At 61.4% G+C, this 57,671-nt stretch carries 44 protein-coding genes and 2 pseudogenes (1 of these 46 cut by a window edge); 26 read left to right on the top strand and 20 right to left on the bottom strand.

Annotated elements, in window-relative coordinates; all coding sequences use genetic code 11:
* Positions 1 to 210, top strand: partial view of a glucarate dehydratase gene (gene gudD, locus ACIP8I_RS03605; RefSeq protein ID WP_400758737.1) — the end only. 1,134 nt of this gene lie to the left of the window's left edge; 210 of the gene's 1,344 nt are visible here — the last part of the coding sequence; its start codon lies off the left edge, out of view; the stop codon is at positions 208 to 210.
* 108 nt (positions 211 to 318) lie between these two features.
* Here gudD and ACIP8I_RS03600 read toward each other — a convergent pair whose 3' ends face one another.
* Complete coding sequence (locus ACIP8I_RS03600; protein ID WP_400758735.1) at positions 319 to 1,191, bottom strand: LysR family transcriptional regulator; 873 nt, start codon at positions 1,189 to 1,191, stop codon at positions 319 to 321.
* Between the two features lie 160 nt (positions 1,192 to 1,351).
* Here ACIP8I_RS03600 and ampC point away from each other — a divergent pair, with 160 nt between their 5' ends.
* Positions 1,352 to 2,518, top strand: coding sequence for a class C beta-lactamase (ampC, locus tag ACIP8I_RS03595; RefSeq protein ID WP_400758733.1), 1,167 nt, complete (start codon positions 1,352 to 1,354; stop codon positions 2,516 to 2,518).
* Between the two features lie 60 nt (positions 2,519 to 2,578).
* Here ampC and ACIP8I_RS03590 read toward each other — a convergent pair whose 3' ends face one another.
* A complete protein-coding gene (locus ACIP8I_RS03590; RefSeq protein ID WP_400758731.1) occupies positions 2,579 to 2,887 on the bottom strand; it encodes a hypothetical protein in 309 nt (102 codons plus the stop codon).
* Between the two features lie 487 nt (positions 2,888 to 3,374).
* Between ACIP8I_RS03590 and ACIP8I_RS03585 the strand changes: the two genes are divergently transcribed.
* Positions 3,375 to 4,742, top strand: coding sequence for an AAA family ATPase (locus ACIP8I_RS03585; RefSeq protein ID WP_400758729.1), 1,368 nt, complete (start codon positions 3,375 to 3,377; stop codon positions 4,740 to 4,742).
* On the top strand, positions 4,735 to 5,355 hold the full coding sequence (locus ACIP8I_RS03580) for a retron system putative HNH endonuclease (RefSeq protein WP_400758727.1): 621 nt from the start codon (positions 4,735 to 4,737) through the stop codon (positions 5,353 to 5,355). The genes ACIP8I_RS03585 and ACIP8I_RS03580 overlap by 8 nt, the downstream gene beginning before the upstream one ends.
* Positions 5,356 to 5,438: 83 nt before the next feature.
* Here ACIP8I_RS03580 and ACIP8I_RS03575 read toward each other — a convergent pair whose 3' ends face one another.
* Positions 5,439 to 6,011 carry a DUF4174 domain-containing protein gene (locus ACIP8I_RS03575; RefSeq protein WP_400758725.1) on the bottom strand — a complete coding sequence of 191 codons (573 nt, stop codon included), beginning with the start codon at positions 6,009 to 6,011 and terminating at the stop codon, positions 5,439 to 5,441.
* Between the two features lie 209 nt (positions 6,012 to 6,220).
* Here ACIP8I_RS03575 and ACIP8I_RS03570 point away from each other — a divergent pair, with 209 nt between their 5' ends.
* A complete protein-coding gene (locus ACIP8I_RS03570) occupies positions 6,221 to 6,685 on the top strand; it encodes a GNAT family N-acetyltransferase (protein WP_400758723.1) in 465 nt (154 codons plus the stop codon).
* A 149-nt stretch (positions 6,686 to 6,834) separates the two neighbouring features.
* On the opposite strand, the gene ACIP8I_RS03565 is transcribed toward ACIP8I_RS03570, so the two are convergent.
* The 4 genes from ACIP8I_RS03565 to ACIP8I_RS03550 form a co-directional block, all read right to left on the bottom strand.
* Entirely contained in the window at positions 6,835 to 7,149 is a 315-nt protein-coding gene (locus tag ACIP8I_RS03565; RefSeq protein WP_007965419.1) for a hypothetical protein, read from the bottom strand.
* A gap of 9 nt (positions 7,150 to 7,158) precedes the next feature.
* Positions 7,159 to 7,944, bottom strand: coding sequence for a sulfite exporter TauE/SafE family protein (locus ACIP8I_RS03560; RefSeq protein ID WP_400758721.1), 786 nt, complete (start codon positions 7,942 to 7,944; stop codon positions 7,159 to 7,161).
* 223 nt (positions 7,945 to 8,167) lie between these two features.
* Positions 8,168 to 9,382: an MFS transporter gene (locus tag ACIP8I_RS03555; RefSeq protein ID WP_400758720.1), complete on the bottom strand. Its 1,215-nt coding sequence runs from the start codon at positions 9,380 to 9,382 to the stop codon at positions 8,168 to 8,170.
* A gap of 167 nt (positions 9,383 to 9,549) precedes the next feature.
* Entirely contained in the window at positions 9,550 to 10,299 is a 750-nt protein-coding gene (locus tag ACIP8I_RS03550) for a hypothetical protein (protein WP_400758718.1), read from the bottom strand.
* Positions 10,300 to 10,533: 234 nt separating this feature from the next.
* On the opposite strand from ACIP8I_RS03550, the gene ACIP8I_RS03545 reads away from it, so the two are divergent.
* The 3 genes from ACIP8I_RS03545 to ACIP8I_RS03535 all read left to right on the top strand — a co-directional run bounded on the left by ACIP8I_RS03545 (position 10,534) and on the right by ACIP8I_RS03535 (position 13,208).
* Positions 10,534 to 11,682 (top strand): aldose epimerase family protein, encoded by a 1,149-nt coding sequence (locus tag ACIP8I_RS03545; protein WP_400758716.1) that lies wholly within the window; start codon positions 10,534 to 10,536, stop codon positions 11,680 to 11,682.
* A 205-nt stretch (positions 11,683 to 11,887) separates the two neighbouring features.
* Positions 11,888 to 12,709, top strand: coding sequence for an aldo/keto reductase (locus ACIP8I_RS03540; RefSeq protein WP_400758714.1), 822 nt, complete (start codon positions 11,888 to 11,890; stop codon positions 12,707 to 12,709).
* A 28-nt stretch (positions 12,710 to 12,737) separates the two neighbouring features.
* Positions 12,738 to 13,208: a DUF1810 domain-containing protein gene (locus tag ACIP8I_RS03535; protein ID WP_400758712.1), complete on the top strand. Its 471-nt coding sequence runs from the start codon at positions 12,738 to 12,740 to the stop codon at positions 13,206 to 13,208.
* Here the strand turns inward: ACIP8I_RS03535 and ACIP8I_RS03530 are convergent.
* The gene (locus tag ACIP8I_RS03530) at positions 13,173 to 15,533 is read right to left on the bottom strand and encodes a DNA polymerase II (RefSeq protein WP_400758710.1); all 2,361 of its coding nucleotides are present in this window, start codon (positions 15,531 to 15,533) and stop codon (positions 13,173 to 13,175) included. The genes ACIP8I_RS03535 and ACIP8I_RS03530 overlap by 36 nt on opposite strands.
* 329 nt (positions 15,534 to 15,862) lie before the next feature.
* Between ACIP8I_RS03530 and ACIP8I_RS03525 the strand changes: the two genes are divergently transcribed.
* Positions 15,863 to 16,303 (top strand): CBS domain-containing protein, encoded by a 441-nt coding sequence (locus tag ACIP8I_RS03525; protein WP_007966640.1) that lies wholly within the window; start codon positions 15,863 to 15,865, stop codon positions 16,301 to 16,303.
* A gap of 128 nt (positions 16,304 to 16,431) precedes the next feature.
* Here the strand turns inward: ACIP8I_RS03525 and ACIP8I_RS03520 are convergent, their stop codons facing one another.
* A complete protein-coding gene (locus tag ACIP8I_RS03520; protein WP_400758708.1) occupies positions 16,432 to 17,055 on the bottom strand; it encodes a glutathione S-transferase N-terminal domain-containing protein in 624 nt (207 codons plus the stop codon).
* Between the two features lie 1,160 nt (positions 17,056 to 18,215).
* Between ACIP8I_RS03520 and ACIP8I_RS03515 the strand changes: the two genes are divergently transcribed.
* The 10 genes and pseudogenes from ACIP8I_RS03515 (at position 18,216) to ACIP8I_RS03470 (ending at position 29,783) form a co-directional block, all read left to right on the top strand.
* Positions 18,216 to 19,034, top strand: a complete 819-nt coding sequence (locus ACIP8I_RS03515) for an energy transducer TonB (RefSeq protein ID WP_400758706.1) — start codon at positions 18,216 to 18,218, stop codon at positions 19,032 to 19,034.
* 51 nt (positions 19,035 to 19,085) lie between these two features.
* Entirely contained in the window at positions 19,086 to 19,793 is a 708-nt protein-coding gene (locus ACIP8I_RS03510; protein ID WP_007966644.1) for a MotA/TolQ/ExbB proton channel family protein, read from the top strand.
* Positions 19,793 to 20,194 carry a biopolymer transporter ExbD gene (locus ACIP8I_RS03505; RefSeq protein ID WP_003223575.1) on the top strand — a complete coding sequence of 134 codons (402 nt, stop codon included), beginning with the start codon at positions 19,793 to 19,795 and terminating at the stop codon, positions 20,192 to 20,194. Before ACIP8I_RS03510 ends, ACIP8I_RS03505 begins: the two co-directional genes overlap by 1 nt.
* Before the next feature lie 206 nt (positions 20,195 to 20,400).
* On the top strand, positions 20,401 to 23,112 hold the full coding sequence (locus tag ACIP8I_RS03500; protein WP_400758704.1) for a TonB-dependent receptor: 2,712 nt from the start codon (positions 20,401 to 20,403) through the stop codon (positions 23,110 to 23,112).
* 200 nt (positions 23,113 to 23,312) lie between these two features.
* Positions 23,313 to 23,558, top strand: a pseudogene (locus ACIP8I_RS03495) (ABC transporter substrate-binding protein); the annotation flags it as partial.
* Positions 23,559 to 23,746: 188 nt separating this feature from the next.
* A pseudogene (locus tag ACIP8I_RS03490) lies at positions 23,747 to 23,992 on the top strand (ABC transporter substrate-binding protein); the annotation flags it as partial.
* A gap of 188 nt (positions 23,993 to 24,180) precedes the next feature.
* Positions 24,181 to 26,046, top strand: a complete 1,866-nt coding sequence (locus ACIP8I_RS03485; protein ID WP_400758702.1) for an extracellular solute-binding protein — start codon at positions 24,181 to 24,183, stop codon at positions 26,044 to 26,046.
* Position 26,047: 1 nt separating this feature from the next.
* Positions 26,048 to 27,112, top strand: coding sequence for a microcin C ABC transporter permease YejB (locus ACIP8I_RS03480; protein WP_400758700.1), 1,065 nt, complete (start codon positions 26,048 to 26,050; stop codon positions 27,110 to 27,112).
* A complete protein-coding gene (locus ACIP8I_RS03475; protein ID WP_400758698.1) occupies positions 27,112 to 28,134 on the top strand; it encodes an ABC transporter permease in 1,023 nt (340 codons plus the stop codon). Before ACIP8I_RS03480 ends, ACIP8I_RS03475 begins: the two co-directional genes overlap by 1 nt.
* Positions 28,135 to 28,148: 14 nt before the next feature.
* Positions 28,149 to 29,783, top strand: coding sequence for an ABC transporter ATP-binding protein (locus tag ACIP8I_RS03470; RefSeq protein ID WP_400758696.1), 1,635 nt, complete (start codon positions 28,149 to 28,151; stop codon positions 29,781 to 29,783).
* A 101-nt stretch (positions 29,784 to 29,884) separates the two neighbouring features.
* On the opposite strand, the gene ACIP8I_RS03465 is transcribed toward ACIP8I_RS03470, so the two are convergent.
* Positions 29,885 to 30,976: a DUF1615 domain-containing protein gene (locus tag ACIP8I_RS03465; RefSeq protein ID WP_400758694.1), complete on the bottom strand. Its 1,092-nt coding sequence runs from the start codon at positions 30,974 to 30,976 to the stop codon at positions 29,885 to 29,887.
* Between the two features lie 325 nt (positions 30,977 to 31,301).
* Between ACIP8I_RS03465 and ACIP8I_RS03460 the strand changes: the two genes are divergently transcribed.
* Complete coding sequence (locus tag ACIP8I_RS03460) at positions 31,302 to 33,506, top strand: TonB-dependent receptor (RefSeq protein WP_400758693.1); 2,205 nt, start codon at positions 31,302 to 31,304, stop codon at positions 33,504 to 33,506.
* 251 nt (positions 33,507 to 33,757) lie between these two features.
* Positions 33,758 to 35,293 (top strand): FAD-dependent oxidoreductase, encoded by a 1,536-nt coding sequence (locus ACIP8I_RS03455; RefSeq protein ID WP_400758691.1) that lies wholly within the window; start codon positions 33,758 to 33,760, stop codon positions 35,291 to 35,293.
* A 120-nt stretch (positions 35,294 to 35,413) separates the two neighbouring features.
* On the opposite strand, the gene hemB is transcribed toward ACIP8I_RS03455, so the two are convergent.
* Both hemB and ACIP8I_RS03445 read right to left on the bottom strand, forming a co-directional pair.
* On the bottom strand, positions 35,414 to 36,388 hold the full coding sequence (gene hemB / locus ACIP8I_RS03450) for a porphobilinogen synthase (protein WP_400758689.1): 975 nt from the start codon (positions 36,386 to 36,388) through the stop codon (positions 35,414 to 35,416).
* Positions 36,389 to 36,628: 240 nt separating this feature from the next.
* Entirely contained in the window at positions 36,629 to 37,327 is a 699-nt protein-coding gene (locus tag ACIP8I_RS03445) for a glutathione binding-like protein (RefSeq protein WP_400758688.1), read from the bottom strand.
* Positions 37,328 to 37,619: 292 nt separating this feature from the next.
* On the opposite strand from ACIP8I_RS03445, the gene ACIP8I_RS03440 reads away from it, so the two are divergent.
* The gene (locus ACIP8I_RS03440; RefSeq protein ID WP_098968050.1) at positions 37,620 to 38,294 is read left to right on the top strand and encodes a histidine phosphatase family protein; all 675 of its coding nucleotides are present in this window, start codon (positions 37,620 to 37,622) and stop codon (positions 38,292 to 38,294) included.
* Positions 38,295 to 38,427: 133 nt separating this feature from the next.
* Here ACIP8I_RS03440 and mnmH read toward each other — a convergent pair whose 3' ends face one another.
* The 4 genes from mnmH to ACIP8I_RS03420 form a co-directional block, all read right to left on the bottom strand.
* Positions 38,428 to 39,531: a tRNA 2-selenouridine(34) synthase MnmH gene (mnmH, locus tag ACIP8I_RS03435; protein ID WP_367084045.1), complete on the bottom strand. Its 1,104-nt coding sequence runs from the start codon at positions 39,529 to 39,531 to the stop codon at positions 38,428 to 38,430.
* Complete coding sequence (selD, locus tag ACIP8I_RS03430) at positions 39,531 to 40,565, bottom strand: selenide, water dikinase SelD (protein WP_007966620.1); 1,035 nt, start codon at positions 40,563 to 40,565, stop codon at positions 39,531 to 39,533. The genes mnmH and selD overlap by 1 nt, the downstream gene beginning before the upstream one ends.
* 198 nt (positions 40,566 to 40,763) lie before the next feature.
* On the bottom strand, positions 40,764 to 41,129 hold the full coding sequence (locus ACIP8I_RS03425) for a DUF4440 domain-containing protein (protein ID WP_400758685.1): 366 nt from the start codon (positions 41,127 to 41,129) through the stop codon (positions 40,764 to 40,766).
* 98 nt (positions 41,130 to 41,227) lie between these two features.
* The gene (locus ACIP8I_RS03420; protein ID WP_400758683.1) at positions 41,228 to 51,751 is read right to left on the bottom strand and encodes an autotransporter-associated beta strand repeat-containing protein; all 10,524 of its coding nucleotides are present in this window, start codon (positions 51,749 to 51,751) and stop codon (positions 41,228 to 41,230) included.
* 440 nt (positions 51,752 to 52,191) lie between these two features.
* On the opposite strand from ACIP8I_RS03420, the gene ACIP8I_RS03415 reads away from it, so the two are divergent.
* Entirely contained in the window at positions 52,192 to 53,151 is a 960-nt protein-coding gene (locus tag ACIP8I_RS03415; RefSeq protein WP_400758681.1) for a nucleoside-specific channel-forming protein Tsx, read from the top strand.
* A 15-nt stretch (positions 53,152 to 53,166) separates the two neighbouring features.
* Entirely contained in the window at positions 53,167 to 54,189 is a 1,023-nt protein-coding gene (locus ACIP8I_RS03410) for a purine-nucleoside phosphorylase (protein WP_400758679.1), read from the top strand.
* 127 nt (positions 54,190 to 54,316) lie between these two features.
* On the opposite strand, the gene ACIP8I_RS03405 is transcribed toward ACIP8I_RS03410, so the two are convergent.
* The 3 genes from ACIP8I_RS03405 to ACIP8I_RS03395 form a co-directional block, all read right to left on the bottom strand.
* Complete coding sequence (locus ACIP8I_RS03405) at positions 54,317 to 55,273, bottom strand: zinc-binding alcohol dehydrogenase family protein (RefSeq protein WP_400758677.1); 957 nt, start codon at positions 55,271 to 55,273, stop codon at positions 54,317 to 54,319.
* 31 nt (positions 55,274 to 55,304) lie between these two features.
* Positions 55,305 to 55,478: a DUF1427 family protein gene (locus ACIP8I_RS03400; RefSeq protein ID WP_007969534.1), complete on the bottom strand. Its 174-nt coding sequence runs from the start codon at positions 55,476 to 55,478 to the stop codon at positions 55,305 to 55,307.
* A 210-nt stretch (positions 55,479 to 55,688) separates the two neighbouring features.
* On the bottom strand, positions 55,689 to 56,465 hold the full coding sequence (locus ACIP8I_RS03395; RefSeq protein ID WP_400758675.1) for an AraC family transcriptional regulator: 777 nt from the start codon (positions 56,463 to 56,465) through the stop codon (positions 55,689 to 55,691).
* Positions 56,466 to 56,601: 136 nt separating this feature from the next.
* Between ACIP8I_RS03395 and ACIP8I_RS03390 the strand changes: the two genes are divergently transcribed.
* Positions 56,602 to 56,829, top strand: a complete 228-nt coding sequence (locus tag ACIP8I_RS03390) for a DUF6555 family protein (RefSeq protein WP_003223528.1) — start codon at positions 56,602 to 56,604, stop codon at positions 56,827 to 56,829.
* A gap of 40 nt (positions 56,830 to 56,869) precedes the next feature.
* Complete coding sequence (locus ACIP8I_RS03385) at positions 56,870 to 57,142, top strand: hypothetical protein (protein ID WP_400758673.1); 273 nt, start codon at positions 56,870 to 56,872, stop codon at positions 57,140 to 57,142.
* Between the two features lie 23 nt (positions 57,143 to 57,165).
* On the opposite strand, the gene ACIP8I_RS03380 is transcribed toward ACIP8I_RS03385, so the two are convergent.
* Positions 57,166 to 57,333: a metallothionein gene (locus ACIP8I_RS03380; protein ID WP_007969539.1), complete on the bottom strand. Its 168-nt coding sequence runs from the start codon at positions 57,331 to 57,333 to the stop codon at positions 57,166 to 57,168.
* Positions 57,334 to 57,671: the final 338 nt, after the last annotated feature.

The raw sequence follows: 57,671 nt of genomic DNA, 5'->3' as shown, positions 1-57,671 counted from the left end.
CTGACCAAGGCACCGCTGCAAATTGTCGACGGTTGCGTGCAAGTGCCGCAGAAACCGGGGCTGGGTGTGGAACTGGATATGGATCATGTGGCCAAGGCCCACGAACTGTACAAAGGCATGGGTCTCGGCGCGCGGGATGACAGCGTAGCGATGCAGTTTTTGATTCCGGGGTGGACGTTCGATAACAAGCGGCCGTGTCTGGTGCGCTGATGCCTTCCCCCTGTAGGAGCTGCCGCAGGCTGCGATCTTTTGATCTTGATCTTCAAAAATCAAAGTCAAAAGATCGCAGCCTGCGGCAGCTCCTACAAAGGATTTGTGTCAGGCAGAGATTTGTAGCAGCCAGTTTTTGAAGGCGAGCATTGCCGCCGTCTCCGGGCGCGACTGCAGGCGCGTCAGCCAATAACTGCCGGTGGTGATTTCAATCGCAAACGGCTGGCGAATCACGTCCGCTGCCAGTTGCCGGGCGAACATCAGCGGTGGTGCCAATGCGACTCCGCTGCCCTGCAGCGCGGCTTCCATCATCGCCAGCGATGAGTCGAAGACAATGCTCTGCGGCGGCGCCGCGTGGGTCGCCAGGCCTGCGGCGTGAAACCACTCCGGCCATTCATCGGTGCGATAGGAACGCAGCAAGCGCTGTTGCAGCAGATCCGTCGGCGTGTGCAGTTGCCGGGCGATTTCCGGCACGCACAGCACCGACAGTGGCGCATCAAGCAAGCGCGTGGCCTCGATGCCGTGCCACGCTCCGGCGCCGAAACGAATCGCGTAATCCAGCCCCTCAGCCGCGACGTCGACCCGGTTGTTGTGAGTCGACAGGCGCAAATCTATGAGCGGATGTTTCGTCTGGAAGTCTGCCAGCCGTGGCAGCAGCCAACCGACCGCAAAGGTTCCGACGGCACCCACGGTCAACATGTCCCGATACTGACCGCCGGCCAGCCGCTCAAGCATCTGCGCGATATGATCGAACGACGTGGTCAAAACCGGCAACAGGGTCTCCCCTTCACTGGTCAGCATTAGCCCACGGGGCAGGCGTTTGAACAGGGTTACATTGAGCTGCGCCTCAAGGCTTTTGACCTGATGGCTGACCGCCGCCTGAGTCACGCACAATTCCACAGCGGCGCGGGTAAAGCTCAGATGCCGCGCCGAGGCTTCGAACGCGCGCAGTGCATTGAGCGGCAGTTGAGGTCGAATCATGCCAGGTCCCAAATTTTTCTAATGGCTCGTCCGAGTTTTCATCGTTTGTCGGCGAGTGCCAGACTGCCTAAATTGTCGGCGCTGATCAGTCGACTAACGTTTAAATTGCCCGCAGTCTAGCGGGATATCACCCTCAACACTCATGGAGAGTGGTTCACTCATGTTCTTCATCAACTCGAGCAAAGTCATTTCCTGCAGCGCTTTCGGCGTGTTTTTCGGCGCTGCCGCGTGCATGGCGGCCACCCCCAGCGACGAGCAGCTGCAAGCCCTGGTGAATAAAGCCGTCACCCCGGTGATGCAGCAACAGCAGGTTCCGGGCCTGGCCGTGGCTATCACTGTCAACGGTCAGCCGCATTACTTTAATTACGGCGTGGCCGCCAAGGATACGGGGCAGAAAGTCAGCGAAAACACCCTGTTCGAGATCGGCTCGGTGAGTAAAACCTTTGCCGCGACCCTGGCCGGCTATGCGCAGGCCAGCGGCAAACTGGAATTCTCCGACAAGGCCAGCCAGCACTGGCCCGAGCTGAAAGGCAGCGCTTTTGACCACATCAGCCTGCTGCAACTGGGCACTTACAGCGCCGGCGGCCTTCCCTTGCAATTCCCGGATGCCGCGGATTCTTCCGACAAGATGCTCGGCTATTACCAACAGTGGAAACCGACTTTTCCGGCCGGCAGCCATCGCCTGTATTCCAACCCGAGCATCGGCCTGTTCGGCTATCTGGCGGCGAAAAGCCTTGGCCAACCGTTCAATCAGGTCATGACTCAAACCCTGCTGCCGAAACTCGGGCTCAAGCACACCTTCCTGTCGGTGCCGGCGTCTGAACAAAAGCTCTACGCCCAAGGCTATGACAAGAACAACAAACCGATTCGAGTCAGCCCCGGCGCCCTCGACTCCGAAGCCTACGGCGTAAAAACCAGCGCCGCGGATCTGCTGCAATATGTCCAGGCCAACCTCGACACCGCCAAACTCGAATCACCCGTGCAAAAAGCCATCGCGCTCACCCACACCGGCTACTACACCGTCGGCGACATGACTCAGGGCCTGGGCTGGGAACGCTACACCTACCCGATCAGCCTCGACCGCCTGCTGGACGGCAACTCGACGCCGATGGCCATGGAAGCGCACAAGGTCAAATGGCTCAACCCGCCACAGCCGGAACCGGCGAACGTGCTGCTGAACAAGACCGGTTCCACCGGTGGCTTCGGCGCGTATGTCGCATTCGTACCGTCGAAGAAAGTCGGGATCGTCATTCTGGCGAACCGCAACTACCCGAATGGAGAGCGGGTGAAGATTGCGCACAAGATTCTGGGGGAATTGACCCGGTGATCACGCCATAAAAAATGGGCGACCTGAGAGGGTCGCCCATTTTGGTTTGAGGGTTTGAAACTACGCCTGTAGCTTCCAGCCCAGCACATCCATCAGGTCGCAGCTGTCGCGCAGAGGGATTGCCAGCACCCGGGCGAAGTCCTGCAGCAGTAATGAGTCATGACCGATGCCGTCGCTGAGGGAAAGGGTTTCCAGCAGTTGAGTCACGCTTCGTAATCGGTAGGCGGCGGTGCCGTAGAGCACGTCTACCGGGGCTTCGCGGTCGATCAGGAGGCAGGGGATCTGGCAGTCGATGCCGGTAATGGGGATGTAGCGGGGTTTGGTTGAATCGGTGGAAATCTCAGGTGATTCGACATCCGTTTTCTTCATGGGTGAAACTCCAATAGGGATTGTTGAGACCGCTACCCATCTCACTTCCACATGAGGGTGGCAGCTGCACGCAGGTGTGGAAGACCGAGCCAATCACCCGAACCCGGCGCACTCGAAAGCGCTCCCGCGTACAGCCACCATAAGGTCGCGATGTTGACATAAAAGATGTCGCCATGCGCATAACGGGGCTTGGTGAATGAGTCTGCATACGGACTTCCACATCCGGCCGCTGATTTTGCAGCGGCCCGAAGAGGTTATCGGCGTTCGACCCAAGCCACCAGTTCACCAACGCCGCCGCGCTTTGAAGGAAATATCCGAGGAATCTGAAGGGTGTTGCGCAGCTCATTTCAGTGGGAATAAGCAGAAACTATTTTCATGGGTGACCGGCTGAGATGGAGTATCTACACTCCACCAAATCAATCTGGAGCCGGGAATGACATAATGCGCGCCAAAATCTTCACACTGTCTGAACCTGAAAGGTGATGCGTTGCAAGTTTTCAGCTTAAGCCTGACGAATGTCAGCCGGTTCAGCGATTTGACCGTTTATTTGGCTCCCACCTCAAAAAACCCATCGAACGTAACGGTTATTGTGGGGAACAACGGTGCCGGGAAAACTACCCTTTTAAAATCGCTAGCTACCTCATTGAGCTGGTTGGTCGCCCGGATTCGCACTGAAAAAGGTATCGGAAATCATTTGGCTGATGAAGACATCCGAAATGGTGTGTCAATCGCCATGATCAATGTCGCTGTAATAGATCCATTTCAGGAACGCTCAGAAACTTTAGAAGAGTGGGCGGAGGAAATATTGTTCACTTGGACAGTAGCCCGAGCAAGACAAGGGAAAAAGTCTGCGACTCACAGTTCGCTATCCGAAGCAAGCCAGCTAGCCGACCACTACCGTACACAACTTACTTCCGATATCAGCGCTTCCCTCCCATTAATTGCCTATTATCCGGTCGAACGGTCGGTTCTAGAAATTCCGCTAAAAATCAAAACCAAACACACCTTCGACCAACTCGACGGCTATGACAACTCGCTCAACCGAGGCGTCGATTTCCGCCGTTTCTTCGAATGGTTCCGCGAACGCGAGGACAGCGAAAACGAGACCGGTATTTCCGACACTGCACTGGCTGAAATCTCCATAAAGTTCGGCTATGACAGTGATGTTTGGAAAACCCTGTCCAACCTGAAAGCCTCTTCCCGCGACCGTCAGCTAACCGCCGTTCGCTCCGCCATCGCCGCTTTCATGCCCGGCTTCACCAACCTGCGCGTTCAACGCAAGCCGCGCCTGCACATGGCTATCGACAAGGACGGCGTCACCCTCAACGTCGCCCAACTCTCGCAAGGCGAAAAGTCGATGATGGCACTGGTCGGTGACATCGCCCGCCGCCTGGCAATGATGAACCAGTCGCTGGACAACCCGCTCCACGGCGACGGCATCGTCCTGATCGACGAAGTGGATCTTCATCTGCACCCTAAATGGCAACGCAGTCTGATCCGCCAACTGAGCGAAACCTTCCCCAACTGCCAGTTCGTGCTGACCACCCACTCGCCCCTGGTCATCAGCGACGCCAAGGATGTACTGGTTTACGTGCTCAATGACGGTGAACTCCACGAACACAACGGCCTTTACGGACTTGATGCCAATCAGGTGCTGCTGGAAGTCATGGACACCGACATCCGTAACAGCGACGTTCAAAAACATTTGAACGCACTGCTCGAACGCTTGCAGGACGGTGATCTGGAAACCGCACAAAAGCTATTCGCCGAACTGGCAGAAGAACTTCCAGACGGTCATATCGAACTGGCGAAAGCCGCGCTATTGCTGCGCAAACTGGAGTTGCGCCGTGCGTAAAATCACCAAGGGAGCCGAGCCGGAACAACTCATCAGATGGAAACGCGCCAACGCAACATTACGTTACCGGGACCTGCCCAGCGAAGAACGCGTGAGCGTACGCACGGCCTGTATAGCGGAACAGTTCAGCCTTTGCGCCTATTGCTGCCAGACCATTGCAGGCGACAACTCACATAACGAGCACGTTGAGGCCCAGGATAAAGCCCCCAATCGCACACTGGAGTTCACCAACATCGTCGCCAGTTGCCAACGCCAGAATCAATGTGGACATCATCGAGGCACGCGCCCACTAGATCTGACGCCGTTGATGGAGGAGTGCGAGTCGGAATTGAAGTTTTATCTGTCCGGCAGAGTGACCGGCAAAACTGAACGGGCAAATTCAGCTCTGGAAATTTTGAATCTCGGTCATACCGAAGAAAGCAATCGCGGACTCATAGGGGCGCGGAAACAGCTGGTTGATCAGTTGATTTTTACAGGAGGCATGCAACCCGATGACCTTGAAGATGAAGAGCTTCTGGGCATTCTCCTTGATGACATGCTGACTCCCAAGAATGGCCAGCTTGCGGCTTTCTCTCCGGTTCTGGTCAATATCATCCGTCAGCTCCTGCCCTGATATTCAGGGTATCGTGGTCATCCAAGCGGACAAAAAAATGGCGAACGTTTAAAGCGTCCGCCATTTTTTATTCAGAGCCTGCCTCAATCATCCGGCATTTCCGGTGGCTTGCTCGGTTTCGCCGGTTTGGTTGGCTTGGCGCCCTTCTCGCCTTTCTTGGCTGCCGGTTCGGCGGCCGTGGCCTTGGTTTCAGCGACCGTCGGTGCGCTGATTTCCTTTTCGCTCGCCGGCAATGCATCAACCGTGTCGAAGATCTTCTTCAGGTCCACCGACTTCGCTTCATCGCCCGAGGCCGAGAGCTTGGCCTCGCCGTCCTTGCCCAGCAGGAACACTTTCGGGTACGCCCCGGCGCCGAGCTTCAGCGACCGCAGCAAAGCCATGGTGTCCTGCTGACCGAGGTCTTTGCCATCGAGCTGACCGGCCATGTTGAGGATGGTGTAGACCTTGATGTTGCGATCAGTCACACCTTTCTTGTTGGCAGGATCTTCCAGCGACTTTTTCAGGCCCACCCACACCGGGTCGACGGTGCTTTGTGCGATTACGATCAACGGTCGGGCCCGCCCCATATCCCCGTCTAGGAGCGAGCCGGTGTCATCGGCGAACAAGGGGCCGGCAATCGCCAGCAAGAGTGTCAGGGTCAGTGACCTGATGAGCATGCGCATCTCCTTTTGATATCCACGCTCTAATGATTGCGCATCGCGGCGATTGTTCCGGGGTCGTGCCCGGCAAATATGTTTCGCCTTGTCAGAAGCTTAGGTCAGCCGCGTCATTGCGCAACCGCATCGGCGCAATCGTGACGCGGATTTGATTACCTTTTGTGAGCACATTAGGCTGGCTGTTCCGCCCATGAAAAGGAGTTCAGCCCATGCATATCGATTACCTGTGCGATCACCCGCATTTGATTGAGGAACTGGCCGAACTCAACTTCAAGGAATGGGGCGAATTCCGTGACGGCGATACCCTTGAGGCTCGCACCGAGCGGATGCGCGCGGCCTGTGGAAAGGGTGCAATTCCCAGCGTGGTGGTGGCCATTGAAGACGGCCGATTGCTCGGTGGCGCACTGCTGATCGACAGCGACATGAAGATCCGCCCGCAACTGACGCCGTGGCTGGCGGGCGTCTACGTGAAAGCCAAAGAACGCGGACGCGGGATTGCTTCGCAGCTGGTCAACCGGATCGTCGCTGAAGCGGCGGCGCTGGGCGTGACCGAGTTGTATCTGTACACCGACGCCGCGCAATCGCTGTATGCGCGGCTGGGGTGGGAAGTGGTCGAAGATGTGGCGTACGAAGACCTGCCGGTGACAGTCATGAAATTCAACATCCAGCGTTGATCGGAATTGATCCTGTGGCGAGGGAGCTTGCTCCCGCTGGACTGCGCAGCAGACCCTGCTTTTTCAATGCAAGCGCAAGGGACGCTTCGCGCCCCGGCGGAGGTGTGCGGCGTTCCGACAAGCGCCTTCGCCACAGCGCTCCAGTGCGTTTAGCCCAGCGCGGACGCCAGCGTTGAAGCCTCGACACGGCGCCCGGCAATCCTGAGCTGCCCGTCCTCCAGGCTGATGCTCAGCGTCACCGGCAATTGATCACCCGGATACTTGCGCAGCAGCAAAGCGATCCCGCTGTCCGATTCATCCTCCGTGGAAATCAGATCCCACAGGCTCTCGCTCAGGTCGAGCAGCACCCGCCCGCTCTGCTGATCGACCACGCGCGGCGCATACAGCCAATGGCTCATGCGCATTTCCCGTGGTTCGACGGTGATCGCCAGGCGTGCGTTGCAGTGCAGGGTGGTTTCGCTCATGGCTGTCGATCAGAACGCCAGTTTGTAGCCGATCAACAGCAGCATGGTCGCCAGGCACGGGCGCAGCAATTCGTCGGAGATACGCCCGGTCAGGTGGCTGCCCAGCCAGATGCCCGGCAACGAACCCATCAGCAGAAAGCCCAGCACGCCCCAATCCATGTTGCCCATGCTCGCGTGGCCCAGACCCGCAACCAGAGTCAGCGGCACGGCGTGGGCGATTTCGGTGCCGACCAGGCGCCGGGTCGGCAGCAGCGGATAGAGGATGAACAGCGCGACCGTGCCGAGGGCGCCGGCGCCGATCGAGGTCAGGGCGACCATGGTGCCGAGGATCAGCCCGGTGATCACCGTCATCACATTCAGGCGCGCGCCGCTCGGGTTGTAATTGCCGCCCGCGCGTTTGTGAGCGAATTCGAGCAGGCGCTTCTTGAACAGAATCGCCAGCGCCGTGGCGAACAGCACGAAGCCCAAGGCCTGTTTGATGATCGCGTTCATCGCCTCGGGCGCGGTGTGCAGCGTGCTGAGAAACCACAAGGTCATGGCGACTGCCGGCACGCTGCCGAGGGTCAGCCAGCCGGTGATGGCCCAGTCGATGTTTTTGTTTTTCTTGTGCACCAGCACGCCACTGGATTTGGTAATGGCCGCGTATAAAAGGTCGGTGCCCACCGCTGTTGCCGGGTTGATGCCGAACCACAGCAGGATCGGCGTCATCAACGAACCGCCGCCGACACCGGTCATGCCGACAATAAAACCCACCACCAGCCCGGCGATGACCAGGCCGAAATTTGCCAATTCCATTAAGACGTCCAGAAAAACGACAGGAAAAATCTGGCCCGCAGCATAGCGATTTTTCATATAACCACATATATCGATGCGGTCTATCGTTATGCCAAATGGCTGCACATAAACCCTGTAGGAGCTGCCGAAGGCTCGGGCCGCGTTCGGACGATCTTTTGATTTTGATTTAGAAACAAGATCAAAAGATCGCAGCCTTCGGCAGCTCCTACAGTGGAGGTGTGGTTCAGTGCTGGCGCCGGCCCGGTTTGAAGCTGTGATGACGGTTGATCCACACCGTCGCCAGCGCGATCAGCGACAGGATCAACAACGCCCATGGAAAGGACATCGCGCCCGCCCGATCCAGCAGCAACCCGCCAAACAGGCCGCCACCGGCAATCGCCACGTTCCACGAGGTGGTGAGCATCGCCTGCACCACGTCCACATGCTCGCCAGCCGAATCCGCCGCCGCCGTCAGCAGCAACGTCGCCGAACCACCAAATGACAGGCCCCACACGGCCATGCAGGTATAGATCAGCCACGGCGACGGGGATATCAGCGCCAGCACCAGTGCGGTCACGGCAAACACCGCGAGGCTGATCAGCGTCAGCCAGCGCAACCAGCGATCCACCAGCAAACCGATGATCCAGATCCCCACCAGCGAACACAGGCCGAACACCAGCAGCACCAGATCGACGCGCTCGGCCAGCCCGGCCTGCATCAGGAATGGCGCGATGTAGGTGTAGAGAATGTTGTGCCCGAGCATCCAGGTCAGCACCACGAACAGCACCGGCCGCACGCCCGGCAGGCTTAGTGATTGCAGCAGCGGCAGGCGTTCGCTGCTGGCCTGCCCCGGACGGTCCGGCACCGCCAGCACAATCCACGCCGCCAGCACCAACGCCAGCGCCGACATGATCCCGAATGAGGCGCGCCAGCCGATCAGGTTGCCCAGCCAGGTCCCCGCCGGGGTGCCCAGCGACAGCGCCACCGGGGTGCCGAGCATGGCGATCGCCAACGCCCGCCCCTGCTGATGCACCGGCACGATCCCGCGGGCGTAACCGGCCATGATTCCCCACGACAGCCCCGCCGCCATCCCGGCGAGAAACCGCGAGGCCAGGGTCAGGCCGTAATGGCTGGAGAACGTGGTCACGGTGTTGAACACCAGGAACCCGCCAACCGTCATCAACAGCACCCGCCGCCGTGGCCAGCCCCGGGTGGCGACGGTCAGTGGAATCGCCGCGACAATCGAGCCCAGCGCATACAGCGTCACCAGTTGCCCGGCGAGCACTTCGCTGACCCCAAGCCCGGCGCCGATCTGCGGCAGCAGCCCGGCCGGCAGGGTCTCGGTGAGGATGGCGATGAAGCCGGTCATGGCGAACGCCAGTAATGCGGCATAGGGCAGTTTTTCGGTGCGGATGGCGCAGTCAGTGCGAGTGAAGTCGGTGCTTGCGGAGTCGGTCATGACAGGTGCAGCTCCATTTGAGTCAAATGTGACGGAGGATTGTATACAACCTATCCCTCATGACTGACAACACTTACCTGTAGGAGCTGCCGCAGGCTGCGATCTTTTGATCTTGATCTTAAAAAACAAAATCAAAAGATCGCAGCCTGCGGCAGCTCCTACAGGGATTACTGCACCGGGAGGAAATTCAGGAACAGCAGGCTCTGCGCGTAATTCAACCCAATGCGCCGATAGCGCTCATCAAGCATCTGCGCCAGCAGATCAAGCCGCGCAACGATCTTGCCGAACTCGGTGGCGAAACTGAGGTTGCTGCCCTCCTCCGAGATTTCGTTGGAGAACAGCAACGGCTGGCCTTCCTTGTTCTGGCGCTGGGCCAGAATCCACGTGGCTTTTTCGATATTGCGCGCGGCGTTGTGGACGAAGGTCGGGTTGATTGCATCGGTCATGTAGAACTCGATGCGATTGCCATGGGCGGTGACCAGCATGCTGCCGATGGCATAGATGAACGCACCGACCCGATCCCCGAGAAACTCCGGACTCATCGCGTAGCTGAGCGCCGCCAGATCCTTGTGCCCGCCCAGCACCGGCAATGGTTGCTGCTGTTCGACGGCCAGGCGCACCTGTTTAACGGCGGTGTTGATGTCGAGGAATCCCGATTTGCGCAGCTCTTCCGGGTTGCGCAAATACAGCTTGCCCATCAATCGATAAAGACTGTTGAGGTTGTCGCGCATCGCCAACGTGGCCATGCGGTCGACGCTGGTCTGCAGGAATTCCTGCGGTTGACCGTCACGCATCTGAGCGATGAAACCGTTGCCGGTCTGGTGCGTGCACCCGCTGACAAACAGCAATGACAGACAGGCCAGCAACAGGCACGGGCGGCGAAAAAATCGGGCGATCGGGTGAAAAGCTCTCGGCATGAATTCTCGAACAGGCACATTCCTGCGCGGCGGGCGTCGCCGCATCCTGGCCATGGATAGAGCCGCCGAATCCGGAAAAGTGCAGCGCTGGCACGATTTCCCGACCTTCGGCAACTATTTAGTATGACTTTATATTTGCACTAAACCTTTAACCGGCTATAAATTCTGACTCAACCCACAATTAGCATGACTATTACCCTGTTTTGAAAACAACAACAAAAAGGAAGGTCAACCATGCTTCAATCACGTCACCTGCTCTCCGGCCTCGGACTGTCCTTGATGATCGCCACCCTCTCCGCCAACGCGGCCGGCCTCAGCGCCGAACACAAAGCCTTTGGCAAAACCAATGACGGCACGCCCGTCGAGCAATACATCCTGCGCAACAGCCACGGCATGCAGGCGACCGTCATCACCTACGGCGCCACCCTGCAATCGCTGCTGGTGCCGGACAAAAACGGCAAAGCCGCCGATGTGGTGCTCGGTTTCGACGATGTGCAGGGTTACCAGAAAGGCACGGCGTATTTCGGCGCGACCATCGGCCGTTTCGGCAATCGCCTCGCGGACGGCGCGTTCGAACTCGACGGCAAGCGCTATCAGGTGCCGCAGAACGACAAGTCCAACGCCTTGCATGGCGGCACACTGGGTTTTGACAAGAAAGTCTGGAAAGCGCAGGAAACCAAGGACAAGGATTCCGTCGGCGTGACGCTCACCTATCTGTCGGCGGACGGCGAAATGGGCTTCCCCGGCAACCTCACCACGCAGGTGACCTACCGCCTGACCGACAGCAACGAACTGCGCATCGACTATCAGGCCAGCACCGATAAACCGACGGTGCTCAACCTGACCAACCACAGCTACTTCAACCTCGCCGGTGCCGGCAATGGCGACATCCTCAAGCAAGTGGCCACCTTGCACGCCAGCCATTACACCCCGGTCACCGGCAAACTGATCCCGACCGGCGAACTGGCGCCAGTGGCCGGCACACCAATGGACTTCACCAAACCCACCGCCATTGGTACGCACATCAAGGCCGATCACCCGCAGTTGAAATTCGCCGAACCGAAACAGGGCGGCTTCGATTTCAACTGGGTGCTGGATACCAAGGGGGATGTGAGCAAAGTTGCCGCCGAGGTCAGCGATCCGCAGTCCGGGCGGCATCTGCAGCTGTTCACCAGCGAGCCGGGGGTGCAGTTTTATACCAGCAACTTCCTCGATGGCACGGTCAAGGGCAAGGCTGGCAAGGTCTATCCGCACTGGGGCGCGTTTACTTTGGAGACCCAGCACTATCCGGATGCGCCGAATCAGCCGGATTTTCCGAGCACGCGGCTGGATCCGGGGCAGACTTACAGCCATAGCGTGGTGTTGAAGTTCTCCGCGAAATAACACTTAACCTGTGGCGAGGGAGCTTGCTCCCGCTGGCCTGCGCAGCAGGCCCCTGCTTTTTCAACTTCAACTGAAAGAAGAGCAAGGGCCGCTTCGCGCCCCAGCGGGAGCAAGCTCCCTCGCCACAGGTTCATCGACCTCCATTGGAACCCCTGCGCTATCCTGCTGCCCACTAAGGTATCGACCATCAGCACAGGAGGTTTGAATGCGTACCCTTGAACTGGCAGGCGTGCAGGTTCCAGAGATCGGCCAGGGCACCTGGCGCATGGGCGAAGATCGCTCGGCGCACCCGCGGGAAGTGTCCGCGCTGCGCCAAGGCATCGAACTCGGCATGACCCTGATCGATACAGCGGAAATGTACGCCGAGGGCGGCGCCGAAAGCGTGGTTGGCGAAGCCATCGCCGGTCTGCGTGACCGGGTGTTTCTGGTGAGCAAGGTCTATCCGCACAACGCCAGCCGCAAAGGCATCCCGCAAGCCTGCGAGCGCAGTCTGCGCCGGCTCGATACCGATTACATCGACCTCTATCTGCTGCATTGGCGCGGTCAGTATCCGCTGGAAGAAACCGTCGAAGCTTTCGAACGCCTGCGCGAGGACGGCAAGATCGGCCGTTGGGGCGTGTCGAATTTCGATGTCGACGATCTCGAAGAACTGGCCTCCCCGGCCTGCGCCACCAATCAGGTGCTGTACAACCTCGAAGAGCGCGGCGTCGAATTCGATCTTCTGCCCTGGTGCCAGCAACAGCGTATGCCGTTGATGGCGTACTGCCCGATCGGCCAGGGCGGCGCGATGCTCGCCGAACCAGCGCTACAGCAGATTGCCGCTCGTCACAACGTGACCCCGGCACAGGTTTCGCTGGCGTGGATTCTGCGTCAGGATGGTGTGATTGCGATTCCCAAGGCTGTGCGACCGGAACACGTGCAACTCAATGCACAAGCGGCGCAGTTGCAACTGGATGCCGGGGATCTGGCGGCGCTGGACCAGGTATTCAAAGCGCCACAACGCAAGCAGCGGCTGGCGATGGTCTGACTTGCCGGCTGCTGGCGAGGGCTTCGTCATGAGAAGCACTGATCAGCATGACCCGTTCAACCTGCAGCGTTTCATCCAGGCCCAAGACCCGGTGTTCGAACGGGTCCAGCGCGAACTCGACGAGGGGCGCAAACGCAGCCACTGGATATGGTTTGTGTTCCCGCAGTTCGCCGGGCTGGGTGGCAGCGAGATGTCCCGGCGTTACGCCATTCAATCCGCCGACGAGGCGCGGGCCTATCTGGCCCACGGCCTGCTTGGCGCACGGCTGCGCACCTGCACGCAACTGGTGCTGAGCATCCGTCAGCGCTCGATTGCCGAGATTTTCGGCCACCCCGACGATCTGAAATTCCATTCCTCGATGACCCTGTTTGCGCAGTTCAGCGCTGCCGATTGCCCGTTCAATCAGGCACTGGAGCGTTACTTCCACGGCATCCTCGACGAGTGGACCCTGCAACTGCTGGACTCAAAACAGGCCCAGTTGCCCCCCGATCAGGGTTGAGAAATCGTCGTCGACAAACGGCAGAATCGCGTCTGCCACCGGTTGCAGCTGGCGGGTGATGTAGTGATCGTAGTCGATCGCGGCGCGGCGCACTTCCAGCGGTTCCGGCCCGGCCAAGGTGATCACGTAACTGATCCAGCCGCCGTTCTGGTATTGCCTAGGGCGTCCGTGCTGCGCGTTGTAATCGTCGGCCAGCCGCGCCGCGCGCACATGCGGCGGCACGTTGCGTTCGTAGTCGTCGAGGGTGCGGCGCAGGCGTTTGCGGTAGACCAGTCGCTCATCGAATTCGCCGGCGAGGGTCTTGCGCACGTAATCGCGCACGTAATCCTGATACGGCTTGCGCTGGAAAATCCGCTCGTAGAGTTCCTGCTGGAACTGCCGGGCCAGCAGCGACCAGTCGGTGCGCACGGTTTCCAGACCCTTGTAGACCATTTCTTCGCTGCCGTCGGCGCGGGTCACCAGTCCGGCGTAGCGCTTTTTGCTGCCCTCCTCGGCGCCGCGAATGGTCGGCATCAGAAAGCGCTTGTAGTGGGTTTCGTACTGCAATTCGAGGGTGCTTTGCAGGCCGTATTCCTCACGCACATGTTCGCGCCACCAATCGTTGACGTGCCTGACCAGCGCCTGGCCGATCTGCGCCGCTTCTTCCTGCCCATGCGGCCGGCGCAGCCAGACGAAGGTCGAATCGGTGTCGCCGTAGATCACCGCGTGGCCCTGCGCTTCGATCAACTGACGGGTGCGCAACATGATCTCGTGGCCGCGCAGGGTGATCGACGATGCCAGCCGCGTATCGAAAAACCGGCAGCCGCTGGAGCCGAGCACGCCGTAGAAGGCGTTCATAATGATCTTCAGCGCTTGCGACAACGGTGCGTTGTGCTCGCGCTTGGCGGTCTCGCGGCCCTCGGCGACCCGCGCGACAATCGACGGCAGGCAATGCCGGGTGCGCGAGAAACGTGCACCGCGAAACCCCGGCACCGAATCGGCATCGTCCGGGTGTTGCAGGCCCTCGATCAGGCCCACCGGGTCGATCAGAAAGGTGCGGATGATCGACGGATACAGACTCTTGTAATCCAGCACCAGCACCGACTCGTACAGCCCCGGCTGCGAATCCATGACGAAGCCGCCAGGGCTGGCCTGTGGCGGGTTGGTGCCCAGATTCGGCGCGACAAAGCCCTGGCGATGCATCAGCGGCATATACAGATGGGTGAACGCCGCCACCGAGCCACCGCTGCGATCCGCCGGCAGGCCGGTGACGCTGGCGCGTTCGAGGAGAAACGTCAGCAACTCGGTCTTGGCAAAGATCCGCGTGACCAGCTCGCAGTCCTTGAGGTTGTACTTGGCCAGCGCCGGCTTGTCCTCGGCGAACATGCGGTTGATTTCGTCCATGCGCTGGTACGGATTGTCGATCGCCTTGCCCTCGCCGAGCAGGGTCTGGGCGACGTTTTCCAAGCTGAACGAGGGGAAACTCCAGGTCGCCGAACGCAAGGACTCGATGCCGTCGATGATCAAGCGCCCCGCCGCCGAGGCAAAGTAGTGCGTGCGGCTGCCGTGTTCGCGCCACTGCATCTCCTCACCGCCACGGCCGATTTTCAGCGGCACACCGAGGCGTCGCGCGTGTTCGTGAAGAATGCGCAGGTCGAACTGCACGACGTTCCAGCCGATGATCGCATCGGGGTCGTGCAGCGCGAACCAGTCGTTGAGTTTCTTCAGGATCACGGTGCGTGAGTCGCAGTATTCGAGGTCGAAGTCAACGATGCTGGCGTCGCCGTTGGGCGCGCCGAGCATGTACACCTGACGCTGGCCGCAGCCTTCGAGGGCAATGGAATACAGCTCGCCGGTTTCAGTGGTTTCGATGTCCAGCGAGACCAGGCGCAATTTCGGTCGGTATTTGGGGTCAGGTTTGAGCTGGGCGTTGAGCAGCACGCCATCAGCGTCGGCAGTACCGCTGAACAGCACCGGCGCGGTAATGAAACGCTCCATGAGGTAGCGCTCGGGCGGACGCACATCGGCTTCGAAGACATCGACGCCGGCGCGGGACAGCGCGGTTTCCAGGCGCATCAACTGGCCGTGTTGCTGGCAATACAGGCCCAACACCGGGCGATGTTCGAAATCCTGCAGGGCCAGTGGGCGCAGTTCGACGTTCTTTTCGTCGTGCAGCAGGCGTTCGGCCGCTTCGCGTTGTGCGGCGGGGATAAATGCTACCGACGTTTGCGGCGCCAGACGCACACGGCGCGGCCCGGCGTCGGTCGCCAGCCAGAACTCGACTTCGGTGCCGGCCGGAGTATCGCGCCAATGCCGGGTCAGGACGAAGCCCTGCTGTAAATCCACCACTGCAACCTCAGGAATTGAATCAGAGGGGCATTCTACGCGGCATCGTCCGAGATAACCCCATCCCCTGTGGCGAGGGAGCTTGCTCCCGCTCGGCTGCGCAGCAGTCGTAAAACCAGGCAATGCGGTGAATCAGGCAAACCGAATGCTCAGGGTTTGGGCCTGCTACGCAGTCCAGCGGGAGCAAGCTCCCTCGCCACAGGGTTGGAGCCAAGCCGGAAAAACCGGCAAATGACGTTTTTTGCGTGCTATCTGCCGCTTTGCCACCTTGCCCTGCGCGCCAGGGTCTACGATGCTTGAAGAACAACGACAACACCTGAGTAACCGCCATGAAGACCGTCGCCCAACTGCTCAAGCTCAAAGATCAGAAAAATCAGGAAGTGCACCAGATCAAGCCCGATCACATGGTGCTCGAAGCGCTGATGAAGATGGCCGAGAAAAACGTCGGGGCCTTGCTGGTGGTGGATAACGACGAAGTGCTGGGCATCATCAGCGAACGCGATTACGCGCGCAAACTGGTGCTGCACGGGCGCTCGTCGGTCGGCACGCCGGTGCGCGACATCATGGTTTCACCGGTGATCACCGTGGACACCCACCAGACCGTCGACACCTGCCTGGGCATCATGTCCGACAAACGCTTGCGCCACTTGCCGGTGGTGGAGAACGGCAAACTGATCGGCCTGCTGTCGATCGGTGACCTGGTGAAAGAGGCGATTGCCGAACAGGCGGAGCTGATCAAGCAGTTGGAGCAGTACATTCGCGGGGAATGATCCAAAATCCGCCACACATCCTGTAGGAGTGAGCCTGCTCGCGATAGCGGTTTGTCAGTCAATGATGCTGTCACCGACAGACCGCTATCGCGAGCAGGCTCACTCCTACAATTGGTTTTGCGGTGTATTCAGGAAGGCCAGTGCCGGGCGAAGACAGGTGCCAGCACCGGGTGCCGGTCGATGCGCTGCAACCACGCATAGAACCCCGGACGGCTCTGGCGCAGGTGTTCGCGGCTGCCCGACCAGCGCGTCACCACGGCCGCCAGCACGTCCAGCGCGCCGGGCGTTTCGTCGTCCAGGTACAACTCGGCGGAAAACTGGTCGGCAAACACTTCCCAACTCCAGTGCAAACGCTCACGGGCGCCGGCCATCAGGTTTTGCCGTGAGGCTTCGTCCGGCATCACCAGCCAGCGCTCGGGGTAATCGATGACACCGATGGCCGCGTAGCAATTGCTGGCGATGTAGACCATGCCGCGAATCGCCTGATCGCGATCAGCCGCCTTGGCCGGCAACAGACCGGATTCGGGAAAGCTCAGGCCCAGATGAATCAGAATCGCCACACTTTCGGTGATCGCACTGCCATCGGGCAATTGCAGGGTCGGCACCTGCTTCAGTGGATTGAGGCGCGCCAGTGCCTCGGCGGCTTCGCTTGAGGCTTCGATATCGATAAAGCGATAGGCGATCTGGCATAACTCCAGCGCCGCCTCGATGGCTGCGGCACCTGAATTGCGATGTCCGTACAGTTGATACATGCCCCCTCCTCGATCTCGACAGATCTGTGTAGCCCTATTTATAGCGGGTGTATCCGCTTTGGCACGTTTTTCCCATGCAATCGCGACTTGCGAATTCAAACCTCGCAAAACAGCGCTGGCGGTGCCCATCCCGCACCAAGAGCAATCATCGAACGCTATCCGCGTTCTTGTAAGGTGCGATACCGAACCAAAAGTTCGCGTATCCGAGCTGGCAACAAGGAGTTCACCGCGTGAATCTTCAAACGCTCTGCAAAGCCTGTTGGTATTCATCGGTGCAAAACCGAGTTCGCCGTAACAGTCCCGGCAATCAATACCCTTACCTTATTACCTGAACCAGACAGTCATGCCCTGCGTTTGGCGCCATTGCTTGCGCCAGCGGCAGCACACTATTTATTTTTTAAATACAACCCATGAAGTTATTGCGCCAACAACAGTTCGAAGACCAATAGCAGGATTGTCGAACAATAACTTCAGATTTTTCCTTATTGCACCAAAAGCGCTCCACCGATCACAACTAACCAATATCAAGACATTGATTTCAATTGAACAAAAACAAGGAATACAACCTGTGACCCGCTAATTCATTGACCCGCACCAAATCAGTCCGCCGCGCACCAGCAAATGCCCCGGCAGACCCGAGCTCAGCGGCTCTATCCGGCAAATCCGCCTGATACAGCGCCAGGCCTGACTCGCCCGTAAAAAAGCCCCGAAATTTGGGGTCGTGGACAGTCATGCACTAAAGAAAACTCGGTCCGCCAATAAAATTTATATAAATGCGACATGGGTAACAGCCATGAAATAACCGCTCTACATTTCGGCAACATTTGGCACAGCGGTTGCAAAACAAAATTTGCGTAATCAACTGTAGGAGCTGCCGCAGGCTGCGATCTTTTGATGTTGCCTATAAGGACAAAGGTCAAAATATCGTCCGATCGCGGCCCGAGCCTGCGGCAGCTCCTACATAGAACAACACCAGGGAATGGCTAATGAACACTCGAAGTCGATGGCTCTAAGCCAGTAACTGTAAGCAAGCCCGGCTCAATAGATAGTTCAACTATCGGCCTGCGCACACCTTGAAGAAAGTTGCACCCACCCACTCGAACATCACCCCTATGTTCGGACGGCAGCTTATTGCCCTTCATCAACCCGAGGGAGCTTTAATGAACGATGCGGTAAAGCACAGAACCCTGCCGGGGCCGTTACGGGAAGCGCCAATCCCGCCGCCACCGGACAGGCCGGCCTTCACGGCCAACACTTCGCAGCCTGGCGGGTTGAGCAAGCAACAGATGCTGTTGCTGGTGGCGGTGTCAGCGCTGATACACGGCGGCGCCTGGTGGTTTTTCCAGCAGAGCCGGCCCGAGCCACTGCCGACCCCGCCGCAGATTCCGGAAATGACCGTCGAGCTAAGCAGCCCGACGCCGCCGGCACCGCCCACACCGGAACCACCACCGCCGCCCCCTCCACCACCGGAACCGGAACAACCGGTGGAAGATGAAGACGCGGTCAAGCCCCCGCCAAAACCGGCAGAGAAACCCAAGCCGATCGAAAAACCGAAACCGGTCGAGAAGCCCAAACCGGTGAAGAAAGTCGAGCCGCCGAAAGCTCCGCCCGCCCCGGCACAACCGGCCGCTCCCGCTGCGCCGGCGACACCGAGCGCGCCACCGGCCCCGGCCGCCGCGCCTGCCCCGGTCAAGGAATCGGCAGCGATTTCCGGTCTCGCCAGCCTTGGCAACCCGCCGCCGGAATACCCGTCGCTGGCGCTGCGGCGCAATTGGGAAGGCAGCGTGGTGCTGCGCATTCAGGTGCTGGCCAACGGTCGCGCCGGCTCGGTGACAGTGACCAAGTCCAGCGGCAAGCCGCAACTGGATGACGCCGCCGTCGCGGCGGTGAAGAACTGGAAGTTCATTCCGGCCAAACGCGGTGACACGCCGATTGACGGCTTCGCCACCCAGACCATCGATTTCAAATTGCCGCAATAACGGCACAACCCGACGAACTCACAACCGACTTAATGCAAGCGAGGTGTAGCGATGAACAATTCACTGTCTTCGATGATTGTCCCCGGTGTGCTCTGGGGCCTGGTGCTGTTTTCCGTGGTCAGCTGGGCGATCCTGCTGGTCAAGTCGGCGCAATACCTGCGCCAGAAAGCCCAGAACAAACAGTTCAGCAAAGCCTTCTGGGGCGCGCCGGATCTGCTCACCGCGGCCGAACACGCCAGCCAGTATCCGGGCTCGCTGGCACGCATCGCCAGCAGCGGTTTCGAAGCCTTGCTGGTGGAAGAATCGCCGCGCACCACGCAACAACTGGCGCACACCATCAACCGCTCCGATCGCCTGGAGCGCAACCTGCGCCAGCAGATCCAGAAAGAACGCCGCTCGCTGGAAAACGGTCAGGCGATCCTCGCCAGTATCGGTAGCACCGCGCCGTTCATTGGTCTGTTCGGTACCGTGTGGGGAATCATGGAAGCCCTGCAAAGCATCGGCGAAACCGGTTCGGCCAGCCTTGAAGCGGTCGCCGGCCCGATCGGTCATGCACTGATCGCCACCGGTGTGGGGATCGCCGTCGCGGTCCCGGCGGTGCTGATTTACAACTTCTTCCTGCGCCGCCTGAAACTCGCCTCGGCAGACATGGATGACTTCGCTCACGACTTCGACGCCCTCGCCTCGCGCAGTGCGTTTTCCATCAGCCGTCAGGCCATCGCCAGTAAAACCACAGCCGCCGTGCGGGAGGCCAGCTGATGTCCTTTTCCACGCAAGACAGCGATGAAGTGCTCAGCGAAATGAACGTCACGCCGCTGGTGGACGTGATGCTCGTGCTGCTGGTGGTGTTCATCGTCACCGCACCGCTGATGACCAACGCGATCAAGGTCAACCTGCCGAAAACCGATGCCGTCGCCCCCGCCGAAAAGAAAGACCCGGTGGTGGTCAGCGTCGATCAGGACGGCAAGTTCTATCTGGCGAAAACCGAACTGGCGCCGGAGTCTTTGGAGGCCAGCCTCAAGGAGGTCAAGGCCAAGGACGCCGAAGTGCGGGTGCAGTTGCAGGCCGACGCCAACGTCAATTATGGCCAGGTGGCCAAGGCCATGGCATCCATCGAACGCTCGGGCATCAGCAAGATTTCGGTGATGACCACCCACTGAGTGCGGTGCCGGCCGCGCGTTTAGAAGCGCGCCCGGCACCGCTGAAGCATCCCGTCGCAATCAGCCGACCGAAAAAACGCAACGCGTGTTCGGAGGGGATCGGCTTGCTTGAAGAAAGTGGTTTTCCGCACGCGGTATCACCGAAAGCGGAGCAATGAGGGGCTCACAAGGCCAATTCGATAACGTCTGACAAGTCGGAAACAACCATGCTGATGAACACTCCACGCTTCACGCTCAAACCGTTGGTGGCAACGATCTCTCGTCACCGTTTTGTCCCGTTGTATCTGGTGGCCATGGGGATGGGCGCCGGGACTGTGCAAGCCGCCGAGGATGACAACGCCGCCGTGCCCGCTGCGGCAGCGGTGGTGGCGCCGACCACGCAACTGCAACGGGTGGAAGTGACGGGTTCGGCGATTCGCCGGGTCGACGCGGAAACGGCGGTGCCGATCACCATCCTCAAGGCCGATGAGTTGCGCAAACAGGGCGTGACCACCACCGCCGAACTGGTGCAGCGGATCACCGGCAGCCAGTCGATCAACAACAGCGCCGGCTCGGTCGGCGCCGCTACTGGCGGCGCTTCGTTTGCCGACATGCGCGGCATCGGCGCGAACAAAACGCTGGTGCTGCTCAACGGTCGACGCCTGGCGAACAACGCCTTGTCGGGCACCAACTCGGCCGGCGGCGCGGTGGATCTGAACATGATCCCGTTTGCCGCGATCGAGCGCGTGGAGGTGCTGCGCGACGGCGCATCAGCCCTGTACGGCACCGACGCCATCGGCGGCGTGATCAACTTCATCACCAAGAAATCCCTGACCGACGGCCAGCTCACCCTCGGTGGCGAAACCCCGACCCACAGCGGCGGCGGTGCCAGCAAAGACATGAGTGCCAGTTGGGGCTACGGAGATCTGGAGCAAGACCGCTTCAACGTGCTCGGTGTATTCAACTACAACAAGCAGCAGAACCTCGATGCCAACGACCGCTCCTTCGCCCGCGACTATGTGCCCGGACGTGGTCTGGACCAGACCTCCGGCACCGCGTTCCCCGGCAACTACAGCCAGAACGGCAACGCCACCAACCCGTTGGCCAACAGCAATTGCAACGGCCCCAACCTGGTGGCCCGCGACGGCTTGTGCCGTTTCAGTACCCGTGAATACATCGACCTGATTCCGCAAACCGAAAAGACGTCGTTCTTCGGCAAGACCACCGGCAAGCTGGCGGATGACCACAACGTCAACCTCGAATACTTCTGGTCGCGCAACAACAACGCCACGGCGGTCGGCCCGGCGCCGCTCACCGGTTTGAGCCTGGACTCGTCGTCGCCCTACTACCCCGGCAACGGCATCACCCCCGGCCCGACCGGCTTCGCCCTCGACCCGACGCAGCCGGTCGATGTCAACTGGCGCGAGACTGCTGCCGGCCCGCGTGAATCGAAAGACCAGAACACCAGTCAGCGCTTTCTGCTGAGCTTCGACGGTCTGGTCGGCGGTTGGGATTACAACGTCGGCGCCTCGTACAACCAGAACAAAATCGTCTCCAGCGTCACCAGCGGATATGTCAGCGATCAGGCGATGATCAACGGTCTGGCCAGTGGTCTGCTCAACCCGTTCGGCCCGCAATCGGCCGCCGGTCAGCAGTACATCGACCAGGCCATGTACCACGGCGCCTACTCCACCGCTGTCGGCCGCGTCGCCGGTTTCGACGGGCGGGTCAGCCGCGAGATCGGTGACTGGTTCGGTGCCGGCCCTGCCGGTCTGGCACTGGGTGGCGAGTACCGCAAAGAGAAATTCCATCAGGATTTCGAGCAGTTTGCCGGCGACATTCAGAGCCTCGGCATCGACCCGGCCGGCAGCGTCGAGGGCGACCGCAGCGTGAAAGCCGCGTATGCCGAAATCAACGTGCCGGTGCTCGACAGCCTCGAACTGTCCGCCGCCGTGCGTCACGACAAATACAGCGACTTCGGCAGCACCACCAACCCGAAATATTCGTTCCGTTATCAACCGCTCAAAGAGCTGGTGGTGCGCGGCGCCTACAGTGAAGGCTTCCGTGCACCGTCACTTTACGAGCTGTATTCGCCGCGCAGCATCACCTACACCCAGGGCTACTACAACGACCCGGTGCTGTGTACCGGTGGCGTGGTGCAACCGGGTGGCAACGGCGGGCGCGATTGCGGCCAGCAGTTCCTCAACCAGATTGGCGGTAACGAAGACCTGGCCCCGGAGAAGGCGCGCAACGTGACGCTGGGCTTCGTCTATCAGCCGGTCAGCAACCTGTCGGTGGGTCTGGATTTCTGGTGGATTCACATTTCCAACCAGATCCAGCCGTTCCCTGAATCCACCGTGTTCGATCAGGCCGGCAGCTACCCGGATCGCTTCGTGCGCAACGCCGACGGTACGCTCAACTACATCGTCACCGGCAACGCCAACCTCGGTATCGTCGAGACCAACGGTGTCGATGTGTCGCTGGACTACCGCTTCCCGAACACGCCTTACGGCCAGTTCGGTCTCGGACTGCAAGGCACCTACGTCGACAGTTACGACTTCCAGAGCACCATCAAAGGCCCGTTCACCGACAAGGTCGGCGACTTCGAAGGGGATGGGGTGATCGCGCGCTGGAAACACAACCTCACCGGCAGTTGGACCTTCGGCGCGGCTCGCGCGTCGCTGACCAACCGCTTCACCACCGGTTACAACGACTACGACCGCGATACCCATGCGCGCGTGGCGTCGTATTCGGTGTGGGACCTGTCGGCCGGCTACACCTTCAACAAGGTGCTGGATGTCGATGCCGGGATGAAGAACATGTTCGACCGCAACCCGCCGTTCTCCAACCAGGCCTACAACTTCCAGAGCGGCTATGACCCGCGCTACACCGACCCGCTGGGCCGCACGCTGTTTGCGCGCATGACGTATCACTTCTAAAGCACAAAACACCGCAACACCGGGTGAATGCAAACCTTTGTGGCGAGGGAGCTTGCTCCCGCTTGAGTGCGCAGCACTCACAAAAATCTGCAGGGTTAATCCGATTTTTTTGGGGCTGCTTCGCAGCCCAGCGGGAGCAAGCTCCCTCGCCACAGTTTTAAGCGTTGCCAGTGAGTTTTCGGGCTTAGAGGAAGAACTTCATGACTTTCATGCGCAACATGGCCGCTCTGCTGCTCGGCAGTGCGCTGCTATGCACCGGCACCTCAGCACTGGCCGCCGGCAGCTACGCACTGACGGTATACGGCGAGGCGCCGAAGTATCCGGCGGGTTTCGAGCATTTCGATTTCGTCGATCCCGACGCGCCCAAGGGCGGTTCGCTCAGTCGCGCGTCGATGGAAATCGGCCAGTACAACTACATCACCCCGTATGCCGATCAAGGCATTACACCGCGACACCGGGTGAATGCAAACCTTTGTGGCGAGGGAGCTTGCTCCCGCTTGAGTGCGCAGCACTCACAAAAATCTGCAGGGTTAATCTGATTTTTTGGGGGCTGCTTCGCAGCCCAGCGGGAGCAAGCTCCCTCGCCACAGTTTCAGCGTTGCCAGTGAGTTTTCGGGCTTAGAGGAAAAACTTCATGAGATTCATGCGCAACATGGCTGGCCTGCTTTTGGGCAGCGCACTGTTATGCACCGGCACCTCAGCAGTGGCCACCGGCAGCTACGCAATGACGGTATACGGCGAGGCGCCGAAGTATCCGGCGGGTTTCGAGCATTTCGATTTCGTCGATCCCGATGCGCCCAAGGGCGGTTCGCTCAGTCGCGCGTCGATGGAAATCGGCCAGTACAACTACATCACTCCGTATGCCGATCAAGGCATTACACCGCGACACCGGGTGAATGCAAACCTTTGTGGCGAGGGAGCTTGCTCCCGCTTGAGTGCGCAGCACTCACAAAAATCTGCAGGGTTAATCCGATTTTTTGGGGCTGCTTCGCAGCCCAGCGGGAGCAAGCTCCCTCGCCACAGTTTTCAGCGTTGCCAGTGAGTTTTCGGGCTTAGAGGAAAAACTTCATGAGATTCATGCGCAACATGGCTGGCCTGCTTTTGGGCAGCGCACTGCTGTGCACCGGCACCTCGGCGCTGGCCGCCGGCAGCTACGCACTGACGGTATACGGCGAGGCGCCGAAGTATCCGGCGGGTTTCAAGCATTTCGATTTCGTCGATCCCGACGCGCCCAAGGGTGGTTCGCTCAGTCGCGCGTCGATGGAAATCGGCCAGTACAACTACATCACCCCGTATGCCGATCAAGGCATTTCCGTGGTGCAGATCAACGACTGGGTGTATGCGCCGCTGGCGTTCCGTTCGCTGGACGAGCCCTACACTGTTTACGGGCTGGTCGCGCAACAGATGGAACGCGATGCCGAGGGCCTCTGGGTACGCTTCACCCTCAACCCCAAGGCGCGCTTCGCCGACGGCACGCCGATCACCGCCGAGGACGTGCGCTACACCTTCAACCTGCTGATGACCAAGGGCAGCCTCAGTTATCGCCAGCAATACGCCGACGTGCAGGACGTGCTGATCGAAGGCCCACGGCAGGTGCGCTTCACCTTCAAGAACAACCTCAACCGCACCCTGGCGCTGGACCTCGCGACGCTACGCGTGGTGCCCGAACACTGGTGGAAGACTCGCGATTTCGCCAACGGCGGCGGCTTCGAGCCACCGCTGGGCAGCGGCCCGTACCGCGTGAGCAAGGTCGATGCCGGACGCAGCATCAGTTTTCAGCGTGACCCGGACTGGTGGGGCAAGGACCTGCCGGTCAGTCGCGGCATGTACAACTTCGACACGCTCACGGTGAATTTCTACGGTGACACCGACGTCGCCCGGCAACTGTTGCAGGCCGGGGCCTTCGACTACAACCGCGAGTTTTCCTCGTCCGGTTATGTGGTGGGTTACGACAGTCCGGCGCTGCGTGACGGTCGCTTACAGCAGGCGATCCTCGCTCCGGAAAAACCTACCGCCGCCCAAGGCTTCGTGTTCAATCTGCAAAACCCGATCTTTCAGGATCGCCGTGTGCGTCAGGCGATCAGCCTGCTGTGGGATTTCGAATGGACCAACAAGCAGATGATGCGTGGCTTCTACGTGCGCCAGAACAGCTTTTGGCCGAAGAGTGAAATGGCCGCCACCGCCCTGCCCGACGCCGAGGAACTGAAGATCCTCGAACCGTTGCGCGGGCAGATTCCCGACGAGGTGTTCACCACGGTGTATCAGGCGCCGAAAACCGACGGCAGCGGCTACATCCGAGACAAACAGCTGCAAGCGCTGAAGCTGCTCGCCGAGGCCGGCTGGACACCACAACACAGCCGACTGATCAACGCCGCCGGCGAACCTCTGGAGTTCACCTTTCTCGACGGTCAGGGCGGTTTCGACCGCATGCTGTTGCCGTTCAAACGCACCCTCGCGCAGATCGGCATCACCCTCAATCTGCGCCGGATCGACTCGGCGCAATACGTCAACCGCCTCAACGCCCGGGACTACGACATGATCGTCACCAGTTTCCCGCGCAGCGGCGATCCGATCGTCTCCCCCGGCCGCGAGCTGTACAGCCTGTATGCCTCGCAAAGTGCCACGCAAGTCGGCAGTTCGAACTCGATGGTGCTGGCCAACCCGGCGGTCGATCAACTGATCGACGGGCTGGTCAAGGCCGACACCCGCGACGCCATGGTGCATTACGCCCGCGCCCTCGACCGGGTGCTGCAATGGGGTTACTACATGATTCCCAACTACTACTCCAAAGGCACGCCAACGGTGTATCAGAACCGCTTCGGCATGCCACCGGTGCAACCGGCGTACGACGAAGGCCTCAACACCTGGTGGGAGGTCTCGGCCAAGCCGTTGACCACGCAACAGATGCACACCCAGCTCGCGGGGGGCCAGTGACATGCTGCGTTATCTGAGTCGACGTTTGCTGCTGATCATCCCCACGCTGCTGTGCATTCTGGTGGTCAATTTCCTCATCGTGCAGGCCGCGCCGGGTGGCCCGGTCGAACAAGCCATTGCCCGCCTGCAAGGCTTCGGCGGACACAACATGGGCGGCGGTGGCGAAGTCGCCTCGGTTGGCGGTGCCGGGCGCAGCAGCCGTGGCCTCGATCCGGCGCTGATCGAGGAAATCAAGCATCACTACGGTTTCGACAAACCGATGCACGAACGCCTATGGCTGATGCTGAAAAACTACGCACAGCTGGATCTGGGCAGCAGTTTCTTTCGCGGCGCCAAGGTCACCGATCTGATCGTGCAGAAACTGCCGGTGTCGTTGTCACTCGGCCTGTGGGCGACGCTGATCACCTACCTGATTTCAATCCCGCTGGGCATCCGCAAAGCAATCAGCAACGGCAGCGCGTTCGATGTCTGGAGCAGCACGGCGATCATCATTGGCTATGCGATGCCAGCGTTTCTGTTTGCGATGCTGCTGATCGTGGTGTTCGCCGGCGGCAGCTACGTCAACTGGTTTCCGGTGCAGGGCCTGATGTCGGATAACTTCGACAGCCTCAGCACCTTGGGCAAGGTCGGCGACTACCTCTGGCACCTGGTGTTGCCGGTCACGGCGCTGGTGATCGGCGGGTTCGCCACCCTGACCATCCTCACCAAAAACAGCTTCCTCAACGAGATCAGCCGCCAGTACGTGATCACCGCGCGGGCCAAGGGTTTGACCGAGCGCCGCGTGCTTTACGGCCACGTGTTTCGCAACGCGATGCTGCTGGTGGTGGCCGGGGTGCCCTCGGCGCTGATCGAGGTGTTTTTCGCCGGTTCCTTGCTGATTGAAACCATCTTCAACCTCGACGGCCTCGGGCGCATGAGTTACGAGGCGGCGGTGTCGCGTGACTACCCGGTGGTGTTCGGCGCGCTGTTCCTGTTCACCCTGTTTGGCCTGTTGATCAAGCTGATCGGCGACCTCTGCTACACCCTGCTCGACCCGCGCATCGACTTCTCGGCGAGGACTGCCTGATGTTCACACTCTCTCCTCTGGGTCAGCGCCGGGTCGCGCAGTTCAAGGCCAATCGCCGTGGGCGCTGGTCGTTGTGGCTGTTCCTCGGGCTGTGCCTGATCTGCCTCGGTGGCGAACTGATCGCCAACGACAAACCGTTGGTGATCCGCTACCACGGCGCCTGGTACTTCCCGATCCTCAGCGAATACCTGGAAACCGATTTCGGTGGCGAGCTGCCGTTCCAGCCGGATTACGCCAGCGCTTACGTGCACTCGCTGATCGAGGATCAGGGCGGCTGGATGCTGTTTCCGCCGATCCCGTTCAGCTACGACACGGTCAATTACGACCTGACTGAACCGGCACCCAGCCCACCCTCTTCCAGCAATTGGCTGGGCACCGACGATCAGGCCCGGGACGTGTTGGCACGGGTGATTTTCGGCACGCGGATTTCAATTCTGTTTGCGCTGATCCTCACCGGCATCAGTGCGTTGGTCGGCATCGTTGCCGGAGCCTTGCAGGGTTATTACGGTGGCTGGGTCGATTTGCTTGGGCAACGGGTGCTGGAAATCTGGTCGGGGCTGCCGGTGCTGTATCTGCTGATCATTCTGTCCGGTTTTGTCTCGCCGAGCTTCTGGTGGTTGCTGGGGATCATGGCGCTGTTTTCCTGGCTGGCATTGGTGGATGTGGTGCGCGCGGAGTTCCTGCGTGGCCGCAATCTGGAATATGTCAAAGCTGCGCGGGCGCTGGGGCTGACCGACAGCGAACTGATGTTGCGGCACATCCTGCCCAACGCGATGACCTCCACACTGACCTACCTGCCGTTCATTCTGACCGGCGCCATCGCCACCCTCACCGCGCTGGATTTCCTCGGTTTCGGCATGCCCGCCGGGACCGCCTCGCTGGGCGAACTGATCGGCCAGGCCAAGCGCAATCTGCAAGCGCCGTGGCTGGGGCTGACGGCGTTTTTTGCCTTGGCGCTGATTTTGTCGTTGTTGGTGTTCATCGGTGAGGCTTGCCGTGATGCGTTTGATCCACGATCTTGATCCGAGGAGCTGAGATGAGCGACAACCTGATGGAAATCCGCGACCTGCGTGTCGCCTTCGCCGGGCAGGAAGTGGTGCACGGTTTGCACCTCGATATCCGCCGAGGCGAATGCCTGGCGCTGGTCGGTGAGTCCGGCTCGGGCAAGTCGGTGACGGCGCATTCGATTTTGCGTCTGCTGCCGGGCAAAACCGTCAGCAGCAACGGTTCGATTGCTTACAACGGGGTGAACTTGCTGCACGCCAGCGAGCAGCAGATGCGTGGTTTGCGCGGCAACCGGATTGCGATGATTTTCCAGGAGCCGATGACCTCGCTCAATCCCCTGCACACCGTGGAGCGACAGGTCGGCGAAGTGCTGGAGATTCACAAGGGTCTCAAGGGCCGCGCAGCCCGTGAGCGCACGTTGGAGCTGCTGGAACTGGTGGGCATTCGCCAGCCGTTGCAGCGTTTGAAAGCCTATCCGCATCAGCTCTCCGGCGGTCAGCGGCAACGGGTGATGATTGCGATGGCACTGGCCAACGAACCGGAACTGCTGATCGCCGATGAGCCGACCACGGCGCTGGACGTGACCGTGCAGCAGAAAATTCTCGAGTTGCTGATCGAACTGCAACAGCGGCTCGGCATGTCGATGCTGCTGATCAGTCACGATCTGAATCTGGTGCGGCGCATCGCGCAACGGGTATGCGTGATGCGCCACGGCGAAATCGTTGAACAGGCTGACTGCGAGACGCTGTTTCGCGCGCCGCAGCATCCTTACAGCCGCTTGCTGATCGAAGCTGAACCGAGCGGCGCGCCGGTGCCGAGTCCGTACCAGCACAACCTGCTGGAAGTCGATGATCTGAAGGTCTGGTTTCCCCTGCCCAAGGCGCTGTTCAGTCGTTCGCAGGATTACATCAAAGCGGTGAACGGGGTCAGTTTCCGCCTGCAACGCGGCAAGACCCTGGGGATTGTCGGCGAGTCCGGTTCGGGCAAATCGACGCTGGGCCAGGCGATCCTGCGGCTGGTGGAATCCGAGGGCGATATTCGCTTCGGCAACAAGCAGTTGAGCCTGCTCAATCAGCGTTTGATGCGCCCCTTGCGGCGGCAGATTCAGGTGGTGTTCCAGGACCCGTTCGGCAGCCTGAGCCCGCGCATGTCGGTGCAGCAGATCATTGCCGAAGGGTTGCTGACCCATGGCATCGGCACCGAGGCCGAGCGCGAAGCAGCAGTGATTCGCGTACTTGAAGAAGTCGGCCTCGACCCCAAGAGCCGTCATCGCTACCCCCACGAATTTTCCGGCGGCCAGCGCCAGCGCATCTCCATCGCCCGCGCACTGGTGCTGGAGCCGGCGCTGATCCTGCTCGACGAACCGACCTCGGCGCTGGATCGCACGGTGCAGAAACAAGTGGTGGATCTGTTGCGGCAACTGCAGATCAAGCATGGGCTGACGTATTTGTTTATCAGCCATGACCTGGCGGTGGTGCATGCGCTGGCCCACGACCTGATGGTGATCAAGGATGGCAAGGTGGTGGAACAGGGTTCGTCGCGGGAGATTTTTGCTGCACCGCAGCACCCCTATACACAGGAACTGCTGAAAGCCTCCGGCCTGAAGACAGATACAAATCCCTGCAGGAGCGAGCCTGCTCGCGATAGCGGTCTTCCAGTGACATGAGTGCCGACTGACACGACGCCTTCGCGAGCAAGCTCGCTCCCACAGGTTGATTGGGGCAAGCCAACCGGGCCGCCGCGCAGTCAGAGTGCTGTAACGGCGGCTCACCCGCCCTTGGCCATGCAGCGTTTGTAGCGCTCATCCACACGTTTGGCGAACCACGCCGTGGTCAGTTTGCGGGTGATTTTCGGGCTCTGCAAAACGATCCCCGGCAACACCGCACGTGGCAAGGTCTTGCCTTCAGCCTGCTCGGCGAGTTCGAACACGCGCTGGTAGAGTTTGGTTTCTTCGAATTCCAGGGTCTTGCCCTTCTCCAGTTGATCGCGAATGGTCGGGTTGCGCATGCCCAGCGACTTGCCGAGGGTGCGCACCGCCAGTTCGGTCGTGCCGGGCATGATCGAGTCGTAGCGGATCAAGTCGCCATCCAGCGCCAGCGGGATGCCCGAAGCTCGGCTGACGGCGTTCTGGAACGCGGCATTGCGGCTGGCGTACCAACCGGCATTGAAGTCGGCGAAGCGATACAGTGGCTCGCGGTAACTCACCGGGTAGCCAAGTAAATGCGCGATACCGAAGTACATGCCGCCACGACGGGTGAATACTTCGTGGCGGATCGTGCCGTTGACCGGGTACGGATAATCCTTGGCGTGCTGCTCGGCGAATTCGATGCTGACCTGCATCGGTCCGGCGGTGTGTACCGGGTTGAAGCCGCCGAACAAGGTGCGGCCCATCGGCACCATGCCAATGAAATCGTCGAAGATCGCGCTCAACTCTTTCTCGCTGCGTGCCGCGTTGAGGCGTTCGCTGTAGCTTTTGCCGCTGGGCGAACGCACCGCCAGCGCGGCGCTGACCAGCATTCCGGGGATGTGCGCCTTGCCGGCGCGGCGGTCGATTTCGTCGCGAGCGATCTTGCCCAGCCCCGGCACCGTCGGGTCTACCTGATAGGTTGATTCCTGCTCGGCCACGGCCAGCACCGAACAGAGGTTTTGCGTGGTCGGGCTGATGTTCTGCGCGGCGAACGCGGCGTAGATGTCGGTGGCCCAGCCTTGGCGGTCGGGCACTTTTGTCGGCATCAGCCGGACGATTTCGGCCTTTACTTCGGCGGGCGCACGTGGCGCCGGCTCCTGGCTGCGCTGGCCGGCGCAACCGGCGAGCGCCAGCAGCGCGGCGAGGGTAATGAGTAATCGAGGGGTGTGCATGGCGCTCCTTGGCGTGCGTTAAGGCGGGTTCACCATACGATCAAAGGAGTGACGCAGGCTAGGACTGTGACCTTTGTGGTGAGGGGATTTATCCCCGATGGACTGCGCAGCAGCCCTCCAATATTAAAGCGGCCCGCTCCGCGCGCCATCGGGGATGAATCCCCTCGCCACAGGTTTTCATTCGGATCTGGAATTTCAGCAAGATAAACAGTTTGCAAAACGTTACTGCGAACTACTATCATTTGCGCCTGGAGTCGTATTTGCGCAAGGAGTTCCCCCGCGCCGTTCAATTTTTCTCACCGGCCGTACGCCTCCAGGTATCGACATGCCCGCCTCAGCTCGTCTCGCTGTCCCTTTTCGCCCGACGCTTCTCGCCCTGCTGTGCTCCCTGACTGTCACCGCTCACGCCGCCGAAGGCGATAACCAAGCGCTGGTGCTGGAGGACGTCAACATCAATGCCCAGGCACCGACGCCCAACGCCCTGCCCCCGGCCTATTCCGGCGGTCAGGTCGCGCGTGGCGGCCAGCTCGGCGTGTTGGGCAATCAGGACATGATGGATGTGCCCTTCAGCGCCGCGTCCTACACCGAACAGCTGATTCAGGACCAACAGGCGGAAAACGTCGCCGACGTGCTGCTCAACGATTCGTCGGTGCGCCAGGCTTCGGGTTTCTCCAACCAGGCGCAGGTGTTCATGATCCGCGGCCTGCCGCTCAACGGTGACGACATTTCCTATAACGGCCTGTACGGCGTGCTGCCACGGCAGATCATTTCCACTGATGCCCTGGAGCGTGTGGAAGTGTTCAAAGGCCCCAACGCTTTCATCAACGGCGTAACCCCGACCGGTTCCGGCATCGGTGGCGGCGTCAACCTGCAGCCCAAGCGTGCCGGCGACGAGCCGCTGCGCCGCTACACCACCGACATCAACAGCGAAGGCCGCATCGGTCAGCACTTCGATATCGGCCAGCGTTTCGGTGAAGACAACCGCTTCGGCGCGCGGATCAACCTGTCCCAGCGCGAAGGCGACACCGGCATCGACCACGAAAACCAGCGCTCGAAACTGTTCAGCGTCGGCCTCGATTATCGCGGTGACGCGCTGCGTATTTCCGGTGACTTCGCCTACCAGAAGGAGCGCGTCAACGGCGGCCGCAACTCGGTCAACCTCGGCACTGCCACGCACATTCCGGACGCGCCATCGGCCGACACCAACTACGCGCCGAAATGGGGTTACACCGACATCGAGGACACTTTCGGCATGCTCCGCGCCGAATACGACCTGAACGACAACTGGACCGCGTACGTCGCCGGCGGCGCCAAACACACCCGCGAAGTCGGCCGCTACAACTCGACCACGCTGGTGGGCAACAATGGCGCTTCGTACACCACCGGCTCGTTCATTCCGCACGATGAAGACAACACCAGCCTGATGGCCGGGCTCAACGGCAAGTTCAACACCGGCGCGGTCAGCCACAAGCTCAATTTCGGTCTGAGCGGCCTGTGGGCGGAACAGCGCAGCGCCTACGATTTCGACCTGACCAAGTACGCCAACAACATCTACCACCCGGTGGAAACGCCGTCGCCGGTCGGCAATTTTTCCGGCGGCGACCTCAGCGATCCGGGCATCGTCGGCAAGACCTTCAACCGCAGCCTCGCGCTCTCCGACACCCTCGGTTTCTTCGACGACCGCCTGCTGATCACCGCCGGCCTGCGTCGTCAGCAACTGGTGGTGCAGGGCTACAACTACGCCAGTTACGGCAGCGGCAGCCGCAAGTCGAGCTACGACGAATCGATCACCACGCCGGTCTACGGCATCGTGTTCAAGCCGTGGGAACATGTGTCGTTCTACGCCAACCACATCGAAGGCCTGGCGCAAGGCCCGACCTCGCCGACCAGCACCGGCGGCTTGCGCGTGACCAACGGCAACGAAGTCTACGCACCGGCGCGCTCCAAGCAGACAGAGGCCGGGGTCAAGGTCGACATGGGCAGCTACGGCGCGAGCCTGGGCGTGTATCGCATCGAACAGCCAAGCGACGGTTACTGCGAAATCAACAGCGCCACCACCTGCACTTACGTGCGTGAAGGCGAACAGATCAACAAAGGCGTGGAAATGAACGTGTTCGGCGAGCCGATCAATGGCCTGCGTCTGATCAGCGGCCTGACCCTGATGGACACCGAGCTGCGCAACACCCAGAACGGCGCCAACGACGGCAACCGCGCCATCGGTGTGCCGAGCTTCCAGTTCAACGCTGGCGCCGACTGGGATGTACCGGGCCTGCAAGGTGTGGCGCTGAATGCGCGGATGCTGCGCACCGGCGGCCAGTACGCCGACGCGGCCAACAACCTCAGCCTGCCGACCTGGAACCGCTTCGACGCCGGTGCGCGTTACGCCTTCAAGGTTTCGCAGAAAGACGTGACCCTGCGTCTGGGCGTCGAGAACCTGGCCAACAAGAAATACTGGGAATCGGCGCAGGGCGGCTATCTGACCCAGGGTGAGCCACGGGTGGCGAAGCTGTCGGGCACCATCGATTTCTAACCCGCTGTTGAACACCCCCTGTGGCGAGGGAGCTTGCTCCCGCTGGACTGCGCAGCAGTCCGCTTTGATCAAAGAAGCGGAGGGCCGCTTCGCGACCCAGCGGGAGCAAGCTCCCTCGCCACAAAATCTCAGCCAGATATCAATAAGGCTCGGCAGCGCCACCGCCGCGGGGCCTTTTTCCGTCTGGCCGACAAACTGGCCGCCCCACCCTGCTGATCCATACTTGCTGCACAGCCAACGGAGGACAGGCCATGAACCGCAGCGACGTACTGATCATCGGTGCCGGCCCGACCGGTCTGGTGCTGGCCCTGTGGCTGAGCAAACTGGGCGTGCGCGTGCGTATCATCGACAAGACCTCCGCCCCCGGCACCACCTCGCGGGCGCTGGCGGTGCAGGCACGCACCCTGGAGTTGTACCGCCAGATGGACCTGGCCGACACCGTGGTGCGCAACGGCCACAAGGTCGCGGCGGCGAATTTCTGGGTCAAGGGCAAACCGGTCGCGCAGTTGCCGTTGCAGCGCATCGGCGAAGGCCTGACGCCCTACTCGTTCATCGAAATCTTTCCCCAGGATCAGCACGAACGGCTCCTGCTTGAGCGCCTCGAGGACTACGACGTAGTCGTTGAGCGCAACACCGAACTCGAGAGTTTCGAAGAAACCGGCGATGGGCTCAGCGCGCATCTGCGCTTGCCCGACGGGCAACAGGAAATGTGTCAGGCATGCTATCTGGCAGGCTGCGATGGCGCCCGCTCGGTGGTGCGCAAAGCCCTCGACAGCGGTTTTCCGGGCGGCACCTATCAGCAGATTTTCTACGTCGCGGATGTACAGGCCAGCGGCCCGGCGCTCAATGGCGAACTGCACCTGGATCTGGACGAAGCGGATTTTCTCGCGGTGTTCCCGCTGGCCGGTGAAGGCCGCGCGCGACTGATCGGCACGGTCCGCGACGAACGTGCCGACCGCGCCGAAACCCTGCAATTTGCCGACGTCAGCAGCCGCGCCATCGAGCACCTGAAAGTGCACATCGACGAGGTCAACTGGTTCTCCACCTACCGCGTGCATCACCGCGTGGCCGAGCACTTTCGCAGCGGCCGGGCGTTTCTGCTCGGCGATGCCGCGCACGTGCACAGCCCCGCCGGCGGCCAGGGCATGAACACCGGCATTGGCGATGCGATCAATCTGGCGTGGAAACTCGCCGCCGTGCTCAACGGCAGCGCCACGACGAAGCTGCTCGACACTTACGAAACCGAGCGCATTGCCTTCGCTCGGCGGCTGGTGTCGACCACCGACAAGGTGTTCACGTTCGTCACCGCCGAGGGGCGCATCGCCGATCTGCTGCGCACACGCCTGGCGCCGTTTCTGATCCCGAAAATGGCTTCATTCGAGGCCAGCCGCGAGTTCCTGTTTCGCACCGTCTCGCAAGTCACCCTCAACTATCGCGGCATGCCGCTGAGCCAGGGCACGGCCGGCCACGTCCACGGCGGCGACCGCTTGCCGTGGGCGCATGATGGTGAGGGGGATAACTACGAACCGCTGCGCCAGCCGTGCTGGCAGGTGCACGTGTACGGCGACACCAGCGACGAGATGATCGCCTGGTGCAACGAACACCATCTGCCGCTGCACGTGTTCGACTGGCGACCGGCGTTTGACACGGCGGGGTTGGCGCGTAACGGGTTTTATCTGCTGCGCCCGGATACCTATGTGGCGATTGCCGATAACAGTGCGGATCCGAAGGTGATCGAGCGGTATTTCCGGGATCACGGCATCCGCCCCTACTTCAACTGCCCCTGACCCAGCACAAAACTGTAGGAGTGAGCCTGCTCGCGATAGCGGTGTGTCAGTCAAAAATGCTGTGACTGATACACCGCTATCGCGAGCAGGCTCACTCCTACACGGGTTGTGCGCTGGGGTTCAGATCCCGGCCAGCGCCAGATCCATCGCAAAGTAGGTGAAGATCAGATCCGCCCCCGCACGCTTGATCGCGCCCAGGCTTTCGCGCACCACGCGATCCTCGTCGATTGCACCGGCCTGCGCGCCGAACTTGATCATCGCGTACTCGCCGCTGACCTGATACGCCGACAGCGGCAGGTTCGAGGTTTCACGGATGTCGCGGATGATGTCGAGGTACGCGCCGGCCGGTTTGACCATCAGCGCATCGGCGCCTTCCTGTTCGTCGAGCAGCGATTCGCGCAGGGCTTCGCGGCGGTTCATCGGGTTCATCTGATAACTTTTGCGGTCGCCCTTCAGCGCGCTGCCACCGGCCTCGCGGAACGGGCCGTAGAGTGCCGAGGCGAATTTGGTCGAGTAGGCCATGATCGGAATCTGGGTGAAACCGGCGTCATCCAGTGCCCGGCGAATTGCCCGTACCTGGCCGTCCATCGCCGCCGACGGGGCGATCACGTCAGCGCCGGCACGCGCCGCCGCCACGGCTTGCTTGCCGAGGTTGATCAGGGTCTGGTCGTTGTCGACTTCGTGGTTGTGCATCACGCCACAGTGGCCGTGATCGGTGTATTCGCAGAAGCAGGTGTCGGACATCACGATCATTTCCGGCACCGCGTCCTTGGCAATCCGCGACATGCGCGAGACCAGGCCGTTTTCGCGCCAGGTGTCGCTGCCGTTGGCGTCCAGATGATGGGACACGCCAAAGGTCATCACCGACTTGATCCCGGCACGGGCATAACGCTCGATTTCACTGGCCAGCTTGCGCTCGGGAATGCGCATCACCCCCGGCATGCTCTTGATCGGCACGAAGTCGTCGATCTCTTCTTCGACGAAAATCGGCAGCACCAGATCATTCAGGCTGAACTCGGTTTCCTGGAACAGGCTGCGCAGGCTCGCATTGCGGCGCAGACGGCGGGGACGTGCTTCGGGGAACTGGCTGGACATGGGGCTTTCCTGAAATCGGAAGATGAGACGAAAGTCGTAGGGGGCGAAGCTTATGCCTTCGTTGGGCGCCGGTACAAACCTGGATCAATCAAGACAGCATTACCGTCAGCGCAATAATCCGTCAGACAACCCACATTCCCCTGTAGGAGCTGCCGCAGGCTGCGATCTTTTGACTTTGTTTTTAGAAGACAAGATCAAAAGATCGCAGCCTGCGGCAGCTCCTACAGGGAATTGTGTTGATTACGAGGGAATGGTCAGGCCTCGAACGACCGCCGGGCGCGCCAGAAAGCGCTCCAGCACCCGGGTCACGTTCGGGAAGTTGATGATGCCCACCAGATCCCCCGCCTCGTAGAACCCGATCAGGTTACGCACCCACGGGAACGTGGCGATGTCGGCGATGGTGTAGCGCTCGCCCATGATCCAGTCGCGCCCTTCCAGACTTTTGTCGAGCACGCTGAGCAGGCGCTTGCTTTCTTCGACGTAGCGATCACGGGGGCGCTTGTCCTCGTAATCCTTGCCGGCGAATTTGTTGAAGAAACCGAGCTGGCCGAACATCGGGCCGATACCGCCCATCTGGAACATCAGCCACTGAATCGTCTCGTAACGCAGCGCGCCTTCCTGGGCCAGCAACTGGCCGCTCTTGTCAGCGAGGTAGATCAGGATCGCGCCGGACTCGAACAGTGGCAGCGGCTGGTCCTCGGGGCCATGGGGGTCGAGGATCGCCGGAATCTTGTTGTTGGGGTTCAGCGACAGGAACTCGGGAGACAGCTGATCCTGCGTGTCGAAGCCCACACGGTGCGGCTCGTACGGCAGGCCGATCTCTTCGAGCATGATCGAGACCTTGACGCCGTTGGGAGTCGGCAGCGAATAGAGCTGAATCCAGTCGGGGTACTGCGCCGGCCATTTCTGGGTGATCGGGAACGCGGACAGATCGGTCATGGCAAACATCCAGTCACAAGGAAAACACTGATCATAATGTAGGCGCTGCTGCAGGCTGCGATCTTTTGATTTGGTTTCTAAAAGCTGGGTCAAAAGATCGCAGCCTGCGGCAGCTCCTACACGAACCGTAACATCCTGCAGGTAAGGTGCATGAACCAAGCGGCCTCAGTGGACTCTGAGCTATGTCTTTGCAAGGGAAGTACGACACGACATGGACAACACCCGGTGCTGGGAGCCCGCGGTGTAAGGGTTGGTCAGCCCCAACCGAATTTGCTGAAGAATCCTATATTCAATGACGAACCTCATGAGTTTCGCCAAACGCTTCAAACACCGCGCCTACGTGGCCCTGCCCTCCCTGCTGGCGGTCAGTGCGCTGACCTTGTCGCTCGAGTCGAGCCAGATTCGCGCGCAACCGGTGGACGGTACGCAGACCCTGATTTTCCTGCGCCACGCAGAAAAACCCGAGGGCGGTCTCGGCCAGCTCAACTGTCAGGGCCTGAACCGGGCGATCGAGCTGTCGACCCTGCTACCGGAAAAATTCGGCAAGGCGGACTACGTATTCGCCGCCAACCCGACGCGCAACGTCGAGGAAGGCGAGCTGGACAACTCCTACAGCTACATCCGTCCGTTGATGACCATCAGCCCCGCGGCGATCAAGCTCGGCCTGCCGGTGAACATCGAGTTCTCCGCCAACGACACCAGTGACCTGGCGCGCGAGCTGACCGAGGACAAGTACCACAACGCGACGATCTACACCGCATGGTCGCACGGCTATCTGCCGGAGCTGATCAACAAGGTTGCCGGCAAGGCGGTCGGCGAAAAGCAGACCATCACCGACGACTGGGCCTCAGGCGATTTCGATTCGCTGTACGTGCTGACCCTGACCTGGCACAACGGCAAGGCCAGTTTGCAGAGCCACAGCTACAAGCAAGGGCTGGATAACGGCAAGGTGACTTGTCCGACTTGAGTGATTAGCGGTCTGTCGGTTCCTCATCGCTGGCAAGCCAGCTCCCACAGGGTTTGTGTGAAGCCCATATTTACGGTTTCCACAAAACACTGTGGGAGCTGGCTTGCCAGCGATTGGGCCCGCAAGAACACCCTCAAACCCGCTGATTCACCCGCTCACGCAGATACTCCAGCACCGCCCCGCGCTCCCCGGCAAACTCGATCCGCCCGCCCTTCTTCTCACGCTGAAACGCATACATCGGGTCGTAATATTCGCGCAGCAACACGCTGATCCAGTCACGGAACGCCTCGACCGATCCGCTGCGCGCCTGCTCGGCCAAGGCCTCTTCCATCTGCAGGAACATCCGCTGATGGCGTTCGCCACCCAGCCGGCGCTGGATATTGTTCAAACTCGCGATCAACCGTTCGGCATACAGCGCAAAGCCCTGCTCGCCATGCACCGCGACGAACTCGGCGTGCAGGTTGACCACATAGTCCTGCAGGATCCGCTCGACCCGCTGCTCCAGGCTGTCTTCGAGCCAGACCATCGGCGCCACTTGCATGCCCCGGTACAGCGGCAATGGCAAGGCACAACTGCCGACGACCCGGCTCTCGTCTTCCAGCACAAACTGCTGGATCCCGCCGGCGCGTTTTTTCAGCAGATCAACGGCCAGACGGTTTTCGAAATCGATATTGGTCGGTTGCCCGGTGGCGCGTTTGCCGAAACTCGATCCCCGATGATTGGCGTGGCCTTCCAGATCCAGACCATTGCGCAACTGCACCAGCAATTCGGTCTTGCCGGTGCCGGTCATTCCGCCCAGCAGCACCAGATCGCACTCGGCCACGGCCTGATCGATGGTCTCCAGCAGGAACGTGCGCATCGCCTTGTAGCCACCGCCGACCCGCGGATAATCGATCCCGCCCTGCTCCTTGATCCATTGCTGGACGATCTGCGAACGCAGGCCGCCGCGAAAGCAATACAGGTAGCCGTCGGGATGTGCCCGGGCAAACTCGACCCAGCCCTGAATGCGCTGCTCACGCACGTCGGCAGACACCAGCCGCTCACCGAGGGCGATGGCCGCTTGTTGTCCATGCTGCTTGTAGCAAGTTCCGACCTGCTCGCGCTCGCGGTCGTTCATCAGCGGCAGGTTGACCACGCCGGGAAACGCGCCGTGGGCAAACTCGATCGGCGCACGCGCATCCATCATTGGCCGGTCGTTGAGGAAAATATCGCGGTAATCGGTGCAGTCGCGTGACATCAGATCACCTCGACTGCGTGGGTCTGTCGCTCGACCAGCTCGCCGATCGGCGCCAGGTTCAGGCCCAGTTCGGCAGCCACGGCGAGGAACTCGTCGTTACCTTCGGGAGTGACCGCAATCAGCAGGCCGCCGCTGGTCTGCGGGTCGCACAGCACGCGCTTGTGCAACTCCTGCAGACGACCGAGCTTGCTCGAATAGCTGTCGAAGTTACGCAAGGTACCACCGGGCACACAGCCCTGTTCGAGGTAGTACTCGACGCTGTCCAGACGCGGCACATGGTTGTAGCCGATACGAGCGGTCAGGTGGCTGCCATCGGCCATTTCCACCAGATGCCCGAGCAGGCCGAAACCGGTGACATCGGTCATTGCGGTGACGCCGGCCAGTTTGCCGAAACGGCTGCCGGGCTTGTTCAGGGTGCACATCCAGTCGCGGGCCACACCGACATCGCCGGGACGCAATTTGCCCTTTTTCTCGGCGGTGGTGAGGATGCCAATGCCCAGCGGCTTGGTCAGATACAGCAGGCAACCGGCGGTGGCGGTGTCGTTGCGCTTCATGTGGCGCTTTTCCACCAGACCGGTCACGGCCAGGCCGAAGATCGGCTCCGGCGCATCGATCGAATGCCCGCCGGCCAGCGGAATGCCGGCGGCGTCACACACCGCACGCCCGCCGCGAATCACTTCCCGCGCCACTTCCGGCGCCAGCACATTCACCGGCCAGCCAAGGATCGCGATCGCCATCAGCGGGTCGCCGCCCATCGCGTAGATGTCGCTGATCGCGTTGGTTGCGGCGATACGGCCGAAGTCGAACGGGTCGTCGACGATCGGCATGAAGAAGTCCGTGGTCGACACCACACCGCGCTCGGCATCGATCTCGTACACCGCCGCATCATCACGCGAGGCATTGCCGACCCACAGTTTCGGGTCAAGGTTCTGCGCACCGCTACCGGCCAGAATCACTTCCAGCACCTGCGGGGAAATCTTGCAGCCACATCCGGCACCGTGGCTGTATTGGGTCAGACGAATCGGCTCGCTCATGGGAGAGTCTCTGGCAGTTGATGGGGCGGATTCTAGCAGAGCGCGGGCCAGCAGATTTTTGCGCTGAGTGTTCGGCCCCCCTTCGCGAGCAAGCTCGCTCCCACAGGGGATCGCTGTCATCCACAAATCCTGTGTTCACTGAAAATCCAGTGTGGAAGCGAGCTTGCTCGCGAAAGCTATCAACGGGTCCCCACGGTTTCACGGCCGGGCACAAAAGGTGCCCTGATGAAAAACCATCTGCCACTGCTCCCCCTGCCGCCGCCATACCGAACTGCGCAGGCTGTCCGCCGGCACCCGCTGGCCGACAGCGACGGTATGGCAGTGATACGTCACCAGCGCCGAATCTTCCGACAACGGTTTGAACGTGAACTGACTGACGGTACGTTGGGCGAACGCTTGCTGCGGCAGCGCTTCCAGCACAGCGGATTTGTTCCAGATGCCGCCGCTGGCGCCGAATTCGACAAAGTCGTCCGCGATCAGTCTCGCCAGTTCAGCAGGGTCCTCGCGGACGGCGCGCGACAGCAGGCGGTTTTCCAGATGTAACAAATGCTTCGACAGATCCATCTCGTTCCTGCCTCACTGCATAAATCACTCGCCACAAAGGCTTTCAATTGTGCAAAAAAAACCGCCCTTTCGGGCGGCTAAAGTACTTCGACCATGATTCAGAAGCTTTGACTGAAGCTGATGTTGAACGCGCTGTCGTTGTTGTCGCTCGAGACCTGGCCCGAGTAGCCGATGCCCAGTTTGCCGGTCGGGGTGACCTGGAAGTCGATGCCGGCTTCGAGCAGTGCGCTGTCCTTGGCAATCGGCACGCCCTGGGTGCTGAACGAGGCGCCGCCGTCGATGAAGGTCAGGTCGGCGTCAGGTTTGGTGTCGCCGTAGGCATGCCGCCAGCCGATGGCCGCGCGTGGCGTCAGTTGACTGCCATTGGCCAGAGTCACCAATTTGCCGATGCGCACGCCGAGGGTCGAGTAAGTGATGTCCTGATCGGCGTCGGCCTTCAGGCGCCCCACTCCACCTTTTTCCTTGCCGGTATCGCTGTCGTAGTTCACGTAGGCAAGCCCTGCGAACGGTTCGATGGCAACGCCTGCTGCGCTGATCGCGTAACCCACTTCACCGAACACCTGCGCACTGCGTGCGTCGTAATCGGCCTTCAGGCGATCGTTGTAGCTGCCGACGCTGACATCGCGTTTGGTCTCGATGCTGTGCCAGCTGTAAGCCGCGCCGAGGCGCACTGCCAGTGCATCGAATTGCGAGTTCAGATAACCGGCCAGGTGGTAGCTGTCGACCTTGGCATCCGAGTTGCGATCATGCGCATTGAGATTGCTGCGGGTATAGCCGGCCGCCATCCCGGCACGCCAGGTGTCATCCAGCGCCTTGTCGGTGCCGAGCATGAAACCGCCGAGGTTGCGATCGACCTTCGCCGTGTTGCTGTCGCCGCCCATGTCACCCCAGGCACCGATGGCCCGGATCCAGCCGACCATTTCCCCATGGCAGCCGTTGCTGCTCAGTTGCGTGTCGCTCGGTGCCAGGGTTCTGCGCGGATCGTCCGCCGCGCTGCACGATGGCTGACGCATGCGGTCATTCACCGCTTCACGGATGAAGCGCGAATCCTCAAGCATGGCGCTGGCGGTACTGGCGTGGATTTCCCCGGAGAGGCTGTCGAACGCATTACGCGCACCGGCCACGCTGAGGTTGACGATCTGGTTCTGCAACGCCGCACCGGCCACACCGTTATTGGACAGTGCCGTGGCGGTGCCGCGCTGGTTGCCCGTGTTAGCGACATCGGCGAACGAGTTGCCGTTGCGGCTCACAGCCAGGGTGACCGAGTCGGCACCGTAGACCAGCGAGCTGTCGAGGAACGCGTACTGCGGCAGATCGGCGGCACTGAAGGTGCCAGTCACACCACCGCCCGCGGTGATCAACGAGTAAGTGGTATTGCCGGTGAACGGCGCCAGGCTGTTGACCACCAGACCGCCGCCCAATGCCGCCGTACCACCCACCGCCAACGGTGTCGCGGTTGGCGAACTGACCGTCAGCGCCAGCACACCATCACTGCTGTTGGTCAGGTTGCCGGCCACGCTCAAGGTGCCGTCAGCCCCCCCGGAAGCTACTACACCGTGGTTGACCACCGAACCGACGCTGCCGTTACCGCTAAGGCCTGCGCCGTTGGCGACCGTGACTTGTGCGCCCAACGAAGCCCGGGCCGCACGGCTGCCGACTTGCAACACGCCTTGATCGACCGAGACGGTGCCACTGAACGGCTGATTACCGGTCAGCAACAACGTGCCGGCGCCGCGTTTGGCCATCGCCCCGAGTCCGCTGAGGATGCCGTTGAACTGACCATTGGCATTCTGCTGGAACACCAATGTGGCGTTGTCGGTGATGTTGCCTTGCAGGCTTGTGGTGTTACCGATCAGCGTACCGCCACTGACGGTGGTGCCACCGCTGTAGGTGTTGGCACCCGTCAGCACAAGGGTGCCGGAATCGAGTTTCTCGATACCGCCGGTGCCGATCAGCGGCACGTCGATTTCAGCACTGGCCCCGGCATTGACCCGCACCGGCGCCAGGCTGCCGTCCGCACCGTTGACTGGCGTCAGCGTACCGCCAGCGCCCGGCACCAGGCTGTAGCCGTCGGTGAGGAACTGCAGACCGGTGAAGTTTTGATTGCCCTGCACAGTGACGATACCGGCCTGGCCACCAAACACTGCGAATTGACCATTGGACGCCAGCGCCAGCGTGCCGCTCGGATCGGTCCAGTTGGTGCCCGGGCCCCACACGCCACTGCCGCCACCGATACTGCCGTCAGGATTGGTGGTGCCGCCGTTCCAGAACTGCACTTCACCCGGACTGCCCTGCACCAGCAGGTTGACCTGATTGGCAATCGCGGTTTGCAGGGTCAGGTTGGCCGCCGATACCGGCAGGCTGCCGTAGACCAGACCGTTGTCGGTCAGGCTGCCGCCGTAACGGAACAGTTGATAGACCCCGGTGCCAAAGCCGCCGGCATTGCTGATGTTCAGCGTGCCGTCGAGGGTCAGGTTGCCGGCGACGTTGACCACCGTGGTGGAGCTGGCGGCCGAGCCGAGGCTGAAGTCCAGGTTGGTGCCCGAGGACAATGCCAGCGCACCGACCGACAACGGCGTGGCCGTGCCGCCACCGCTCAGCGTTGCACCGCTGGCCAGTTGTACGTTGCCACCCAGTTGCCCGCTGCCGCCGATTTTCGCGCCGCTGGCGACGTTGACGTTGGCGCTGTTGAGCACACCGTTGACGATCAGGTTGCCGGCCTGCACCGAGGTGTTGCCGGTAAAGGTGTTGTTGCCGGTCAGCAGCAACTGGCCGGTGCCGGTCTTGTTCAGCGTGCCGGCGCCGGTGAGGTTGCCGGTGTAGCTGCCGTCGGCGTTTTGCGCGAAGGTCAGCGCTGCGTTGTTGACGATGGCGCCTTGCAGGCTGCTGGTGTCGCCAGTGGTAGTGCCAGCGTTCAGCGTGGTGCCGCCGCTGTAGGTATTGGCACCACTCAGCACGAGGTCAGCGCTGCCGTTTTTCACCAGACTGCCGGTGCCGGTGATGGCGCCGAGCAGCGTGGTGTTCTGGTTGCCGGCCAGGGTCAGTTGCGACCCCAGATTGATCGCGTTGGCCAGTTGCAGCGCCGAGCTGCTGTCGAGGCTACCGTTGCCGGTCACGTTCAATGCACCGCTGCTGATCGCGCTGTTATTGCCCAGCACCAATGTGCCGCCAGCGAGCTGAGTGCCGCCGCTGTAAGTGTTGCTGCCGTTGAGCGTCAGGCTCGATGCGCCAGTCTTGATCAGGCTACCGCTACCGCTGACTACACCGCCGAGGGTCAATGCGTTGGAGCCGGCGACGGTCAAGCCGCCATTGAGCACCACAGCGTTGGCGAGACTGACCGCTGCGTTGCTGTCCAGTGCAGTCCCGTCCGCAGCGGTCAACACACCGCTGCCGAGCGCGGCGTTGTTGCCGACCACGATCTTGCCGCCATTGAGCGCGGTGCCGCCGGTGTAGCCGTTGGCGGCGTTGAGCACCAGCGTACCGCTGTCGTATTTGCCGAGGGTGCCGCTGCCGTTAAGCGCAACGCCGACGGTCGCGGTGGCGTTCGGATCGACCCGTACCGAGGCATTGCCCAGCGAACCGTTGACCAGATTCAGCGAACCCGCCGTGCCGTTCTGCAGGTTGTAGCCATCGGTAACGAACTGCATGCCGGTGATGGTTTGTGCACCGTTTACGGTGACCGTACCCGCCGCACCCTGGAACACCGCGAAGTTGTTGGTCCAGGCCTGATTGGTGGTGCCGTTGACGTCGGTCCAGTTGGTGGTGCCGGTGCCCCAGGTGCCGCTGCCGCCATCGACCGAACCGTTGGCGACGAGTTGGTTGCCGTCCCAGAACTGCACGGTGACGCCCGGTGCGGTAACCAGCAGGTTGATCTGGTTGGCCAGCGCGGTTTGCAGAGTCAGATCGCCGGGGGTGACGCTGCCCGGCACCGTGCCGATCAGCATGCCGTTGTCGGTCAGGCCGCCGGTGTAGTTGATCAGGCGATACACACCGCTGCCGAAACCGCCGATGTCGCTGACATTGAGGTTGCCGTCGAGGGTCAGGTTGCCGCCAACGTTGACCAGCGCGTTACCGCCACCGGAGACCGGCGTACCCAGGCCGACATCGAAGTTGGAGTTGCCGTTGAACACCAGTGAATCCACCGCCAGGGTGCTGCCGGTGACGCCGGCCAGATGACCGCCATCGGCCACCGTCACCGCACCGGTCAGGGTGCCGCTGCCACCGAGAGTGCCGCCGCTGTTGACCAGCACGTTGCCGCTGGCCAGCGAGCCGTTGACCTGCAGGGTGCCGGCGTTGACGTTGGTATCGCCGGTCAGGTCGCTGATGCCGCTGAGGGTCAGCGTACCCGTGCCGAGTTTGGTCAGTCCGCCGTCACCGCTGAGGATGCCGGCGAAGGTGCTGCTGACGTTGTTGCCACCCAGGCTCAGGGTGTTGCCGGTGCCGACCAGCGCGGTACCGCTGCCGGTCAGGCTGGCGAGGCTGCCCGAAGCACCGAGATTCAGCGCCGCGCCGCCCGCGAGATTGACCGTGGCGTTGTTGCCCAATGCCGCGCCGCTGAGGGTGGTCAGGCTGCCGGAGAGCACATCGAAAGTGCCGCTGAAGGTGTTGTTGCCGGACAGCGTCACGTCGGCCAGACCGTTTTTGGTCAGAGTGCCGGCCCCGGCGATCACGCCGCCAAGGGTCAGGTTGTTGTTACCGCTCAGACCGAGGTTGGCGTTGAGGTTGATGTTGTTGGCCAGCACCAGCGGTGCGCTGCTGTCGAGACTCGAAGCACCGGCAACGGTCAGAGCACCGCTGCCCAGTGCCGAACCGGTGCCAACGGTCAGCGTGCCGGCATTCAGCGTGGTGCCACCGGTGTAAGTGTTGATGCCGTTGAGCGTCAGGTTCGACGCGCCGTTCTTGATCAGCCCCCCGGTGCCGCTGACCACGCCGCTGAGCGCTACGTAGCTGCTGCCGGTATTGGTCAGATTGGCGTTGAGCACCACGTTGTTGCCCAGCGACACCGAGGTGTTGCTGTCCAGCGCCGAGGCACCGGCCACGGTCAGGTTGCCCAGACCGAGTGCGCCGTTGCTGCCGGCAGTCAGGGTGCCGGCGTTGAGGGTGACGCCGCCGAGGAAGTTGTTGGCCCCGCTCAGGATCAGGTTGGCCGCGCCATTCTTGGTCAGGCTGCCGGCGCCATTGATCGCGCCGCTCAGTGTCAGATCGTTGCTGCCGACAATACCCAGGTTGCCCGCCAGGTTGATCGCGTTACCCGCCGTGAAGGCGCCGCTGGCATCCAGTGTGGTGCCATTCGCCGCGTTCAGGGTGGCCGAGCCCAGCGCGCTGTTCGACGCCAGAATCAGACCGCCCGCGTTCAGTGCCACCGGCCCGAGGAAGGCGTTGTTGCCACCGAGGGTCAGGTTGGCCGCGCCATTCTTGATCAGACCACCCGTGCCGCCAATGACCCCGTTGAGAGTCAGCGCGTTGCTGCCGACCACGGTCAGGTTGCCGTTGAGTGTGGCGGCGTTGCCGAGGGTCACGGCGGTGTTGCTGTTCAGTTGCGTACCGGCGTTGGCGGTCAGTGTGCCGCTGCCCAGCGCGGTGTTGCTGCCGACAATGATCTTGCCACCGTCCAGCTGCGTGCCACCGCTGTAAGTGTTGGCGCCGTTGAGCACCAGCGTGCCGGTGTCGAGTTTGTTGAGGATGCCGCTGCCATCGATATTGACGCCGACGGTCGCGGTCACGCCCGGATCGACCCGCACTGCCGTGGTCCCGCCAGTGCCATTGACGGCGGTCAGTTGCCCCGCCGCACCGTTGACCAGGCTGTAGCCATCAGTAAGGAATTGCATGCCGGTGAACGCTTGCGTGCCGTTCACCGTCACAGTGCCCGCAGCTCCCTGGAACACCGCGAAGTCACCGGCCCATGGCTGGTTGACCAGACCGTTGGCATCGGTCCAGTTGGTGCCGACCGCGTTCCACGTGCCGCTGCCGCCATCGACCACGCCGTTGGCAATGGTCTGGCTGCCGTCCCAGTAACGGATGTTGACGTTCGGTGCCGACACCTGAATGTTGATCTGATTGGCCACACCGGTCTGCACCACCAGATCGCCGAGGCCATAGCCGACCGGCACGCTGGCGACGTCCAGGCCCAGATTGGTCAGAGCACCGGTGTAGTTGAACAGGCGATACACACCGACGCCGAAACCGCCGGCATCGCTGACGTTGAGATTGCCGTCCAGTGTCAGGTTGCCGCCGACGTTCATCAGCGAGGTGGTCGACGGTGTCGCCAGGGCGACGTCAACATTACTGCCGGCACCAAGGGTCAGGCCACTGGCCGACAAGGTATTGCCCGAGGACAGCGCCAGATGACCGCCGTTGTTGATGTTCACCGTGCCAAGCGCCGAGCCGCTACCGGTCAGGGTACCGCCAGTGTTGACGTTGACCTGCGTACTGCCCAGCGAACCGGACAGATCCACGGTACCGCCATTGATCGCGGTGTTGCCGGTGATGCCGTTGATTCCGGTGAGGTTCAAGGTGCCGGTGCCGACCTTGGTCAGGCCACCGCTGCCACTGAGATCACCATCAAAAGTGCTGGTGACGTTGCCGCCACCGACGGTCAACGTGTTGCTGCCGGTCAGTTGCACACTGCCGCTGCCGGTCAGCGCGCCGAGGCTGGCATCGCTACCGAGATTCAGGCCGGCACCGGCACTGATGTTGACGCCAGAAGTGTTGCCCAGCGCATTGGTGTTGAGGGTGGTCACGCTGCCGGAGACGATGTTCACGGCGCCGGTAAAGGTGTTGTTGCCGGCCAGGGTCAGATCCGACAGACCGTTCTTGGTCAGGCTGCCGGCGCCGTCGATGATGCCGTTGAGGCTCAGGTCGTTATTGCCGGCCACCGTCAGCCCGGCATTGAGGGTGATCGCGTTGCCGATGCCGAACGAGGCGCTGTTATCCAGCGTCGCCGCGCCGCCGACGGTCAGGCCACCACTGCCCAGACCGTTGGCATTGCCCAGGGTCAGGGTGCCCGCGTTGAGAGTAGTGCCACCACTGAAAGTGTTGTTGCCATTGAGCGTCAGATTCGCTGCGCCGTTCTTGATCAATTGGCCGGTACCGCTGACCACGCCACCGAGGCCGAGGTTCTGCGTACCGCCGACCGTCAGCCCGGCGTTGAGCGCAACGGCATTGCTCAGGTTGACCAGCGGCGAGTTGCTGTCCAGCGTCGCTGCACCGCCGACGGTCAGCGCGCCGCTGCCGAGTGCCGAACTGTTGCCGACGGTCACAGTACCGGCATTCAGCGTGGTGCCGCCGGCATAGTTGTTGGCCGCATTCAAAATCAGATTGGCCGCGCCGTCTTTCACCAGACTGCCGGCGCCGCTGACCAGACCGGTCAAGGTCAGATCTGCCGTGCCACCGATATTCAAGGCTCCCGTCAGGCCCACTGCGTTGTTCAGGCTGACGGCGGTGTTGGCGTCCAGCGTGGTGTTGGCCGCCGCATTCAGCGTGCCGACGCCCAGCGCGGTGTTGCTGCCGACAATCAGCTTGCCGGTGTTCAGTGCGGTGTTGCCGAAATAGGTGTTGGCGCCGTTGAGTGTCAGGTCGGCCGCGCCGTTCTTGGTCAGCCCACCGATGCCGGCGACCACCCCGCCGAGGGTCAGCGCATTGCTGCCGCCGACGGTCAGGGTGCCGCCGAGGTTGACGTTGTTGGCCAGGGTCGCAGCGGTACTGGCATCCAGCGTGGTGCCGTTCGCAGCGTTCAGTGCCCCCGTACCCAGAGCGGTGTTGGAGCCGACCACCAGCGAACCGGCATTCAGCGCGGTGGTGCCGGTGTAGGTGTTGTTGCCGGTCAGGGTCAGGCTTGATGCGCCGGTCTTGATCAATCCGTTGACGCCGCTGATCACCCCGCCAAGGGTCAGCGCATTGGCGCCACCGGTGGTGAGGTTGGCATTGAGAATCAAGTTGTTGTTCAAGGTTACAGCGGAACTGCTGTTGAGGGTGCCCGCACCTTCCACCGACAAGGCGCCGGTGCCCAATGCCGCGCCGTTGCCGACGGTCAGGCTGCCGGCATTCAGGGTGGTGCCGCCGCTGTAGGTGTTGGTGCCGTTGAGGGTGAGATTGGCGGTGCCGTTTTTCACCAGTTGACTGGTACCGCTGATCACGCCGCCGAGGGTCAGCGCGTTGCTGCCGCCGATCCCCAGGCTGTTGTTGAGAATGACGTTGTTGTTCAACGTCACCGCCGCATTGCTGTCGAGCGTCGCCACCCCACCGACAGTGATGTTGCCGCTGCCGAGCGCCGCATTCGCGCCCGCCGTAATGGTGCCGGCGTTCAACGCAACGGGACCGAGGAAGGTGTTGGCGCCATTGAGAATCAGATTGGCCGCGCCGTTCTTGGTCAGCCCGCCACTGCCGCTGACGATGCCGCCCAGGGTCAGGTCGGCGCTGCCGCCGATGTTCAGGTTGCCGCCGAGGCTGACCGCATTGGTCAGCGCCACCGCTGTACTGGCATCGAGCGTGGTGCCCGCCGCCGTGGTCAATGCGCCGGTGCCCAGCGCGGTGTTGCTGCCGACAATCAGCGTGCCGGCGTTGAGCGCCGTGCCGCCGGTGAAGGTGTTGTTACCGCTGAGACTCAGGTTCGCGGTGCCGTTCTTGATCAGGTTGCCGGCGCCGCTGATCACGCCGCTCAGGCCCAGTGCCTGAGTACCGCCGATGGTCACTCCTCCCGCCAGCGCGACGGCGTTGGCCAGGGTCACCGCGGTGGTCGCATCCAGCGTGGTACCGGCTGCCGCGCTCAGCGCACCGGTCCCCAGCGCGGTGTTGCTGCCAACGAACAGGCTACCGGCGTTAAGCGCCGTACTGCCGCTGTTGGTGTTGCTACCAGTCAGGGTCAGGCTCGCGGTGCCAGACTTGGTGATGCCACCAGTGCCGGACAACACGCCACCCAGGGTCAGCGCGTTACTGCCGAGCACGTTGAGCGCGCCGGTCATGCCGATGTTGTTGGCCAGCGTGACGTTGGCAGTGCTGTCGAGGCTGGTGCCGGCTGCGGTGTTCAGCGCGCCGCTGCCCAGCGAGTTGTTGTTGGTCACCAGCAGGCTGCCGGCGCTCAAAGTGGTAGTGCCGGTATATCCGCTGTTGGCGCCGCTGAGGGTCAGGCTGCCGGTGCCGGTCTTGGTCAGGCCGCTGCTGCCAGTGATCAAGCCGCCGAGAGTGAGTGCGCCGGTACCGCCGGCCGTCAATGTGCCGCCGAGGCTGATGGCGTTGTTCAGGTTGATCGTGCCGGGCGCGCTCAAGGTGGTCGCGCCGGTGACGTTGACGGTACCGGTGCTCAGCGCCAGGTTGTTGCCCAACTGCACGGTGCCGCCGTTGAGCGTGGTGTTGCCCAGGTAGGTGTTGGCAGCGCTGAGGCTCAGTTGCCCGGTACCGACTTTGCTCAGGCCGCCACTGCCGGAAATCACCCCGCTCAGGGTGGTGGCGTTGGTGCCCTGCACGGTCAGGCCACCGGCGCCGAGGGAGATCAGATTGCTGAGGTTCAACCCGGCGTTGCTGGCCTGGAGGATCCCGCCGTTGGAGGTCAGTACCCCGCTGCCGAACGTGGCGTTGTTGTTGAACTGCGCAACACCGCCATTGAGCGTGGTCGCGCCGCTGACCAGTGGCCCCTGCAAGGTCCAGGTGCCGCTGTTGATGGTCAGGTTGTTGAAGTTGACGTAAGTGGCGCTCGACGCCGTGCCGACCCCGGTGGTGCCGCCGCCGACACCGGCCGGGTTTTGCAGGATCAGGCTGTTGGTACCGCCCGCGCCGCCGTCGACGGTACCGGTGGGGGCGAAGGTCAGGTTGATGCCGATCAGTCCGCCGAGGCCGACGCTGACCTGCACGCCGTCACCCACGTTGACGCTGGAGCCGGTTACCGCCGTGAAGGTGTTGGTACTGCTCGCCCCCATCGACACGCCGCCGGTGATTGCACCGGCGTTGGTGAAGGTGTTGCCCGCCGCCGAGGTCTCGAAGGCGATCCGGCCGTTGATGACGCCGGTGCTGCTGTTGGTCATGTTGACCTGCGAACCACCGTACACGCCGACCACCGGGGTGTCGGCCAGGGTGATGCCGCCGACCGAGAGTCCGGTCGAGGTGATGGTGCCGTTGTTGGTGATGCTGGTGGTGCCGGCCGCGGCGTTGTTCACCGCAATACCCAGACCATCGAGGCTGGTCAGGTTGAGCCCGAGCAGCATGCCGGTACCGCGAATGATCCCGCTGGCATTGTTGAGCACGCTGACCGTACTGGTTGCGCCCGTACCGATGAAGGCACCGCCGCTCAAAACAGACACCAGCCCGAGCAGCGCCGGGTCGATCGTCCCGGAGTTGTTCAGGCTGATATTGACTCCGGTCAGGTCCATCACGTGGCCGCCGAGCGTCGCGTTCATCTGCGCCCCGGAGTTTACGTTGACCGTCAGGCCGCTGGTGGCACTGGCGAAATTGTTGAGAAACAGCGGCAGCGTCGGCACCCCGGTACAGGTCACCGTGGAGCCTGCCGTGGAGCACGTGGCCAATGCAGGCGCGCTGACCCCGCCGAACAACAGTCCGGCGACACTCAGGTGCACAGCAAGGGAAAGTGGGGAAAAACGCGAAACGAGGGCGACACCAAACCTTGCTTCCACGGGCTACTCCTTGTCGTGGCCAAATTCTTCCTTGAAGGCGTGTAGCCGTGCTTATTCCACACGCGAATCAAGACTGCGACGGTCATCACAAAACCGCGTCATGCCTGACAAGCTAGTAGACGCCCCGCGATGGAGCACTGATTAAATGGTGTTAATACTTTAATACTAGGGCGGTCTAGAACAGGGGTTTCGGCCAGTAAACACTGATCTCTATGTACGCTTCATCACCCTGTAGGAGCTGCGGCACGCTGCGATCTTTTGATCCTGATCTTCAAAGCAAAATCAAAAGATCGCAGCGTGCCGCAGCTCCTACAGGGGCGAACGGAGCGACTTGGTACGTGTTGTGCAAACGTTTGCGACCTGCCTATAACGGCTTTTTCGTAACAAAACCGTACAGACCCGCAGAACCCGGGCCTCGATTCGTAAAAAAAGGACTTTGAATGCACGCTGCTTCCCTTCTTCGCGCCCCATTTGCGCGCACTTTTGTTGTTTCCCTGCTACTGACCGGCGTTACCGGAGTTCTCAGCCACAGCGCGATGGCGCAACCAGCCCTGCCCGAGGAATCCGCTGAGGGCGAAACCCTCAGCCCGGAAGCTGCCCCGCCGAAAAAAGGCGCCTACCTGTCGGACTGGTACAACCAGGACCTGACGCTGATCGGCAGCAAGGACATCAGCTTCGGGCCGCAACCGGCTGACGATATCTATCTGGAATATGAGTACTTCGGGCGCAAGGGTCCGTTCGAGCTGTACGGCTACGTCGACATTCCGAAGATCTTCAACATCGGCAACAGCCACGACAAAGGCGTGTGGGATCACGGCTCACCGGTGTTCATGGAACACGAGCCACGCATCTCCATCGACTACCTCGCCGGCCGCAGCCTGGCCATCGGCCCGTTCAAGGAATGGTACGTGGCGTTCGACTGGATCTACGATCACGGCAGCCGCAAGGAGAACCGCGCCAACACCCTGTACAGCGGCTTCGGCACCGACATCGATACCCACTCGCGGGTCAATCTGTCGGCCAACCTGTACGGGCGCTACCAGTGGGAAAACTATGGCGCGAGCAATGAATATTCGTGGGACGGTTACCGCGCGCAGCTTAAATACATCGTGCCCATCGACAAATTCAGCAACGGCGCGTCGCTGACCTACATCGGTTTCACCAACTTCGACTTCGGCTCAGACATCCACAAGGACAACCCGGCACGCACCGCCAATGCCACGGTGGCGACCAACGTGTTGCTGTATTCGTTCACCCACTTGCGCTTCACCCTGGTCGGCCGTTACTTCCACAACGGCGGCAACTGGGAGGACGGCAGTGAGCTGAACTTCGGCGACGGCAATTTCCGCGCGCGCTCCAACGGTTGGGGTTACTACGCCGGCATCGGCTATCAGTTCTGAAATCAGGAGATTCTCATGCAAGCAATGACGCGTCTGACCCTGGCCGCTGCGGCCCTGCTCTCTTCCACCACCTGGGCGACTGAAGCGCCGATCCAGCCGAAAGTGGTGCTGATCACCATGTTCGCCCCCGAGGCACAGAACTGGATCGAGCGCCTCGATCTCAAGCAGGAAATCCGCGTACCGGGCCTGTCCGCCGAGTACCCGACCATCCGCTGCAACGCACAACAGGTGTGCCTGCTGACCACCGGCATGGGCCAGACCAACGCCGCCGCTTCAACCCTGGCCTTGGCCCTGTCGCCGAAATTCGACCTGCGCAAAAGCTGGTTCCTGATCGCCGGGATCGCCGGCATCAGCCCCAAACACGGCACCATCGGCACCGCCGCGTGGGCGCATTATCTGGTGGAATTCGGCACGCAATGGGAGCTGGATTCGCGCGATGCGCCGGCGAGCTGGCCGACCGGTTACCTCGGTATCAACACCAAGGGTCCGAACGAAAAACCGCCGCTGGACTACAAGACCGAAGTCTTCGAACTCAACCCGCAACTGCAGGCCAAAGCCTTCGCCCTGAGCCACAAGGTCGAACTGAGCGAGAGCAAGGAATCGGCGGCGTGGCGCCGCAAATACCCGTCGGCCCCGGCCAATCAGCCGCCAGTGGTTACGCGCTGCGACACGCTGGCGGGCAACACCTGGTTCTCCGGTACACGCCTGAGCGAACGCGCCGAGGTCTGGACCAAATTGCTGACCGACAACCAGGGCGAATATTGCACCACGCAACAGGAAGACAATTCGACCTACGAGGCCTTGTTGCGCGCCAGTCGCGAAGGTCTGGTGGATGTGCAGCGTCTGGCGGTGGTACGTGCAGGCTCTGACTTCGACCGTCCGGCGCCGGGCGGCAGTGAGGTGGACAATCTGCTGAAGTACGCCGATCAGGGCGGCTTTGTGCCGGCGCTGGAAAACCTCTATCGCGCGGGCAATCCGCTGGTGCAGGACATTCTGAAAAACTGGACGGCGTGGGAAAACGGCGTTCCGCAATCCTGAGCCCAACAAAAAACCCTGTGGGAGCTGGCTTGCCAGCGATGGCATCAGTCCAGTCAATATCTTCATCGACTGTTCTACCGCTATCGCTGGCAAGCCAGCTCCCACAGGTTATGCGGTGTCTGGAAGATCAGGGGATGAGGATGACCTTGTCGCCACTGCCCTGATTCACCTCTGCATAGCGCTGCAACCCTTGCGCCAATGGCACCTCCACCAACCCCTGCGGCAACGGCAACAGATCCTCATCAAAGAACCGCCCGAACTGCTCAAGCATCGCCGCACAGGCCTGCACGCCGTACAACAGCGAGTTGATCCCGACCACCGAACCGCCCTTGCGATACAACGCCAACGCCGGCAACTGCACATGGCCGTCGACCGGTGCGGCGATGATCGCGATGCGCCCGAACGCGGCCAATGCCGCCACCGAGGCCGGTAGCCAGAAACCGGTGGTATCGAAGATCACGTCGGCGCCACCGCTGTACACCGCGTTGACCTGCGCACCGAGGTCTTCGGGTTTATCCAGCTGAATCGTCTGGAAGCCCTGCGCCTGCAACTCCTTGACCTGCTCCGGCCGACGCGCTGCCGCGAGGATTTGCGCACCACGTACCTTGGCCAGCGCCAACGCCGCCGTGGCCACCGCACCGCCGCCGATCACCAGCAAACGGGTTTCAGCGGCCACCAGACTGCGTTCCAGCGCATCCCACGCCGTGGTGTACGGAACACCGAGGCTGGCCGCTTGGGCGAAACTCAAGTGCGAAGGTTTGTGCGCCACGCCATTGGCCGGCAGTTTGACGAACTGCGCGTGCGAGCCATCGGCAAAAAAGCCCAGCTCACGCCCGGTGCCCCAGACTTCCTGACCGAGCAACGCCTGCGGTCCCTCGACCACGACACCGGCAAAATCGCGCCCGGGAATCCGTGGCAATGTGGTGTACGGAAACCGCCCGAGCACGTTCTTCACGTCACTGGGATTGAGACCGGCCGCCTTGATCTCGACCAGCACTTCATCAGTGCCGGGCATTGGGGTCGGTACGTCGACGAAACGCAGGGAAGACAGATCGCCGGTTTTATCGAATTGCAGTGCTTTCATGAGGACATCCACCAAAGGAAAAAAAGAGAATTCAGGACAACCAACCGGCGACCAGTTGCCGGCCCATCGGCCACAACTGCTCACCCGCGAGCATGCCCAGCAGCCCCACCAGCGCGATGGCCGGTGGTGCCGGGGAACGGAAATCCAGCGCGCCATAGAGCAGGCCGACACCCAGACCGATGGCCAGCGAAATCAGGTAGTTCATGGAGGAAACTCCGCCGCGTTAAAAGAATGGGCAGAGTCTAGGGAAGGATGGGCAGCGGTATCGGCCAAGGACTTCTGAATTTCGGCCAACTTGGAAAGTCACCACATGACCTTGTGGGAGCTGGCTTGCCAGCGATAGCGATTTGTCTGCCATGAAGACGTTGAATGTACCGACGCCATCGCTGGCAAGCCAGCTACCACAGGATTGTGTTCAGCCCGTGGAGAATTGCGAAGGCGCCACGCCCAGCTCGCGCCGGAACATGTCACTGAAACTGCTCGGCGCATACCCCAGCTCGCGAGCGATCACACTCACCGGCACGCCCTGAATCAACTCGGCCACCGCCGTCGCCAGTTGCACCTGCCGCCGCCATTCGGCGAAGCCCATGCCGAGGCTGTCCTTGAACAGCCGCGCCAGCGTGCGCACGCTGGCCCCGGCATTTTCCGCGTGCTGCTCGAACGGGATCTCCAGCGACGGCGCGGCCATCACCGCCTGGCACAGGTTCATCAGGCGCCGGTCGGAATCGTCCGGCAGCGCGATCTTCAATTGTGAGCGCCGGGCGCGCTTGAGCTCCAGCAACGCCAGCCCGACCAGGGCGTCGTAATAGGCCGGCTCACCGTTATCGCCCTGCTCCACCAGGCCGACGATCAACTCACGCAACAGCCCACCAACCTCGATCACCTGCACCGTCGGATCCAGCGTCGCCGCCAGCACCGGGCGCAGGTAGATATTGCGCATCTGCAAGTCCGAGACCACCCGAATCCCGTGTGGCACCCCGGGCGGCAACCACACCGCGCGCTGCGGCGGCACCACCAGCGCCTCATGCGGGGTCTCGACCCACATCACCCCGCTCATCGCATACAGCAACTGCCCCCAGACATGCTCGTGCGGCTCGATGAACAGACCACGCGGATAGGTACGCGCCAGCGGTTGCACCGGCACATCGGTATCCGTGAGATCGGGGGGTGCGGCTAGGGCCATGGCGAGCATTCATTGGGGTTGGCGGAGCGGCCATGGTAACCACTGCGTCCACGCGTCGCCAACGATAGATACCGTCGGACAATCCGAGTGAATTTTCCCGACGCGCCGCGATCCTTCTAATACCACAGGGAGGAATACGGGCTTTATGAACAACGCAAAACTGTTTGTCATCGATTACACCCTTCACGGCACGCCTAAGTCGTTCATTATCCGCTCGGACAAGATGGACAATGCCGAGGCGTGGCACTGGGCAAGTTGCGACGCCGGCGTGGGTCGCATCCCGCGGTTTGGCCGGGAAAAAGTGCAAAAGACCAGCAAACCGATGGCGGAGAAATTCGGCGTGGAAAATGTCACATGGCGACCGGCGAGCTAGAATCTCGTCAGACGATGGGGACTCTTTGGGGGCATACACAATGACCAGCATCTTCAGCCCGGCGCATCTGGATTACGGACTGGACACCCTGTTCGGACGTATCACCAAAAGCGTGGACTGTCGGGTGGGTCTTGAGGCTGTCGAAGGCGACCCCTATAGCTTTGCCCTGCGCGTGCCGGCGCCGTTACCGGAAGACCTCGACCAGGCGAAAACCGTGGTGGTGCGGGTTGACGGTCGACGACTGCAAGGCACGGTCCGCCATACCGAACGGCTGGATGATGAAAGCCTGAAACTGCAAGTGGAGCCTGATTAGGCTCCACTTTTTTATGCGCGCGGTTATTTGGGGTGGGCGCAATGGCAGCCTTTGCTTGAACACTCCGCACCGTCCTTGTGGTGGTGCGCGCAGGCTTCACAGCAATAGTGTTTGCCGTGTACGGCGTAAGAGTGGTCGCCTTCTTTGATGGTGCATTTGCAGTTGGGGCAATCGCATTTTCTATCGGGCATGGGGCAGACTCCTTTTGTGGTGGTTGTCTGGGCTTTGGGATAAGCCGTAAATACCAGTGTAGGAGCTGCCGCAGGCTGCGATCTTTTGATCTGGTTTTTTTGGGGGGATTGGGTGCCTGCTGGCGATATTGGGTGAATATCCGTTTCTGCGGGTGCTGCCGCTGGCGGTTTCGCTCTTACAGCGAGTCCCTTTTTCAAACGCCAAAAAGGAACCAAAACGCTTTGCCCCCGGCGTACGGCACTTCGCTGAGGCTCAGTGTTCCCTCGCTACGGTGTCCATCCGGGGGCATCGCCTACGGTTTGCTTCGCTGCACCTCCTCTCGATGTATGCGGCTGCG

The organism is Pseudomonas sp. NPDC088414 (genome assembly GCF_044753325.1).
Taxonomy (GTDB): domain Bacteria; phylum Pseudomonadota; class Gammaproteobacteria; order Pseudomonadales; family Pseudomonadaceae; genus Aquipseudomonas.
The sequence above is the reverse complement of the archived record's forward strand: the minus strand, read 5'-3'. Positions and strand labels throughout refer to the sequence as shown.

Excerpts from the sequence above, each read along its gene's own strand:
- ACIP8I_RS03600 (WP_400758735.1), bottom strand. The coding sequence starts at position 1,191 with ATGATTCGACCTCAACTGCCGCTCAATGCACTGCGCGCGTTCGAAGCC.
- ampC (WP_400758733.1), top strand. The coding sequence starts at position 1,352 with ATGTTCTTCATCAACTCGAGCAAAGTCATTTCCTGCAGCGCTTTCGGC.
- ACIP8I_RS03590 (WP_400758731.1), bottom strand. The coding sequence starts at position 2,887 with ATGAAGAAAACGGATGTCGAATCACCTGAGATTTCCACCGATTCAACC.
- ACIP8I_RS03575 (WP_400758725.1), bottom strand. The coding sequence starts at position 6,011 with ATGCTCATCAGGTCACTGACCCTGACACTCTTGCTGGCGATTGCCGGC.
- ACIP8I_RS03570 (WP_400758723.1), top strand. The coding sequence starts at position 6,221 with ATGCATATCGATTACCTGTGCGATCACCCGCATTTGATTGAGGAACTG.
- ACIP8I_RS03565 (WP_007965419.1), bottom strand. The coding sequence starts at position 7,149 with ATGAGCGAAACCACCCTGCACTGCAACGCACGCCTGGCGATCACCGTC.
- ACIP8I_RS03560 (WP_400758721.1), bottom strand. The coding sequence starts at position 7,944 with ATGGAATTGGCAAATTTCGGCCTGGTCATCGCCGGGCTGGTGGTGGGT.
- ACIP8I_RS03555 (WP_400758720.1), bottom strand. The coding sequence starts at position 9,382 with ATGACCGACTCCGCAAGCACCGACTTCACTCGCACTGACTGCGCCATC.
- ACIP8I_RS03550 (WP_400758718.1), bottom strand. The coding sequence starts at position 10,299 with ATGCCGAGAGCTTTTCACCCGATCGCCCGATTTTTTCGCCGCCCGTGC.
- ACIP8I_RS03545 (WP_400758716.1), top strand. The coding sequence starts at position 10,534 with ATGCTTCAATCACGTCACCTGCTCTCCGGCCTCGGACTGTCCTTGATG.
- ACIP8I_RS03540 (WP_400758714.1), top strand. The coding sequence starts at position 11,888 with ATGCGTACCCTTGAACTGGCAGGCGTGCAGGTTCCAGAGATCGGCCAG.
- ACIP8I_RS03535 (WP_400758712.1), top strand. The coding sequence starts at position 12,738 with ATGAGAAGCACTGATCAGCATGACCCGTTCAACCTGCAGCGTTTCATC.
- ACIP8I_RS03525 (WP_007966640.1), top strand. The coding sequence starts at position 15,863 with ATGAAGACCGTCGCCCAACTGCTCAAGCTCAAAGATCAGAAAAATCAG.
- ACIP8I_RS03520 (WP_400758708.1), bottom strand. The coding sequence starts at position 17,055 with ATGTATCAACTGTACGGACATCGCAATTCAGGTGCCGCAGCCATCGAG.
- ACIP8I_RS03515 (WP_400758706.1), top strand. The coding sequence starts at position 18,216 with ATGAACGATGCGGTAAAGCACAGAACCCTGCCGGGGCCGTTACGGGAA.
- ACIP8I_RS03510 (WP_007966644.1), top strand. The coding sequence starts at position 19,086 with ATGAACAATTCACTGTCTTCGATGATTGTCCCCGGTGTGCTCTGGGGC.
- ACIP8I_RS03505 (WP_003223575.1), top strand. The coding sequence starts at position 19,793 with ATGTCCTTTTCCACGCAAGACAGCGATGAAGTGCTCAGCGAAATGAAC.
- ACIP8I_RS03500 (WP_400758704.1), top strand. The coding sequence starts at position 20,401 with ATGCTGATGAACACTCCACGCTTCACGCTCAAACCGTTGGTGGCAACG.
- ACIP8I_RS03485 (WP_400758702.1), top strand. The coding sequence starts at position 24,181 with ATGAGATTCATGCGCAACATGGCTGGCCTGCTTTTGGGCAGCGCACTG.
- ACIP8I_RS03480 (WP_400758700.1), top strand. The coding sequence starts at position 26,048 with ATGCTGCGTTATCTGAGTCGACGTTTGCTGCTGATCATCCCCACGCTG.
- ACIP8I_RS03475 (WP_400758698.1), top strand. The coding sequence starts at position 27,112 with ATGTTCACACTCTCTCCTCTGGGTCAGCGCCGGGTCGCGCAGTTCAAG.
- ACIP8I_RS03470 (WP_400758696.1), top strand. The coding sequence starts at position 28,149 with ATGAGCGACAACCTGATGGAAATCCGCGACCTGCGTGTCGCCTTCGCC.
- ACIP8I_RS03465 (WP_400758694.1), bottom strand. The coding sequence starts at position 30,976 with ATGCACACCCCTCGATTACTCATTACCCTCGCCGCGCTGCTGGCGCTC.
- ACIP8I_RS03460 (WP_400758693.1), top strand. The coding sequence starts at position 31,302 with ATGCCCGCCTCAGCTCGTCTCGCTGTCCCTTTTCGCCCGACGCTTCTC.
- ACIP8I_RS03455 (WP_400758691.1), top strand. The coding sequence starts at position 33,758 with ATGAACCGCAGCGACGTACTGATCATCGGTGCCGGCCCGACCGGTCTG.
- hemB (WP_400758689.1), bottom strand. The coding sequence starts at position 36,388 with ATGTCCAGCCAGTTCCCCGAAGCACGTCCCCGCCGTCTGCGCCGCAAT.
- ACIP8I_RS03445 (WP_400758688.1), bottom strand. The coding sequence starts at position 37,327 with ATGACCGATCTGTCCGCGTTCCCGATCACCCAGAAATGGCCGGCGCAG.
- ACIP8I_RS03440 (WP_098968050.1), top strand. The coding sequence starts at position 37,620 with ATGACGAACCTCATGAGTTTCGCCAAACGCTTCAAACACCGCGCCTAC.
- mnmH (WP_367084045.1), bottom strand. The coding sequence starts at position 39,531 with ATGTCACGCGACTGCACCGATTACCGCGATATTTTCCTCAACGACCGG.
- selD (WP_007966620.1), bottom strand. The coding sequence starts at position 40,565 with ATGAGCGAGCCGATTCGTCTGACCCAATACAGCCACGGTGCCGGATGT.
- ACIP8I_RS03425 (WP_400758685.1), bottom strand. The coding sequence starts at position 41,129 with ATGGATCTGTCGAAGCATTTGTTACATCTGGAAAACCGCCTGCTGTCG.
- ACIP8I_RS03415 (WP_400758681.1), top strand. The coding sequence starts at position 52,192 with ATGCACGCTGCTTCCCTTCTTCGCGCCCCATTTGCGCGCACTTTTGTT.
- ACIP8I_RS03410 (WP_400758679.1), top strand. The coding sequence starts at position 53,167 with ATGCAAGCAATGACGCGTCTGACCCTGGCCGCTGCGGCCCTGCTCTCT.
- ACIP8I_RS03405 (WP_400758677.1), bottom strand. The coding sequence starts at position 55,273 with ATGAAAGCACTGCAATTCGATAAAACCGGCGATCTGTCTTCCCTGCGT.
- ACIP8I_RS03400 (WP_007969534.1), bottom strand. The coding sequence starts at position 55,478 with ATGAACTACCTGATTTCGCTGGCCATCGGTCTGGGTGTCGGCCTGCTC.
- ACIP8I_RS03395 (WP_400758675.1), bottom strand. The coding sequence starts at position 56,465 with ATGCTCGCCATGGCCCTAGCCGCACCCCCCGATCTCACGGATACCGAT.
- ACIP8I_RS03390 (WP_003223528.1), top strand. The coding sequence starts at position 56,602 with ATGAACAACGCAAAACTGTTTGTCATCGATTACACCCTTCACGGCACG.
- ACIP8I_RS03385 (WP_400758673.1), top strand. The coding sequence starts at position 56,870 with ATGACCAGCATCTTCAGCCCGGCGCATCTGGATTACGGACTGGACACC.
- ACIP8I_RS03380 (WP_007969539.1), bottom strand. The coding sequence starts at position 57,333 with ATGCCCGATAGAAAATGCGATTGCCCCAACTGCAAATGCACCATCAAA.